The sequence below is a fragment of the Modestobacter sp. VKM Ac-2977 genome (genome assembly GCF_026968045.1).
Taxonomy (GTDB): Bacteria; Actinomycetota; Actinomycetes; order Mycobacteriales; family Geodermatophilaceae; genus Modestobacter.
The window spans coordinates 956125-1012459 of the sequence record NZ_JAPVBQ010000002.1; the positions used below are offsets into that span (position 1 = coordinate 956125).

54 protein-coding genes (1 of these 54 cut by a window edge) are annotated in these 56335 nt (G+C 75.3%); 32 read left to right on the forward strand and 22 right to left on the reverse strand.

The features are described 5' to 3' along the window. Positions 1-51 precede the first annotated feature (51 nt). The 7 genes from O2V63_RS12085 to O2V63_RS12115 all read left to right on the forward strand — a co-directional run bounded on the left by O2V63_RS12085 (position 52) and on the right by O2V63_RS12115 (position 7104). Entirely contained in the window at positions 52-1662 is a 1611-nt protein-coding gene (locus tag O2V63_RS12085) for a Stk1 family PASTA domain-containing Ser/Thr kinase (RefSeq protein WP_269167770.1), read from the forward strand. Between the two features lie 87 nt (positions 1663-1749). After that, the gene (locus tag O2V63_RS12090) at positions 1750-3294 is read left to right on the forward strand and encodes a protein kinase domain-containing protein (RefSeq protein WP_269167771.1); all 1545 of its coding nucleotides are present in this window, start codon (positions 1750-1752) and stop codon (positions 3292-3294) included. A 41-nt stretch (positions 3295-3335) separates the two neighbouring features. Then, on the forward strand, positions 3336-4229 hold the full coding sequence (locus tag O2V63_RS12095; RefSeq protein ID WP_269167772.1) for a glucose 1-dehydrogenase: 894 nt from the start codon (positions 3336-3338) through the stop codon (positions 4227-4229). A 105-nt stretch (positions 4230-4334) separates the two neighbouring features. Then, entirely contained in the window at positions 4335-5123 is a 789-nt protein-coding gene (locus O2V63_RS12100; protein ID WP_269167773.1) for a glycoside hydrolase family 15 protein, read from the forward strand. Positions 5124-5272: 149 nt separating this feature from the next. Next, positions 5273-5896, forward strand: a complete 624-nt coding sequence (locus tag O2V63_RS12105) for an antibiotic biosynthesis monooxygenase (RefSeq protein WP_269167774.1) — start codon at positions 5273-5275, stop codon at positions 5894-5896. Between the two features lie 128 nt (positions 5897-6024). Next, positions 6025-6456, forward strand: coding sequence for a hypothetical protein (locus tag O2V63_RS12110; RefSeq protein ID WP_269167775.1), 432 nt, complete (start codon positions 6025-6027; stop codon positions 6454-6456). A 60-nt stretch (positions 6457-6516) separates the two neighbouring features. After that, the gene (locus O2V63_RS12115; RefSeq protein WP_269167776.1) at positions 6517-7104 is read left to right on the forward strand and encodes a helix-turn-helix domain-containing protein; all 588 of its coding nucleotides are present in this window, start codon (positions 6517-6519) and stop codon (positions 7102-7104) included. Positions 7105-7168: 64 nt separating this feature from the next. Here O2V63_RS12115 and O2V63_RS12120 read toward each other — a convergent pair whose 3' ends face one another. Continuing rightward, complete coding sequence (locus O2V63_RS12120; RefSeq protein ID WP_269167777.1) at positions 7169-7627, reverse strand: hypothetical protein; 459 nt, start codon at positions 7625-7627, stop codon at positions 7169-7171. Between the two features lie 221 nt (positions 7628-7848). Here O2V63_RS12120 and O2V63_RS12125 point away from each other — a divergent pair, with 221 nt between their 5' ends. Then, a complete protein-coding gene (locus O2V63_RS12125; RefSeq protein WP_269167778.1) occupies positions 7849-8706 on the forward strand; it encodes a formate/nitrite transporter family protein in 858 nt (285 codons plus the stop codon). A 92-nt stretch (positions 8707-8798) separates the two neighbouring features. Here the strand turns inward: O2V63_RS12125 and O2V63_RS12130 are convergent, their stop codons facing one another. After that, positions 8799-9026: a hypothetical protein gene (locus O2V63_RS12130; protein WP_269167779.1), complete on the reverse strand. Its 228-nt coding sequence runs from the start codon at positions 9024-9026 to the stop codon at positions 8799-8801. 99 nt (positions 9027-9125) lie between these two features. On the opposite strand from O2V63_RS12130, the gene O2V63_RS12135 reads away from it, so the two are divergent. The 4 genes from O2V63_RS12135 to O2V63_RS12150 all read left to right on the forward strand — a co-directional run bounded on the left by O2V63_RS12135 (position 9126) and on the right by O2V63_RS12150 (position 12171). Then, entirely contained in the window at positions 9126-10166 is a 1041-nt protein-coding gene (locus O2V63_RS12135) for a glutathione S-transferase family protein (RefSeq protein WP_269167780.1), read from the forward strand. 82 nt (positions 10167-10248) lie between these two features. After that, positions 10249-10569 (forward strand): EthD family reductase, encoded by a 321-nt coding sequence (locus tag O2V63_RS12140; RefSeq protein WP_269167781.1) that lies wholly within the window; start codon positions 10249-10251, stop codon positions 10567-10569. 10 nt (positions 10570-10579) lie between these two features. Then, the gene (locus O2V63_RS12145) at positions 10580-11344 is read left to right on the forward strand and encodes a DUF6308 family protein (protein WP_269167782.1); all 765 of its coding nucleotides are present in this window, start codon (positions 10580-10582) and stop codon (positions 11342-11344) included. 203 nt (positions 11345-11547) lie between these two features. Further along, positions 11548-12171: a hypothetical protein gene (locus O2V63_RS12150; protein WP_269167783.1), complete on the forward strand. Its 624-nt coding sequence runs from the start codon at positions 11548-11550 to the stop codon at positions 12169-12171. Positions 12172-12193: 22 nt separating this feature from the next. Here the strand turns inward: O2V63_RS12150 and O2V63_RS12155 are convergent, their stop codons facing one another. The 3 genes from O2V63_RS12155 to O2V63_RS12165 are packed head-to-tail and all read right to left on the reverse strand — an operon-like array spanning position 12194 to position 15020. Further along, complete coding sequence (locus O2V63_RS12155) at positions 12194-12802, reverse strand: GNAT family N-acetyltransferase (RefSeq protein WP_269167784.1); 609 nt, start codon at positions 12800-12802, stop codon at positions 12194-12196. After that, positions 12799-13860 (reverse strand): acyl-CoA dehydrogenase family protein, encoded by a 1062-nt coding sequence (locus O2V63_RS12160; RefSeq protein ID WP_269167785.1) that lies wholly within the window; start codon positions 13858-13860, stop codon positions 12799-12801. The genes O2V63_RS12155 and O2V63_RS12160 overlap by 4 nt, the downstream gene beginning before the upstream one ends. Next, positions 13857-15020, reverse strand: coding sequence for an acyl-CoA dehydrogenase family protein (locus O2V63_RS12165; RefSeq protein WP_269167786.1), 1164 nt, complete (start codon positions 15018-15020; stop codon positions 13857-13859). Before O2V63_RS12165 ends, O2V63_RS12160 begins: the two co-directional genes overlap by 4 nt. 101 nt (positions 15021-15121) lie before the next feature. Here O2V63_RS12165 and O2V63_RS12170 point away from each other — a divergent pair, with 101 nt between their 5' ends. The 4 genes from O2V63_RS12170 to O2V63_RS12185 all read left to right on the forward strand — a co-directional run bounded on the left by O2V63_RS12170 (position 15122) and on the right by O2V63_RS12185 (position 17643). Next, a complete protein-coding gene (locus tag O2V63_RS12170) occupies positions 15122-15547 on the forward strand; it encodes a DUF1810 domain-containing protein (RefSeq protein ID WP_269167787.1) in 426 nt (141 codons plus the stop codon). A 32-nt stretch (positions 15548-15579) separates the two neighbouring features. Next, on the forward strand, positions 15580-16149 hold the full coding sequence (locus tag O2V63_RS12175; RefSeq protein ID WP_269167788.1) for a mycothiol transferase: 570 nt from the start codon (positions 15580-15582) through the stop codon (positions 16147-16149). Positions 16150-16244: 95 nt separating this feature from the next. Then, complete coding sequence (locus O2V63_RS12180) at positions 16245-17075, forward strand: alpha/beta fold hydrolase (protein WP_269167789.1); 831 nt, start codon at positions 16245-16247, stop codon at positions 17073-17075. Then, complete coding sequence (locus tag O2V63_RS12185) at positions 17068-17643, forward strand: TetR/AcrR family transcriptional regulator (RefSeq protein ID WP_269167790.1); 576 nt, start codon at positions 17068-17070, stop codon at positions 17641-17643. The genes O2V63_RS12180 and O2V63_RS12185 overlap by 8 nt, the downstream gene beginning before the upstream one ends. Before the next feature lie 64 nt (positions 17644-17707). Here O2V63_RS12185 and O2V63_RS12190 read toward each other — a convergent pair whose 3' ends face one another. Then, the gene (locus O2V63_RS12190; protein ID WP_269167791.1) at positions 17708-18190 is read right to left on the reverse strand and encodes a GNAT family N-acetyltransferase; all 483 of its coding nucleotides are present in this window, start codon (positions 18188-18190) and stop codon (positions 17708-17710) included. Positions 18191-18211: 21 nt separating this feature from the next. Continuing rightward, positions 18212-18946: an alanyl-tRNA editing protein gene (locus O2V63_RS12195; protein ID WP_269167792.1), complete on the reverse strand. Its 735-nt coding sequence runs from the start codon at positions 18944-18946 to the stop codon at positions 18212-18214. An 87-nt stretch (positions 18947-19033) separates the two neighbouring features. Here O2V63_RS12195 and O2V63_RS12200 point away from each other — a divergent pair, with 87 nt between their 5' ends. Continuing rightward, a complete protein-coding gene (locus tag O2V63_RS12200; protein ID WP_269167793.1) occupies positions 19034-21415 on the forward strand; it encodes a HelD family protein in 2382 nt (793 codons plus the stop codon). A gap of 14 nt (positions 21416-21429) precedes the next feature. On the opposite strand, the gene O2V63_RS12205 is transcribed toward O2V63_RS12200, so the two are convergent. From O2V63_RS12205 to O2V63_RS12225, 5 genes are all read right to left on the reverse strand, one after another. Next, positions 21430-22416: an Acg family FMN-binding oxidoreductase gene (locus O2V63_RS12205; protein WP_269167794.1), complete on the reverse strand. Its 987-nt coding sequence runs from the start codon at positions 22414-22416 to the stop codon at positions 21430-21432. 82 nt (positions 22417-22498) lie between these two features. Beyond that, on the reverse strand, positions 22499-24790 hold the full coding sequence (locus O2V63_RS12210; RefSeq protein ID WP_269167795.1) for a SpoIIE family protein phosphatase: 2292 nt from the start codon (positions 24788-24790) through the stop codon (positions 22499-22501). Next, positions 24787-25578 (reverse strand): alpha/beta fold hydrolase, encoded by a 792-nt coding sequence (locus O2V63_RS12215; RefSeq protein ID WP_269167796.1) that lies wholly within the window; start codon positions 25576-25578, stop codon positions 24787-24789. The genes O2V63_RS12210 and O2V63_RS12215 overlap by 4 nt, the downstream gene beginning before the upstream one ends. Positions 25579-25629: 51 nt before the next feature. Then, on the reverse strand, positions 25630-26889 hold the full coding sequence (locus O2V63_RS12220; protein WP_269167797.1) for a cytochrome P450: 1260 nt from the start codon (positions 26887-26889) through the stop codon (positions 25630-25632). 375 nt (positions 26890-27264) lie between these two features. Further along, positions 27265-27906 carry a hypothetical protein gene (locus tag O2V63_RS12225; RefSeq protein WP_269167798.1) on the reverse strand — a complete coding sequence of 214 codons (642 nt, stop codon included), beginning with the start codon at positions 27904-27906 and terminating at the stop codon, positions 27265-27267. Positions 27907-28077: 171 nt separating this feature from the next. Between O2V63_RS12225 and O2V63_RS12230 the strand changes: the two genes are divergently transcribed. Together O2V63_RS12230 and O2V63_RS12235 are read left to right on the forward strand one after the other, a co-directional pair. Next, entirely contained in the window at positions 28078-28914 is an 837-nt protein-coding gene (locus O2V63_RS12230; RefSeq protein ID WP_269167799.1) for a DUF1206 domain-containing protein, read from the forward strand. Between the two features lie 58 nt (positions 28915-28972). Beyond that, entirely contained in the window at positions 28973-29836 is an 864-nt protein-coding gene (locus O2V63_RS12235) for a DUF1206 domain-containing protein (protein WP_269167800.1), read from the forward strand. Positions 29837-29882: 46 nt separating this feature from the next. Here the strand turns inward: O2V63_RS12235 and O2V63_RS12240 are convergent, their stop codons facing one another. The 3 genes from O2V63_RS12240 to O2V63_RS12250 form a co-directional block, all read right to left on the reverse strand. Further along, a complete protein-coding gene (locus O2V63_RS12240) occupies positions 29883-30278 on the reverse strand; it encodes a GNAT family N-acetyltransferase (protein WP_269167801.1) in 396 nt (131 codons plus the stop codon). Positions 30279-30298: 20 nt separating this feature from the next. After that, complete coding sequence (locus O2V63_RS12245) at positions 30299-30646, reverse strand: STAS domain-containing protein (protein ID WP_269167802.1); 348 nt, start codon at positions 30644-30646, stop codon at positions 30299-30301. A 192-nt stretch (positions 30647-30838) separates the two neighbouring features. After that, positions 30839-31960, reverse strand: a complete 1122-nt coding sequence (locus O2V63_RS12250; RefSeq protein WP_269167803.1) for a 5-methyltetrahydropteroyltriglutamate--homocysteine S-methyltransferase — start codon at positions 31958-31960, stop codon at positions 30839-30841. Between the two features lie 101 nt (positions 31961-32061). Between O2V63_RS12250 and O2V63_RS12255 the strand changes: the two genes are divergently transcribed. After that, entirely contained in the window at positions 32062-32370 is a 309-nt protein-coding gene (locus O2V63_RS12255) for a hypothetical protein (protein WP_269167804.1), read from the forward strand. A 222-nt stretch (positions 32371-32592) separates the two neighbouring features. Next, positions 32593-32973: a hypothetical protein gene (locus O2V63_RS12260; RefSeq protein WP_269167805.1), complete on the forward strand. Its 381-nt coding sequence runs from the start codon at positions 32593-32595 to the stop codon at positions 32971-32973. Between the two features lie 50 nt (positions 32974-33023). On the opposite strand, the gene O2V63_RS12265 is transcribed toward O2V63_RS12260, so the two are convergent. Both O2V63_RS12265 and O2V63_RS12270 read right to left on the reverse strand, forming a co-directional pair. Further along, positions 33024-35987, reverse strand: a complete 2964-nt coding sequence (locus O2V63_RS12265) for a sacsin N-terminal ATP-binding-like domain-containing protein (protein WP_269167806.1) — start codon at positions 35985-35987, stop codon at positions 33024-33026. 96 nt (positions 35988-36083) lie between these two features. Then, complete coding sequence (locus O2V63_RS12270; protein ID WP_269167807.1) at positions 36084-36359, reverse strand: GlsB/YeaQ/YmgE family stress response membrane protein; 276 nt, start codon at positions 36357-36359, stop codon at positions 36084-36086. Between the two features lie 476 nt (positions 36360-36835). Here O2V63_RS12270 and O2V63_RS12275 point away from each other — a divergent pair, with 476 nt between their 5' ends. Then, positions 36836-38512, forward strand: coding sequence for a DEAD/DEAH box helicase (locus tag O2V63_RS12275; protein ID WP_269167808.1), 1677 nt, complete (start codon positions 36836-36838; stop codon positions 38510-38512). 143 nt (positions 38513-38655) lie between these two features. Further along, positions 38656-39126: a hypothetical protein gene (locus O2V63_RS12280; protein ID WP_269167809.1), complete on the forward strand. Its 471-nt coding sequence runs from the start codon at positions 38656-38658 to the stop codon at positions 39124-39126. Between the two features lie 13 nt (positions 39127-39139). Here O2V63_RS12280 and O2V63_RS12285 read toward each other — a convergent pair whose 3' ends face one another. Then, on the reverse strand, positions 39140-39820 hold the full coding sequence (locus tag O2V63_RS12285; protein WP_269167810.1) for an alpha/beta fold hydrolase: 681 nt from the start codon (positions 39818-39820) through the stop codon (positions 39140-39142). Positions 39821-39937: 117 nt separating this feature from the next. Between O2V63_RS12285 and O2V63_RS12290 the strand changes: the two genes are divergently transcribed. Then, entirely contained in the window at positions 39938-41332 is a 1395-nt protein-coding gene (locus O2V63_RS12290) for an NAD(P)/FAD-dependent oxidoreductase (RefSeq protein WP_269167811.1), read from the forward strand. 72 nt (positions 41333-41404) lie between these two features. Here O2V63_RS12290 and O2V63_RS12295 read toward each other — a convergent pair whose 3' ends face one another. Then, a complete protein-coding gene (locus O2V63_RS12295; RefSeq protein ID WP_036336907.1) occupies positions 41405-42865 on the reverse strand; it encodes a benzaldehyde dehydrogenase in 1461 nt (486 codons plus the stop codon). A gap of 125 nt (positions 42866-42990) precedes the next feature. After that, entirely contained in the window at positions 42991-43707 is a 717-nt protein-coding gene (locus O2V63_RS12300; RefSeq protein ID WP_269167812.1) for a mycothiol-dependent nitroreductase Rv2466c family protein, read from the reverse strand. A 142-nt stretch (positions 43708-43849) separates the two neighbouring features. On the opposite strand from O2V63_RS12300, the gene O2V63_RS12305 reads away from it, so the two are divergent. After that, on the forward strand, positions 43850-44809 hold the full coding sequence (locus tag O2V63_RS12305) for a GGDEF domain-containing protein (protein ID WP_269167813.1): 960 nt from the start codon (positions 43850-43852) through the stop codon (positions 44807-44809). A 7-nt stretch (positions 44810-44816) separates the two neighbouring features. Here O2V63_RS12305 and O2V63_RS12310 read toward each other — a convergent pair whose 3' ends face one another. Next, positions 44817-45788 (reverse strand): hypothetical protein, encoded by a 972-nt coding sequence (locus O2V63_RS12310; RefSeq protein WP_269167814.1) that lies wholly within the window; start codon positions 45786-45788, stop codon positions 44817-44819. A gap of 147 nt (positions 45789-45935) precedes the next feature. On the opposite strand from O2V63_RS12310, the gene O2V63_RS12315 reads away from it, so the two are divergent. From O2V63_RS12315 to O2V63_RS12345, 7 genes are all read left to right on the forward strand, one after another. Continuing rightward, complete coding sequence (locus tag O2V63_RS12315; RefSeq protein ID WP_269163615.1) at positions 45936-46289, forward strand: GntR family transcriptional regulator; 354 nt, start codon at positions 45936-45938, stop codon at positions 46287-46289. Beyond that, positions 46286-47293, forward strand: a complete 1008-nt coding sequence (locus O2V63_RS12320) for a hypothetical protein (protein ID WP_269167815.1) — start codon at positions 46286-46288, stop codon at positions 47291-47293. The genes O2V63_RS12315 and O2V63_RS12320 overlap by 4 nt, the downstream gene beginning before the upstream one ends. A gap of 90 nt (positions 47294-47383) precedes the next feature. Then, positions 47384-50725, forward strand: a complete 3342-nt coding sequence (locus O2V63_RS12325; protein ID WP_269167816.1) for a serine hydrolase — start codon at positions 47384-47386, stop codon at positions 50723-50725. Between the two features lie 6 nt (positions 50726-50731). Then, positions 50732-51922 (forward strand): M20 family metallopeptidase, encoded by a 1191-nt coding sequence (locus O2V63_RS12330; protein WP_269167817.1) that lies wholly within the window; start codon positions 50732-50734, stop codon positions 51920-51922. Between the two features lie 40 nt (positions 51923-51962). Beyond that, positions 51963-52931: a GNAT family N-acetyltransferase gene (locus O2V63_RS12335; RefSeq protein ID WP_269167818.1), complete on the forward strand. Its 969-nt coding sequence runs from the start codon at positions 51963-51965 to the stop codon at positions 52929-52931. Beyond that, on the forward strand, positions 52928-54034 hold the full coding sequence (gene menC, locus O2V63_RS12340) for an o-succinylbenzoate synthase (RefSeq protein ID WP_269167819.1): 1107 nt from the start codon (positions 52928-52930) through the stop codon (positions 54032-54034). The genes O2V63_RS12335 and menC overlap by 4 nt, the downstream gene beginning before the upstream one ends. A 92-nt stretch (positions 54035-54126) precedes the next feature. Next, a complete protein-coding gene (locus O2V63_RS12345) occupies positions 54127-55821 on the forward strand; it encodes a PucR family transcriptional regulator (RefSeq protein ID WP_269167820.1) in 1695 nt (564 codons plus the stop codon). 21 nt (positions 55822-55842) lie between these two features. Here O2V63_RS12345 and O2V63_RS12350 read toward each other — a convergent pair whose 3' ends face one another. Next, a protein-coding gene (locus O2V63_RS12350; protein WP_269167821.1) for a helix-turn-helix transcriptional regulator crosses the window boundary here: on the reverse strand, positions 55843-56335 show its 3' portion. It continues 470 nt past the right edge of the window; 493 of the gene's 963 nt are visible here — the last part of the coding sequence; the start codon falls outside the window, past its right edge; the stop codon is at positions 55843-55845.

A 56335-nucleotide genomic window follows, 5' to 3' on the forward strand; every position in this document is an offset into this window, starting at 1 on the left:
GGTGGGATGGGGTGTCCGGAGTGCCCGGGCAGCGCACCAGGGAGGAGCCACATGCACCCGGACGGTCAGCTCCTGGGCGGGCGCTACGAGCTCGCCTCGCTGATCGCCACCGGCGGCATGGGCCAGGTCTGGCAGGCCCGCGACACGTTGCTCGAGCGGGACGTCGCGGTGAAGGTGCTGCGCAGCGAGTTCACCGGCGACCCGACGTTCCTGGCCCGCTTCCGGGCCGAGGCCCAGCTCGCCGCCCGCCTGGTGCACCCGAACATCGCCACCCTCTTCGACTACGGCGAGGTCCCGCCCGCCGGCCCGCGCGACGAGCACCTCGCCTACCTGGTGATGGAGCTGGTGCGCGGTGAGTCGCTGTCGGCGCTGCTGCGCCGCGAGGGCCGTATGAGCCCCGAGCGCACCCTCGACGTGCTGCGGCAGAGCGCCGCCGGCCTGGCCGCCGCGCACGCCACCGGCGTCGTCCACCGGGACGTCAAGCCCGGCAACGTGCTGATCGGCGACGACGGCACCGTGAAGATCACCGACTTCGGAGTGGCCGTCTCCGGCTCCAGCGTGCCGCTCACCCAGACCGGCCAGGTCATCGGCACTCCGCACTACCTCTCCCCCGAGCAGGCCCAGGGCGACCGGGCCACCGCGGCCAGCGACGTCTACGCCCTCGGGGTCGTCGGCTACGAGTGCCTGGCCGGCCACCACGCCTTCGACGCGGAGAGCTCGGTGCAGGTCGCACTGATGCAGATCCGGGACACCGCCGCACCCCTGCCGGACGACGTCCCGGCCCCGGTGCGCCAGCTCATCGCGGCCGCGATGGTCAAGGACCCGGCCCAGCGCTTCCCGGACGGCGCCGCCTTCGGCACCGCGATCGACGACGTGCGCGCCGGGCGCCCCCTGCCGCAGGCCGACCGGACGACGGTGCTCCCCGCGGCCGGGGTCTCGGCACAGGCGCCGAACACGCGGGTCATGCCGGCCGTCGGCGGGGCCGCGGCGGCCGCCGGGGTGGGCGCCGCCGGGGCGGGCGCCGTCGGTGCCGGCGCCGCCGGACCGGGTCCCGAGCGGGAGCGGGAGGGCAGGCGCCGCCGACTGCTGCTGCCGCTCCTCGGCGCACTGATCGCGGCCGTCGTCGCCGTCGTCGTCGGGTTCCAGCTGCTCGGCGACGACGAGACGCCCGAGCCCACGACCACCCCGACGACGAGCACCGAGCAGACCGCCCCCACCACGACCGCCACCGAGGAGGCCACCCCCAGCGTGGAGCTGGTCGAGGTGGACGCCGCCGACTACATCGGCCGGCGGCTCTCCGACGTCGAGTCCGACCTGACCGGCCTCGGCCTGTCGGTCACCGCCGTCCCGCAGGAGACGGCCGATGCCACCGAGGGCGCGGTCCTCGCCGTCAGCCCGGACGGCGAGCTGGCCCAGGGCACCGCCGTCACCGTCACCTACGCCACCGCACCGCCCGCGCCCACCCGCAGCTCCACGCCGGCCCCGGTCACCACCCCGACCCAGCCGCCGACCGACACCGGCGACGAGGACGAGGCCGAGGAGGAGCCGGACGAGGACGAGGACGAGGGCGGCGGGAACGGGGACGAGGGGAACGGGGACGACGGCGGGGACGACGACGTCGGCGGTCAGGGTCGCGGGCGGGGCGGCTCCGGCAACGACTGAGCGCCCCGCTGGGGAAGCCGTCCCGCCCCCTGACCCTCACGTCCCAGGAGTCCCACACCGGCGCGGCCGAACGTGGAGGATGTGCCGGTGCACCCCAACGGTCAGCTCCTCGGGGGCCGCTACGAGCTGCAGACGCTGATCGCCTCCGGCGGCATGGGCCAGGTGTGGCGCGCCCGCGACACCGTGCTCGGCCGGGACGTAGCGGTCAAGGTCCTGCGCCGCGAGTACACCGCCAACGCGACCTTCCTCGCCCGCTTCCGGGCCGAGGCGCAGCACTCCGCCGGCCTGGTGCACCCGCACATCGCCACCCTCTTCGACTACGGCGAGGTGCTGCCCGACGCCACCACCGGCGGCGAGCACCTCGCCTACCTGGTGATGGAGCTGGTCCGCGGCGAGTCGCTGGCGGCGCTGTTGCGCCGCGAGCCGCGGCTGTCGCCGGACCGCACGCTGCAGGTGCTCCGGCAGTGCGCCGCCGGGCTGGCCGCCGCGCACGCCGCCGACGTCGTCCACCGGGACGTGAAGCCGGGCAACGTCCTGCTCGCCGACGACGGCGGGGTCAAGCTCACCGACTTCGGCGTCGCGGTGTCCGCCACCAGCGTGCCGCTGACCATCACCGGCGAGGTCGTCGGCACCGCCCACTACCTCTCCCCCGAGCAGGCCGCCGGCAACCGCGCCACCCCCGCCAGCGACGTCTACGCCCTCGGCCTGGTCGGCTACGAGTGCCTGGCCGGGCACCGCGGCTTCGACGGCGGGGACGCGGTGGAGGTCGCGCTCCGGCGGATCCGGGAGGCCCCGGCGCCGCTGCCCGACGACGTCCCGGCACCGGTGCGCCGGCTGATCGAGCGCGCCATCGCCAAGGACCCCGCCGAGCGGTTCGCCGACGGCGCGGCCTTCCGGGCCGCCATCGACGACGTCCTCGCCGGTCGGCCCGTCGGTGCGGCAGACGCCGAGCCACGGACGGCGGTGATGCCGGCCATCCGGACGGCGGAGATGCCTGCCGTCCGCACCCCGACCCCGCTGCCGCCCTTCCCGGCGACCCAGACCTACACGCTGCCCCCGGCCGACGAGGACGACGTCGACGAGCCCGAGCCGGAGAACCGTCGCCGCTGGCCGTTCCTGGTCGCCACCCTGCTCGCCTTCCTCGTCGCGATGGGGAGCACCTTCGGCCTGCTCCAGCTGGCCACCGGCCGCGAGGACCCCCCGGCCACGGCCCAGCCGACCCCGACCGTCGAGCCGACGCCGCCGAGCACCCCGGTGGTACAGCTGGTCTCGCTCTCCACGGCGGACTACGTGGGCCGGCCGGCGACCGACGTGCAGGCCGAGCTGGTCGAACGCGGTCTGGTCCCGACGCTGCGGCCACTGCAGACCGGCGACGTCCCCGACGGCTCGGTGATCGCGCTCGACCCGGTCGGTCAGGTGCTGCCGGGGGCCGCGGTGACCGTCACCCACGCGGTCGCCCCGCCGCCGCCACCACCACCGCCCCCTCCGCCGCCCGCCCCTGCACCGGCACCCGCACCCGAACCCGCGCCGACGGCCGAGCCGACCGAGGACGCCGAGCTGGACGAGGAGGACATCGAGGAGGCCGTCGAGCGCTGGCGGGAGCGCCGGCGCGACCGCGACCGCGACGACTGACCGGTGTGTGACGCCCCATCGGATCGGGCACGCCGGATGTCATGGCCGACCAGTTCACCTTCACCGACCCGACCACCCAGTACCGCACCGACGGGTTCCCCGAGCAGTCCCAGGACGCCCCGGGCCTGACCACGGACCTGCAGCCCGGCGCCGACCACGGTGAGCAGAGCTACCGGGGCACCGGCCGGCTCACCGGGCGTAAGGCCCTGGTCACCGGCGCCGACTCCGGCATCGGGCGCGCCGCCGCGATCGCCTTCGCGCGGGAGGGCGCCGACGTCGTCCTCAACTACCTGGCCAGCGAGCAGACCGACGCCGAGCAGGTGGCCGCACTGGTCGAGGAGGCCGGCCGCAAGGCCGTGCTCGCCCCCGCGGACATCTCCGACGAGACCGCCGCCCGCGCGCTGGTGCACACCGCGGTCGAGGAGCTCGGCGGGCTGGACATCATCGCCAACATCGCCGGCAAGCAGACCTACGTCGACGACCTCGCCGACCTCACCAGCGACCAGTTCGACGCCACCTTCAAGACCAACGTCTACGCGTTGTTCTGGATCGTCCAGGAGGCGCTGCCGCACCTGCCCGCCGGCGCCTCGATCATCAACACCAGCTCGATCCAGGCCTACCAGCCCTCCCCCGGCCTGGTCGACTACGCGACCACCAAGGCCGCGATCAACACGATGAGCAAGGCGCTGGCCCAGCAGCTGGCCCCCAAGGGCATCCGGGTCAACGTGGTGGCCCCGGGTCCGTTCTGGACGCCGCTGCAGGCCTCCGGCGGCCAGCCCACCGAGGCCCTCCCGGAGTTCGGGCAGGAGACGCCGATCGGCCGCGCCGGCCAGCCGGCGGAGCTCGGCCCGGCCTACGTCTTCCTCGCCTCGCCGGAGTCCGGCTACGTCTCCGGGGAGACCCTCAACGTCAACGGTGGGATGCCGACGCCGTGACGCCCGGGCACGACACCCGGCGCCGTCCCGCGCTGCACTGGGGCGCGGACGGCGCCGGCTCCGGGCCGGTCGACGAACGGGACGCCGACGGCGGAGTTCCGCGACGTGCCGGGCTGGCGCGGTGCCGCCCCCGTGGTCAGCGGCAACAACGCGGCCGGGCAGCTGCAGCTGGGCGTCTTCGGTGACCTCTTCAGCATCGTCGCGCTGTACGTGGAGCACGGGAACGTGCTGGACGCGCACACCGGCCGGCTGCTGGCCGGCGTCGCTGACCTGGCCTGCGACCGGTGGCGGAGCAAGGACCCGGGCATGTGGGAGCTGCCCGAGCACCGGCATTACACGACCTCGAAGCTGGGCTGCTGGATGGCGCTGACCAAGGCCGTGGAGCTGGCCGAGAACGGGCAGATCCCCGGCGACGACGCCCGCTGGCGCAGCGAGGCGGAGCACATCCGGGAGTGGGTCGAGCAGAACTGCTGGTCCGAGGAGCGCGGCGCCTACGTCTGGTACCCGGGCACCGACCAGCTGGACGCCTCGATCGTGCTGCACGCGATCAGCGGCTTCGACCGGGGCGAACGGATGAGCAGCACGCTGGACGCGCTGCGCGCCGAGCTGGGTGCCGGCCCGCACCTGTACCGCTTCACCGGCGCGGCCGAGGAGGAGGGCGTCTTCCTGGCCTGCTCGTTCTGGCTGGTCTCCGCGCTCACGCTGTGCGGCCGGGTCGAGGAGGCGCGCGGCCTGATGGACGAGCTGATGAGCACCCCCAACGACGTCGGGCTGCTGAGCGAGATGCTCGACCCGGCGACCGGCGACCTGCTCGGCAACCTGCCCCAGGCGCTGTCGCACCTGGCGCTGGTCAACGCCGCGATCACCGTCTCCGAGGCGTCCTCCCCCGACTGAGCAGCACCACGTGCGCGACGGGGTGCGGGGAGTGCGCACGCGCCGGGGCACGCCGAGGGCGGTGCACGAACCCCTCGACGGGCGCGGTGCGCGAGGACCCTCGACCTCGCGGCAGCGCCGTCCGGGCGCGGCCGGGGAGGAGGACGGAGATGCACGCCAGGACCACCACGGTGCGCGGCGACCCGCAGGCCGTCGACGAGGGCATCGAGTACGTCCGCGACGCCGTCTGGCCGATGCTGCGCGGCATGAGCGGCTGCGTGGGCATGTCGCTGCTCGCCGACCGGGACGCCGGCCGCTGCATCGTCACCGCCGCCTGGGCCACCCACGAGGCGATGCGGGCCAGCGCGGTCGCCGTCGGTGAGCTCCGCGACCGGGCCGCCGAGGTGATGCGGGCCGAGGAGATGGACGTCGCCGAGTGGGACATCGCCGTGCTGCACCGGGAGCACCCGGCCGGTGACGGCGCCTGGACCCGGGTCGTCTGGACCGACGGCGACCCGGCGCAGCTCATCGGCATGATCGACGCCTTCCGGATGAGCCTGCTGCCACGGATGAGCGACCTGCCCGGCTTCTGCAGCGTCAGCCTGCTGGTCGACCGGGACACCGGTGGCGCGTCGGCCGCGATCACCTACGCCGGCCGGGCCGAGCTGGAGCAGTCGCGGGAGATGGGCTCGGCGATTCGCGAGGACTTCGCCGCGGCGACGGGCATGCGGATCGTCGAGGTCGCCGAGTTCGAGCTGGCCGTGGCGCACCTGCGGGTACCGGAGATGGCCTGACCGGCTGAGCTGGTGCCGCCTACCACCGACGGCACCAGCCCGGCCGCGTCCGGAGCGCCCGGCTGTGGGCGGCGGAGCCGCCTGTGGACGACGGGCCGCCGGCGCCCCGGGGCTGCCACGGTCGACCCGTGACCACGACGCCGCTCGCCCAGCTCCCCGTCCGCTCCGCCACCGAGCTCACCCGGCGCTGGCACACCGTGCTCGCCCCGCCGGTCTTCGGTGCGCGCAGCCTCTGGCTGGCCTGGTTCGACGCCGCCGGGCTGATGCTGCCGGTGCTCATGCCGGTCGACGACCTCCCCCGCCGGCCCCGGCACGAGAGCCTGGCCGGTCTGCTGGCGCTGCACGATGCGGTCACCGAGCACAGCGACTGCGCCGACGGCCACCTGGCGCTCGCGCTGTGCCGGCCCGGCCGGTCGCTGGTCACCGCGGGCGACGACGAATGGGCCGAGGCGCTGCGGGAGGACCTGGACAGCGGGGTCGCCGGCAGCTGGAGCCTGCACCTGGCCGCCGGCGGCACGGTGTTCCCGCTGGTCGAACCGGCCCGCTGGGCCTGGCAGTGACCAGCTCCCGCGGGGGCGGAACTTGACAAACACCGTTGCTAGACCAGCAAACTGGTCGGCATGAGCGACGACGTCGATGCGGTGGTCCAGGCCGTCGGGCCCCGGCTGCGTGCGCTGCGCCAGCAGCGGGACACCACGCTGACCCAGCTGTCGGAGACCACCGGCATCTCGGTGAGCACGCTGTCCCGGCTGGAGTCCGGGCAGCGGCGGGCGACGCTGGAGCTGCTGCTCCCGCTCACCCGCGCGCTGCAGGTGCCGCTGGACCAGCTGCTCGACGAGCCGCCCTCGCCGGACCCCCGGGTGCAGCCGCGCCCGGTGCTGCGCAACGGCATGACCATGCTGCCGCTCACCCGCCGGCCCGGCGGGCTGCAGGCCTACAAGATGATCATGCCCCCGGGGCACCCCGCCGGCGGGGTGGAGCTCAAGACGCACGAGGGCTACGAGTGGCTCTACGTGCTCAACGGCCGCTTCGTGCTCTTCCTCGGCGACCAGCGACTGGAGCTCACCCCGGGCGAGGTGGTCGAGTTCGACACCCACGTGCCGCACGCACTGACCAACCCGGGGCCGGCCCCGGTCGAGCTGCTGGCCCTGTTCGGGCCGCAGGGCGAGCGGATGCACGTACGGGCCCGGCCGCGGGGTGGCGACTGACGAACGCCGGCGTCCGAGGTGGCCCGACCCGGCAGCCACCCGACCCGACAGCCACCCGACCCGACTACGACTCGACCGGTACGGCGAGGTTCGGCTCGACGATCTCCCAGCCCGCCTCGACCTCACCAGTGAAGTCGTCCGGCAGCAGCAGGGCCTCACCCTCCCGGCCCTGCGCGTCCCGGACGGCGATCCGGACTCCCCCCTGCGCGAAGTCGTCACCGCCGGCACACGAGGAGCCCGCCACCCAGTCCCCGCCCTCCACCGACCGGGGGACCACGACGAGGACGCACCATGGCTGGTCGGCCTGGCCCTGGGCGGCATAGACCAGTGCGCCGTCTGCGGCACCGATGTAGCGGACCTCGTCGAGCTGCGGATCCACATCGACGTACTCAGGAACGGCGTCCTCGTTCGTCGCCGGCCGGTCGAACGCGGCCAGTTCGGGTGCCGCGGACGTGCTGCACGCCGTGACCGCCAGCACCATCGCGGCGACACCGGCAGCCGTCCTCCTGGTCGCTGTCGCCATGGTCCGACCGTATCGAGACCGTCCGCTCGGCCGCCGACGACGCACTCAGGGGCACCCGGCACGGAGGACGGGCGTCAGGGCGGGCACCGGGGTCCACTCCACGGGGCCGGGCCGAGAGCCGCACCGGCTCACCGTGCGGGACCGGGCGCTGTCCGAGAGGCTGGTGCAGCCCCGAGCCTGAGACCACGGGCCGACCCGTTCGACTTCCCAGGAGGTACGCCTTGCCCGCTCGCGCACCCAAGGAGATCGCCCAGGTCGCCGCCGCGACCGGGGCGAAGAAGACCCGCCGCACCTGGGACAAGGTGCTGGTCAGCGCCTTCCTGGCCGGCGCCTACATCGCCTTCGGCGGCCTCGTCGCCATCGTCGTCTCCTCCGGCCTCGACCCGGAGACCTGGGGGACGCTGCCGACGCTGTTCACCGGCGCCACCTTCACCCTCGGCCTGGTGCTCGTGCTCGTCGCCGGCTCCGACCTGGCCACCGGCAACATGGCGCTGGTCCCGCTGGGGGCCATGCGCGGCAAGATCGGCGTCGGTGACGTCGCCAAGAACCTGTCCCTGGTGCTGCTCGGCAACCTGGCCGGCGCGCTGTTCGTGGCCTTCTTCCTGGCCGTGCAGACCGGCGTGATCGGGGACGCCAGCGCCACCGGTACCGGTGGGCTCACCTACGAGCGGCTGGCCTCGATCTCCGAGGGCAAGGCGCTGGGCGAGACGGCCTGGCAGACGTTCCTCCGCGCGGTCGGCTGCAACTGGCTGGTCTGCCTCGCGGTCTGGATGTCGCTGGCGGCGACGACCGTCTCGGGCAAGATCCTGGCGATCTTCTTCCCGATCATGGCCTTCGTGGCGATGGGCTTCGACCACGTCATCGCCAACATGTTCTTCCTCCCGGCGGCGATCTTCGCCGGCGTCCCGGACCTGGGCTGGGACGACGCAGCGCTCAACTGGCTGCTGGCCGGCGCCGGCAACCTGGTCGGCGCGGTGGTCTTCGTGTCCACGTCCTACTGGTACCTGTTCCTGAAGGACGAGCCCGAGGACGAGCCCGAGGAGTCCGAGGCGACCGCCCCGCCGGCGGAACGCGGCTGACCCCTCCACGAACGACGACGGCGGCGCCCCACCCCGGTGGGACGCCGCCGTTGCCGGTCCAGGAGCCGATCACCCCGCGGCCGGGCCGCCGATCAGTCGGCGGCGGTGTCCTGACCGGCGTCCTGCTGCTTGCGGAACCGCAGGGACTCCACCAGCACGTAGCTGAACACGACGGTCCACGCGACGCTCAGGAAGGCCTCGCCCCACTCTCCGTCGACCAGCCGCAGCACGATCGCGACGAGGTTGTAGGCCACCGCCACGCCCGCCAGCAGCTGCACTCCCCGGTTGCCGAACCAGGGCGGGCGGAAGGGGGCGGCCATGTCCAGAGGCTAGCCGGACCCGGGACCACGAGGCCGTGGATCGGCCGGCGCCGCGCGCCACACGCTGCGGCGGAGCGTCCGGTCGGCGAGGCTGGAGGGGTGAGCACCTCCAAGAGCGGCAGCGGTTACGTCGAAAAGGGCCAGGACTACCAGCGGGACCAGAACTACATCACCGACCGGATCACCGCCGACGGCGACAGCCGGTGGCCGGTGGAGGCCGGCCGGTACCGGCTGGTCATCGCCCGGGCCTGCCCGTGGGCCAACCGAGCGGCGATCGTCCGGCGGCTGCTCGGCCTGGAGCAGGCCATCTCCATGGGCATCTGCGGGCCCACCCACGACGAGCGCAGTTGGACCTTCGACCTCGACCCCGACGGTCGCGACGCGGTGCTGGGGTACGAGCGGCTGCAGCAGGCGTTCTTCGCCCGCGACCCGGAGTACCCGCGCGGCATCACGGTGCCGGCGATGGTCGACATCCCGACCGGGGCCGTGGTCACCAACGACTTCAGGCAGATGACGCTGGACTTCTCCAGCGAGTGGACCGCGTTCCACCGCGAGGGCGCCCCCGACCTCTACCCCGAGCACCTGCGGGCGGAGATGGACGAGGTGATCGAGCGGATCTTCACCGAGGTCAACAACGGCGTCTACCGCTGCGGCTTCGCCGGCTCCCAGCGCGCCTACGACCAGGCCTACGAGCGGCTGTGGACGGCGATGGACTGGCTGGAGGAGCGGCTGTCCACCCGCCGGTTCCTGATGGGCGAGACGATCACCGAGGCCGACGTGCGGCTGTTCACCACGCTGGCCCGGTTCGACGCCGTCTACCACGGCCACTTCAAGGCCAACCGGAACAAGCTGACCGAGCTGCCGGCGCTGTGGGGCTACGCCCGCGACCTGTTCCAGACCCCGGGCTTCGGTGACACCACCGACTTCCCGCAGATCAAGGAGCACTACTACGTGGTGCACGCCGACATCAACCCGACCCAGATCATCCCGATGGGCCCGGACACGTCGGTCTGGCTGACCCCGCACGGCCGTGAGGAGCTGGGCGGCCGCCCGTTCGGCGACGGCACCCCGCCCGGGCCGCCGATCGAGGGCGAGGTCATCCCGCCCGAGCACGGCCCCGGCGGCATCGGCCACCGCTGAGCGCGCCGCAGCCCGGGAGCCCTGGTTGGCTGACCACGGCGTCCCGGGCAGCGGAGCCCGCGGACCGAGGAGAGGTGGCGCAGTGGTGCACAGACTGATCGTCCAGTACGGCCAGCCGACCGACCCGGCGGAGTTCGACCAGCACTACCGGGACGTGCACGTCGGCCTGGCGCAGGCCATCCCCGGGCTCCTCCGGTTCACCGTCGGGCACCCGCGGTCGATGGACCCCGTCGCGCCCGGCCCGTACCTGATCGCCGAGCTGGACTTCGAGTCCGCCGACGCGATGGGGGCCGGCATGGGCTCCGAGGCCGGCCGCGCCGCCGGTGCCGACGTGGCCACCTTCGCCACCGGTGGGGCGTCCATGTCCAGCTTCGACCTGGACGACGTCAGCCCGGCCGGCTGACCTCCGCACCGTGCTGACCGGCCGGCCGGACCTCGCACTGCCCAGCGCCGGGCCCGACCCGCTGCCGTGGGGCACCGCGCTGGCCGCCGTCCTCGGGTACGCCCGGGGACGCCGGCCGCTGCGGTACCACTCCCCCAACGAGCGGGGCGGCCGGTGGGTGCAGGTACCGGCCTTCGGCTACGCGCGCTTCGACGCCCGGCCGGTGCCCGCCGGCGCACTGGGCGACGAGGACGTGCTGGTGGCCGAGGGGCTGCACGGCCGGCTGGACCCCGACGCCTGGTCCGCGGTCCGCGCTGCCCTCGACGCGGCCGGGCCCGTGGCCGCCGCCCTCGCCGCGCGTGCGTCCGGACGGGCCTTCTGGGAGCTGCCGGACGACGAGCTGTCGGTGCTCGGTGAACCGGGCACCGTCGGCGCCGCCCTGCGCGGTCTCGGTGAGCTGCCCGAACCGCAGCGGCGGCACGTGGCGGCTGCGCTGCACCACCGCCGTCCCGACCTGGTGCCGTTGCTGCACCGCGCCACCTGGCTGCAGACGGTGCCGCACCTGCACGAGGGCGACAGCGGGACGGCGGCGGTCGTGCACCGCGAGCTTCGCGCCAACGAGGCCGCCTTCACGACGCTGGAGCGGGCGGCGGCCGAGCTGCTCGGCGCCCCGCTGACCCGACTGCGGCTGCACGACCTGCTGGTCTGGCTCAGCGGCACGTTGCGGCTGGCCACGGCGGTGGCGCTGGGCGAGGCGGCCGAGGAGTGGCGCCGGTCGCCCAGCGCGACCCGCTGAGCGACCGGCGGCTCGGACCAGCCGGGCGAGACTCCTCGCCCCCCCCGGGGAGCAGAGGGTGCGCCGTCGTTCAGCGGGCCGTGACGCAACGCCGGGTCCCGTGACCGCGGCCCGCTCCCCCGCTGACCTCGGCCCAGGGACACGAGCACAGTTCGCTGCACGGCGGCGTCGCCGGGGCGGCGCCGGAGGCGAGGAGGCAGCCCATGTACGCACGGACCACCACCCTCCGTGGCAACCCGCGTGCCCTCGACGACGCGATCGACTTCGTCCGGGGCGAGTGGCTCCCGACGACGACCGGCCTCCCGGGCTGCACCGGGCTGTCGATGCTCGTCGGCCGCCGCACCGGTCGCTGCATCGTCACCAGCGGCTGGGCGGACGAGCAGTCGATGCTCGGCAGCGCCGAGGGCATGCGACGTGACCGCGCGCGCCTCGGGCAGGTGCTCGGGGCGGTGCCGGTGGTGGCCCAGTGGGAGGTCGCCGTCCTGCACCGGGTGCAGCCCACCGGCCCGGACGCGTGCTGCCGGCTCGTGTGGAGCTCACGCCCGGCCCCGGAGGCGCTCGACGACGACGTCGGCACGTTCCGGATGGCCCTGCTGCCCCGGATCGAGGAGCTCACCGGCTTCTGCAGCGCCAGCCTGATGATCGACCGGGTCTCCGGCGGCACCGTGCTGGCCGTCGCCTACGCCGACCGGGAGGCGATGCTCGTCGCCGGTCAGCGCGCCGACGCGCTGCGCACGGAGTACGCCCGGGCGATGGGCGGCCGGATCACCGAGGTCGCCGAGTTCGACCTGGTCGTCGCCCACCTCCGCATCCCCGAGACCGTGTAGTCGACGGCGGGACGAGCGCTGGTCAGGTGGTCGGGCGGGCGAGGAAGACCGCGCCCGACACCGACGGGACGGCGACCTCGGTGAAGCCGAGCCGGGCGTAGAACCCGAGGGCGCGGGCGTTGGCCGGGTCCACGCCCAGGTGCACACCGGGCGCCCCCGCCGCAGCGACCGCGGCGCAGAACGCATCGATCAGCGCCCGGCCCCAGCCGGCGCCCTGCGCCTCGGGCAGCAGGTCGACGTGCAGGTGCGCCGGGTACGCCGCGAGCTGGGGCACGAGCATCCGCTCCGGCCGGTGCAGCAGCGACACCATCCGCTCCTCCGCCGTGCGCGGCGGCTCGGGCGGCGCCGGGTACTGGTCGGCCAGCCGGGGCAGCCACTGCGCCCGCCAGGCCCGCACGAAGCCGGCCGTGTCCGCGGTGCCCAGCACGTAGCCGACCGCCCGCCCGCCGTCGTCCAGCACGAACGCCCGGTCCGGCTCGAGGTCGACGTACGGGCCGGCGAACAAGTCGGGCATCAGGTCGTCGGTCGACCACCGGCCCCGGGCGTCACCGCCGGCGTCGGCGGTGCGCACGCAGACGTCGTAGACCGCCGCCCGGTCCGTGCGGCGGTACGGCCGGATGCGCAGGCTCACACGACCCTGGTGAGTGCCGGCCAGAGCGCGTCGGGGCCGTCGGCGAGCAGCCCGGCGCCGAGCACCCGGGCCCACGCCGCCTCGGTGCCGGCCTCGTCCCGCCACGACCAGCAGCGCCGGGTGAGGTGGTGCAGCCGGTGCTCCTGGGTGAAGCCGATCGCGCCGTGCACCTGGTGGGCCAGCCGGGCGACCACCTCGACCGCGGCCCCGGCCCGCACCTTCGCCGCCGCGGCCGCCACCACCAGCGACTCCCCGCGCTCGACCGCCTGCACCGCGGCGTCGACCAGCGCCGCCACCGCGGTCACCTCGCCGGCCATCTCGGCCAGCTCCATCTGGATCGCCTGGAACTTGCCCAGCGGCCGGCCGAACTGCTGCCGCTCGCCGGCGTACTGGACGGTCCAGGCCAGCACCTGCTGCAGCGCCGCGGACAGCTGGACCGCCCGGGCCAGCGCGTAGCGGGCCCGCAGCTGCTCGGCCTGCGCGTCGGTCAGCAGCGCCCCGGCCGCGGTCACCCCCTGCAGCACGAAGGAACCGCGCGGCTCCCCGGCCAGGTTCGCCGCGTGCGTGGTCTCCCGCCCGGCGACGTCGACCAGTGCGAGCACCGGCCCCACCGCGCTGGTCGCCAGCACGGCGAGGTGCTGCGCGACCCCGGCCCAGGCGACGTCGGTCGCGGTGCCGGTGAGTGTCCAGCTGCCCGGGCCGTCGCCGTCGTCCCGGGGCTCGGCGGTGACCGCGCCGTCCACCGCGACGGAGAGCGGCTCCTCGGGTGCCGGCAGGCCGAGGCCGGCGGCCAGGACGGCGGGGGCGGCGACCAGCAGCTGCTCGGCCACCGGCACCGCCGCGGCCCCGGCGGCCAGCGCCCCCACGATCGCCACCGCGTCGGCCAGCTCGCCGCCGGAACCACCGGCCTCCTCGGGCAGTCCCACGCCGGTCAGCCCGGCCGCGGCGAGTGCGGACCACAGCCCGGCGTCCCACGACCGCTCGGCGGTGAGCGCGAACGGCTCGTGCTTCGTCAGGATGTCCCGGACGGTCTCGACGACCAGGTCCACGTCGCTCATCGGAGCCCCAGCCCCCTCGCCACGATCCCGCGCAGGATCTCGTTGGTGCCGCCGCGCAGCGTGTAGCCCGGCGCGTGCAGCTGTGCCTCGGCCAGGGCCCGGCCGAGCGGGTCGGGTGAGTCCAGCGACGCCGGCACGTCGACGACCCGGCGGACCTCGTCGATCACGTCGGCCTCGAACGTCGTCCCCACGTCCTTGACCAGGGCGGCCGGGATGTCCGGCAGCTCGCCGCGGTCCAACGCCCCGGCGATGCGGAGCGACAGCTGACGCAGGGCGAGCAGCCGGGACGACAGCCGGCCCAGGGCGGCCAGCTGGGCCGGGTCCTGGCCCTCGGCCGTGCGCCGGGCGAACTCGGCGATCAGCGGGTAGGTGGACAGGAACCGTTCCGGCCCGGATCGCTCGAACGCCAGCTCCGCGGTCACCTGGTGCCAGCCCGCGCCCTCCTCGCCCAACAGCATGTCGCCGGGGATGACCACGTCCTCGAACACGACCTCGTTGAAGTGGTGGCCGCCGTCCAGGATCCGGATCGGGTTGACGGTGATGCCGGGCAGCGACAGGTCGACCAGCAGCTGCGAGAGCCCCGCGTGCCGGTTGGCCGGGTCGGCCGGTGAGGTGCGCACCAGGGTGATCGCGTAGTGCGAGGTGTGCGCGTTCGACGTCCAGACCTTGGCGCCGTTGACCACCCAGTCGCCGTCGCCGTTGCGGGTGGCCCGGGTGCGGATCGAGGCGAGGTCCGAGCCGCTGTCCGGCTCGCTCATCCCGATCACGAAGTAGCACTCCCCCGCCGCGATCCGCGGCAGGATCTCCTGCCGCTGGGCCTCGGTGCCGTAGCGCAGCAGGTTCGGGCCGGACTGCCGGTCGGCGATCCAGTGCGCCGCGACCGGGGCGCCGGCGGCCAGCAGCTCCTCGGTGACCGCGTAGCGCTCCATCGCCGTCCGCTCGTGCCCGCCGTACTGCTTCGGCCAGGTCATGCCGAGCCAGCCGCGCTCGCCGAGCTTGCGGGAGAACGCCGGGTCGACGCCGGACAGCCAGGTGTCCACGTGCGTGCTGAAGCTCCCGGCGGCCAGTTCGGCGGCGAGGAACTCGCGCACCTCGGCCCGCACCTCCTCGGCGGCGGCCGATCGCGGCGCGGGCGCCAGCGTCAACGAGTTGCTGCCCATGCAGTGCTCCCCACGTCGGTGTGGCGCCCGGTCTCGCTGGGTCCGGTGTCGGTTCTACCGGCTGCCGTGTGCCCCGGCCCACTGGGGGGCAGGGTGGCCGGGTGACCGATCCCTCCTCCCTCTCCCGGTGCGTCGACGCGCAGGACTCCGGCGGCACCTACGACCAGGCGCTGTCCGAGCTGCGCGCCGGGCGCAAGACCAGCCACTGGATGTGGTTCGTCCTCCCCCAGCTCGCCGGCCTCGGCGGCAGTGCGATGGCCCAGCGGTACGCGATCAGCGGGCTGGAGGAAGCCCGCGCGTACCTGGCCCACCCGGTGCTCGGTCCCCGGCTGCGCGAGTGCGCGCGAGCGCTCACCGACCTGGAGACCGGCGACCCGGTCGCCGTCCTCGGGTCGATCGACGCGCAGAAGCTGCGCTCGTCGATGACGCTGTTCGCCCGGGCCGCGCCGGACGAGCCGCTCTTCGGCCAGGTCCTGGAGCAGTACTTCGCCGGCGCGGAGGACCCGGCGACGACGTCGCGGCTGTAGGTCTTGTCCGCACCGGGTCCTACGGTGCCGCCATGAGCGACGACACCCCCTGGGAACCGCCCTTCGCCGGCACCGAGACCGAGCACCTGCTCGGCGCCCTCGACCGGCTGCGCACCACCTTCCGGTGGAAGGCAGCCGACCTGGACGCCGCCGGGCTGCAGACCCGGATCGGTACCTCTGCCCTCACCCTCGGCGGCCTGCTCAAGCACCTGGCGCTGGTGGAGGACGACTGCTCCACCGGCCGGCTGAGCGGCGCGCCGATCGGTGAGCCGTGGGAGTCGGAGTGGGGCGGCGGCGACTGGGCCTTCACCTCCGCCGCGGACGACTCCCCCGAGCGGCTCTACGCGCTGTGGGACGACGCCGTCGCGCGGTCCCGCGCCCGGTGGGACGCCGCCGTCGCGGGCGGGACGGACCAGCCGGCCCACCTGACCGGCCCGGACGGCGAGCACGCCGTTCTCCGCCGGCTGCTGTGCGACCTGATCGAGGAGTACGGCCGGCACACCGGGCACGCCGACCTGCTCCGCGAGACCGTCGACGGCCTGGTCGGCGAGGACCCGCCACCCGGCTGGCGCCCGCAGGTCGGCCGCCGCCCGGTCGGCTGAGCGGGCGCCCGCACCCCGTCGGGGTCCACCCCTTGACCACGGTTGGCTAATGGCGTTAGGTTAGAGCTAATGCACTTAGCCAACTGGAGGACGACATGACCGAGCACCTGACCGTCGACGGCGGCACGATCGCGTACGAGGTGACCGGCGCCGGCCCGCTCGTCGTGCTGGCCCACGGCATGGGAGACAGCCGGGCTGCGTACCGCTTCCTGACGCCGTCCCTGGTCGCGGCCGGCCACCGGGTCGCCGCGATGGACCTGCGTGGCTCCGGCGAGTCCAGCGTGGGCTGGGCGTCCTACACGCGGACGGACATCGCCGGTGACCTCATCGCCCTGGTGGAGCACCTGGGCGGCCCGGCCGTGCTGGTCGGTCACTCCATCTCCGGCGGCGCCGTCACGATCGCCGCAGCGACGGCCCCCTCCCAGGTCACCGCGGTGGTCGAGCTGGCGCCGTTCACCCGCAAGCAGTCCGTCGCGCTCGGCGACCTGCGGAGCGCCCGCTTCCGGCGCGGCATGCGCCACCTGCTCGGCACCGCCCTGCTCGGCAGCACGGGGCAGTGGCGGGAGTACCTGGCGGTCGCCTACCCCGGGCCGAAGCCGGCGGACTGGGACGCCCGCCTCGACCAGATCGAGGCGATGCTGCGGGAGCCGGGCCGGATGAAGGCCCTGCAGGGGATGGGCAGGACGGCGCCCACGGACGCCGGTGCGCAGCTGGGCAACGTCCGCTGCCCGGTGCTGGTCGTGCAGGGCACGCTGGACCCCGACTGGGCCTCCCCGCAGGCCGAGGGCGAGGCGATCGTGGCCGCCCTGCCGCCCGGACTGGGGCGGCTGGCGATGGTCGACGGCGCCGGGCACTACCCGCACGTCCAGTTCCCCGACCAGGTCAGTGCACTGGTGCTCCCGTTCCTGGACTCCGTCCGTGCCTAGGGCCGGTCTCGACCGGGCCGCGGTCGTCGCGGCCGGCGCCGCGCTCGCCGACGAGGTCGGCTCCACGGGCCTGACCATGGGCGGACTGGCCGAGCGGCTGGGCGTCCGGTCGCCGTCGCTGTACAAGCACGTCGCCAGCCAGGACGACCTGACCCGCGGGATCGCCGCGCTCGCCCTCGCCGAGGCAGCCGCCGCCGTCGGCACCGCCACGCAGGGTCGCGCCGGCCGGGACGCGCTCGCCGCCGCCGCCCACGCGTTCCGCGACTTCGTGCTCACCCACCCGGGCCGGTACGCGGCCACCATCGGCGTCGAGCCGGCCGGTCCGAACGACCCGATCGCCGTCGCGGGGCTCGGGTTGCTCGACTCGTTCACCGCGGTACTCCGGTCCTACGCCGTCGAGCCCGCGGAGGTGGACCACGCGCTCCGCGCGCTGCGCAGCTTCCTCCACGGTTTCGCCACCCTGCAGTCGGCGAACGCCTTCCAGTGGTCCGCCGACGTCGACGAGAGCTTCGAGTGGCTGATCGCCCTCCTCGACCGCGGCCTGCGGAGCACCTCCTCGACGCAGTAGGCCGGACGTCGGAACCGGCTCCCCGATCGGAGGAACGGGGGACGACTCCTGCTGACCGCAGTCCTCATCCGTCGTGCACCAGCCAGACCAGCTCTCCTGCGTCATCCACCGTGGTGTGGTCCCGGGCGAAGCCGAGCTTCGCCAGCACTCGGAAGGACGGCTCGTTCCACGACCGTACGGTCGCCCAGATCCGGGTCCGGCCGGTCGCGAACGCCGCGGCCAGCACCGCGCGGGCGGCCTCGGTCGCGTATCCGTGAGCGCGCGCCGAGGGCAGCAGCTCGTAGGCCAGCTCGGGCTCCCCCAGCGACCCACGGCCGACGACGAGGCCGCAGTAGCCCAGCGCTGCGTCGTCCGACCGACGACGCACCGCCAGCACGCCGATGCCCGACGTCGCGATCGTCTCGGTCATCGCCGCGATCCGCTCCACCGCGTCGGACCGGGTGAAGACGCCCGTCCCGCGGGCGTTCAGCAGTTCGGTGAACCACCCGGCGTCCGCCGGCTCCTCCGGGGTCAGCACCAGCCGCTCTGTCTCGATTCGCAGCACCATCGGCTCCCACGCCACGGTGGCTCAGACGATCCGGAGGCGGAGGCGGCGGAAGCCGCGGCCCTTGTTCTCCACCTTCACCACCTCGACCCGGCCCACCATCGCCGTGGACGCCACGTGGGTGCCGCCGTCGGCCTGGGTGTCCAGCCCGACGATGTCCACGATCCGCACCACCTCCAGCTCCGGCGGCACCAGGTTGGTGGCGGTCCGGATGATGTCCGGGATCGCGAACGCCTCCTCCCGGGGCAGCTCGCGGACCTCGATCCGGCGGTCGGCAGCCAGCTCGGCGTTCACCGACGCGGCGACCCGCTCCTTGAAGTCGGCCGGCACCTCGGCGAGGTCGAAGTCCATCCGGGCGGTCAGCGGCTCCATGGTGCCGCCGGTGACCAGTGCACCGAAGTCCCGGAACACGACGCCGGTGAGCACGTGCAGCCCGGAGTGGGTGCGCATCAGCGCGGTCCGGCGCTCGTCGTCCAGCGCGCCGCGGACCGCCGTCCCGACCGGTGGCAACGGGTCACCCTCCTCGGGCACGAGGTACAGCTCGTCGCCGCGGCGGGTACCGGCGATCCGGGTGCGCACCCCGCCCCACAGCAGCACACCCTGGTCCGGGGGCTGACCGCCGCCGCCGGGGTAGAAGGCGGAGCGGTCCAGCACGATCCCCTGGTCGGGGTCAGCGGCGACCACCGTGGCGTCCCACTCCCGCACCGTGGCGTCGGCGAGGTCGAGGCGGTGCGTGTGCCCGTGGTGTGCAGTGGCCATGCCTGCGATCCTGCCCCGGCCGCGGCCGGCACGGACCAGTCCACCGGCAGTCCATTCCGCCCGGGAACGAGCCGGGTGCCCGTACGGTTGCCAGTCGCCACGGAGCACCGCCGTACGCACACCCCCGAGGAGCAGCGCCCGTTGTCCAGCTCGCCCCCTGACGCCGCCCCGGATCCCGCCCTCGCCGCCGAGCAGACCGCCGTCACCGACCTCTACCGCCGGCTCGATGCCGCCCGCGAGCTCGCCGTGACCCGCTTCCGGCAGGCGCTGGCGAGCCCGGTGATCAACCCGCAGTCCCTCGGTGAGCGGGAGGCCGCCGCGCGCTTCCACTCGCAGCGGATCACCGCCCTCGACGCTGCCGACCACGGGCTGGTGATCGGCCGACTGGACCGCGAGGAGCAGCCGCAGCCGCTCTACATCGGCCGGGTCGGGCTGCCCGCCGACGACCCCGCGGGCGACCCGGCCCTCGTCGACTGGCGCGCGCCGGCGTCCCGGCCGTTCTACACCGCGACCCCGTTCCGGCCCGAGGGCGTGGTGCGCCGCCGGCACATCCGCACCCGCACCCGCAGGGTCACCGCGGTCAACGACGAGGTGCTCACCGTGCGCCCCGAGGAGACCGACGGCCCGCCGCTGACCGGCGAGGCCGCGCTGATGGCCGCGCTCACCGCCCAGCGCACCGGCCGGATGGCCGACATCGTGGCCACCATCCAGGCCGAGCAGGACGCGATCATCCGCAGCGACGCCCGCGGGGTGCTGGTCGTGCAGGGCGGCCCGGGCACCGGGAAGACCGCGGTCGCCCTGCACCGCGCCGCCTACCTGCTGTACACCCACCGCGACCGGCTGGCCCGCAGCGGCCTGCTCGTCGTCGGCCCCACGCCGACCTTCCTGCGCTACATCGCCGACGTGCTGCCCGCGCTCGGGGAGACCGGGGTGCTGCTCGCCGGGCTCGGCCAGCTGCGCCCCGGGCTGGACGCCCGCGGCGCGGAGAGCCAGCAGGTGGCCGAGGTGAAGGGCCGGCTGGCGATGGTCGACGTGCTCAAGACCGCCGTCCGCGACCGGGAGACGGTGCCCCGCGGCGTCCGCGAACTGCGCATCGACGGGGTGTCGATCAAGCTGCGCTCGGTCGACCTCACCCGCTGCCGCACCGCCGGCCGGCGCGCGTCCCGGCTGCACAACCTGGGCCGGCCGGCCTTCCGCCGCGCCCTGGTCGACCTGGTGGCCCAGCGCTACGCCGACCGGATCGGCGCCGACGTGCGCGGCGGCGGCAGCCTGCTGGACTCCCGGGACCTGGACGCGCTGCGCTCGGAGATCGCCGGGGAGACCGCCGTCCGGGCGCTGGTCGACGAGATGTGGCCGGTGCTCACCGCCGAGCAGCTGCTCGGCGACCTGCTCTCCTCCTCCGAGCGCATCGCGCGGGCCACGAAGGGCTGGACGGACGAGGACCGCGCCCTCCTGGCCCGGCCGGCCGGCACGCCGTGGACCCCGGCCGACGTCCCGCTGCTGGAGGAGGCCGACGAGCTGCTCGGGTACGACGACAGCGCCGACCGGGCCCGCGAGGCCCGCCGCCGCCGGCAGGCCCGGGACGAGGCGCAGGAGACCCTCGACCTGCTGTACGGCTCGCGCTCCACCGACCTCGACGACGACGAGGACGGCGAGGAGCTGACCGCCGGCGACCTGCTGGACGCCGAGATGCTCGCCGACCGCGAGGCCGAGGTGGACGTCCGGTCGGCCGCCGAGCGGGCCGCGACCGACCGCACCTGGACCTTCGGGCACGTGGTCGTCGACGAGGCGCAGGAGCTGTCGGCGATGACCTGGCGGCTGCTGGCTCGCAAGTGCCCCACCCGGTCGATGACCGTCGTCGGCGACCTGGCCCAGACCGGCAGTCTGGCCGGCGCCACCGACTGGGGCGCGGTCCTCGCCCCGCACGCCACTGCGCAGTGGCGGCTCGCCCAGTTGACGGTGAACTACCGGACCCCGGCCGAGGTCATGGCCGTCGCCGCCGACGTGCTGGCCGCCGGTGGGGCCGGCACCACCGCGCCCCGGTCCGTGCGGAGCACCGGGGTGCCGCCGACGGCCGAGCAGGTGAGCGAGGCGACGCTGCTCCCCCGGGTCGCCGACGTGACCGCCGAGCTGGCCGCCGCCGGGGGCACCGTCGCGGTGATCGTGCCGCCGAGCCGGGTCGACGACGTCGTCGACTGCCTCCGCGCGGGCTGGCCGGCGGTCTCCAGCGGCCCGGCCGCAGACTCCTCCGCCGGGCCGGTCGTCCTGGTGCCCGCGGACGCCAAGGGCCTGGAGTTCGACTCGGTGCTGCTGGTCGACCCGGCCGCGGTGCTGGCCGAGGGCGTGCGCGGGCACAGCGACCTCTACGTGGCGCTCACCCGGCCCACCCAGCGGCTGGCCGTGCTGCACCCCGGCGAGCTCCCCCGCGAACTGGACCGCCTCACCGAGCCCCAGCCGGTCGAGGCATAGGGCCCCAGCCGGGGTCAGCTGACCCGGAGGACCTCGGCCACCGGGCGTCGGCCGCTGGTCACCTGCGCGCCGGACGGCCGGCCCAGCCGCAGCATCATCTGCGGGTGGCCGACCAGGTCCAGCCGGGCGGTCAGCCGGTTCCGGGCCCAGGCCTGGTCCAGCGCCTGGGTCAGCGGTGAGGCGGTCAGCCCGGCGTCGGTGATCGACAGCAGCAGCCGGCCCAGCGCCATGCCGGCCGACACCCAGGCCCGCCGGTCGTCGGCAGCGGTGCCCAGCAGGACGACGGAGGGGTGCTCGACCGGCGGCGGCGGGTCGTCGTCGGCCGGCGTCACGGGGGTGGGGTGCGGCGCGCTGCCGCCGGCGAAGTCGCGGACGGCGAAGTTCGTGGCGCGGCCCTCCGTGGGCAGGGCCGCGACCGGCACCCCGTCGAGTGCGTCCGGGTCGGTCCGCAGCCACGCCTGCAGCTCGGCCAGGTACGCCGGGTCGTGCTGTTCCAGCTGCTCGCCCTGGTCGAGCAGGACGGCGACCGCCGTCTCCTCCTCCATCCGGCTGATCGGCTTGAGCCAGACGCCGTCCCGGCCCGTCTCGGCCTGCAGCCGGTCGACCAGGCCGGCCGGCAGCGGCTCGGGCAGGAACGGCGCACGGTCGGTGTGCCGGGCCCCGATCGCCGCGGCCGCCCGCACGTCGGTGGCGTCGGGCTCGCCCCGTCCGGTCACGCGCACGGTCGCCAGGTGCTCCGGGTCGGCCGGGTCGGGCAGCACGTCGACCTCGACGGTGGAGCCGGACCCCCGCAGGGCCACCACCGCGAAGTGCACGGCCACTCCGCAGCTGAGCACCTGCTGACGGCCCGTGGGGTCGATCGCGGGCAGGCCCCGGGTGGTGTCGCGCCGCACCTCCAGCCGGTCGCCGGAGGCGGTGAACGCCCAGGGCTGGGTGTTGTGGATCGACGGTGCCCGCACCGCCTGCTCCACCACCTGGGTCCACTGCGCCTGGTCCAGCATGTCCGCCTCCTGTCGTCCTCGGGGTTCCTCTCCTCCAGCCTGCACGCCGACCGTGCGGTGCGCAGGAGGCGAACGTCCCGGGTCAGGCGTCGCGGGTGAGCGCCAGCAGCGCGATGTCGTCGGCGCGGTGCGCTCCGGCCAGCTCGGCCAGCAGCCGGTCGCAGAGCTCGTCGGCGCCCACGGTCGCCCAGCGCTCGGCCGCCGCCTGCAGCCGGGCCAACCCGGAGTCCAGGTCGTCGGTGCGGCTCTCCACCAGGCCGTCGGTGAACAGCAGCAGCGTCGCGCCCGCCGGCACCACCCCGCTCCACTCGACGGCCGGCGACGGCGGTGCGCCCAACATCCGGCTGGGCGCCACCGGCAGGTACTCGGCGCGGCCGTCGACGATCAGCAGCGGCGGCGGGTGGCCGGCCGAGGCGACGTGCAGCAACCCGGTGGGCAGGTCCAGGGTGGCGAAGAGCGCCGTGGCCATCCGCTGCAGCCCGAGCAGCGGCCAGCTGGCCTGCAGCCGGTCGATGACCGCGGACGGCGCAGGCGCCTCCACCAGCAGCGCCCGGTAGACGCTGCGCAGCTGGCCCATCGTCGCCGCCGCGGTGATGTCGTGACCCACCACGTCGCCGACGGCGATCGCCACGTGGTCGCCGGGCAGTGTCGCGACGTCGTAGAAGTCCCCGCCGATCTCCACCCCGGAGGTGGCGGCCAGGTAGCGGACGGCGACGGTCATCCCCGGCACCGCGGGCGGGTGCGGCGGCAACAGGGTGGCCTGCAGGGTGTGCGAGGTCCGCGTCTCCAGCTCGTACCGCTGGGCCTTGGCGAGCACCAGCGACACCTGGTGCGCCAGCTGCTCGACCACCTCGACGTCGGCGGCGGTGAACGGCCCGCGGCGCCGGTCGGCGCTCAGGGTCAGCACGCCCAGCGACCGCCCCTCCGCCACCAGCGGCACGCTGACGATGCTGGCCAGCTCCAGTGCCCGCACGGCCGCCAGCTCCCGGGGATCGCGGACCACCGAGACCAGCCACGCGTCGTCGGGCGCGGAGAACCACTGGGTGCGCCCCTCGGCCAGCGCCCGCCGGGCGGGGAAGGGCAGCTCGCGGGCCGGTGGCGCCCACTCGAGCAGGTCGTCGACCAGGTGCTGGCGGGCCGGGTCCCCGTGCCGGGCGACCACCCGCCTGGCCCCGTGCTGGGTGACCAGGTCGAGCAGGCAGACGTCGGCCAGCCGCGGCACGGCCAGCTCCGACAGCCGGTCGACCGTCTCCCCCACCCCGGTCGCCGCGGCCATCTGCCGCGCGGCGTGCAGCAGGAAGGCCGAGCGCGCGGCCTGGCGGGTGGTCTCCTCGTGCAGCCGGGCCCGCTCCAGCGCCTGACCGGCCTGGCGGCCCAGCGTCCACAGCAGGTCGACGTCCCCGTCGGAGAGCACGCCGTCCCGGGGCTCGTCGAGGTCGATCAGGTCGTCGGCGGCCGAGCTGCCCAGTCCCAGCAGCAGGACGCCGAGCCGGCGGGTGTCGGCGGACACCGGGACGACGACGAGCGCGTGCAACCCCGCACTCTCCAGCGCGGCGGCCAGCTCGGGCCGCCGACCGTGCAGCCGCTCGTCGGGGACGACGACCCGCAGCCCCTCGGCCAGCTCCAGGGCGATCCGGCCGTCGGCCGCGGTGGCCAGCTGGTCCAGCAGCGCGGCCGGCAGCCCATCGCAGCAGGCCACGACCAGCTCCGATCGCCGCACAGCGCCGTCGGCGTCGCCGTCGGGGGCGACCGGACGGGGGACGACTCGCAGCAGCGCTGCTCCGCGGCTGCGCAGCGCCGACCGCGCCTGCTGGACGACGACACCGGCCACATCAGCGACCGACGTCGCGCCGGCCAGTTGCACGACGACCTGCTGCAGGGTCCGCGAACGGGCCTCGGAGAGCTCCGCGGCCCGGTGTGCCGTCAGGATCTCCCGCTCGTAGCGCCGGCGGGCGGTGGCCTCGAACAGCGTCGCGCGGACCAGCAGCGGCCGGCCCTCGGGGTCGCGCAGCTCCACCGCGTTCACCAGGCAGGGCAGCACCGAGCCGTCGTCCCGGACGACGTCCAGGGCGACCTCGCGGACCGCACCCTGCATCCGCAGCAGCGGGGCCAGGTGGGTGTCGTGGAAGACCTGGCCGCCGACGCTGAGCAGGTCGCGCAACCGGGTGCGCAACACCGACCCGGCGGGGCGGCCCAGCCAGCTGCACAGCGTCTGGTTGACCTTGACGATCGTCCCGTCCGGCAGCGTGGACAGGTAGCCGCAGGGTGCGTTCTCGTACAGGTCGGCCGGGTCGTCCTCGAGCAGCTGGTCCAGCCGCGCCCGGTCGCCGTCCCCGCCACGACGGTCTGAGCCGGCCGTGCGGGACGCCGTCACGACCAGGCCCGGATGGCGGCCGTGGTCTCCTCCGGTGCGCTCAGGTGCGGGCAGTGCCCGGTCGCGGACAGCTGCGTGAAGGTCGAGCCGGGGACGTGCTCGTGCACGTACCGCCCGGCCGTCTCGGGCGCGATCACGTCCTCCGAGCACTGCAGCACCAGGGTGGGCACGCCGACGCCGGGCAGGTCGGCCCGGTTGTCGGAGAGGAAGGAGACCCGGGCGAACTGCCGCGCCACGTCGGGGTCGGTGCGGCAGAAGCTGTTGGTCAGCTCGGCGGCCAGCTCAGGCCGGTCCGGGTTGCCCATGATCACCGGCGCCATCGCGGCCGACCAGCCCAGGTGGTTGGCGTCCAGGTTGTCCAGCAGGTCCTTGATCTGGGCCCGGGAGAAGCCCCCGACGTACTCGCCGTCGTCGACGTACCGGGCGCTGGGCCCGACCATCACCATCGCCCCGAACAGCTCGGGGGCCTGCGCGTACGCCAGCACCCCGATCATGGCGCTGACCGAGTGCCCGACGAACACCGCGTCGGTCAGCTCCAGGTCGCGCATGACCTCGACGACGTCCGCGGCGTACCCGCGCAGGCTGTTGTACTTCACCGGGTCGTAGGCCGAGAGGTCGGAGTGGCCGAACCCCACGTGGTCGAAGGTGACAGCCTGGTGGTCCACCTCGAAGTCGGGGGTGACGAACCGCCACATGTTCTGGTCACAGCCGTAGCCGTGCGCGAACACCATCGGCCGGCCACCGGGTCGGCCGCTCACACGGACGTCGTGCCGCGTGCGGACGCTCATGTGGACGAACCTACGCGACCGGAGCGTTCCGGTACCAGCCTGCGCACCCGGTCAACCCGGCTGGACGGCGGTGAGCACCACCCCGCTGGCCGGACGTGCCGGGATGCGCCGCAGCGAGATGTCCAGGTCCTGCGGCGGCAGGGTGTACCCCAGCCGGGCCAGCCGGACGGCGAGCGCCGACAGCAGCGCGACCGTGATGTCCTCACCCGGGCAGCGGTGCCCGGTGCGCGGGTCGCCGGCCCCCTGCGGGACCAGCTCCCACGGGCCGATCCGCCGGACGGCGGCACCGGCTCCCGCGCCGTCCAGGAACCGCTCGGGCCGGAAGGCATAGGGGTCGGGGAACAGCTCGGGGTCGTGGTTCTGCCCGAAGAGGTCCAGCAGCACCATGGCCCCGGCGGGCACCGTCTCCCCCTCCCACTCGACCTCCCGCGGCGACCGGCCGCCGATGAACGGGGCGAACGGGTAGTACCGGCGCACCTCGTGGGCCACGGCCGTGGCGAACGCCGGCTCGCCGGTCCGCAGCCGCTCCCGGATGGCCGGCCAGTGGTGCAGCGCGTGCGCGGTGAAGCCGACGAACCAGCAGACGGCGACGGTCGGCCGGATGACGTTGAGCACCTCCACCGCGGCCACCCGCGGCTCCAGCAGCTCCCCGTCGGAGTCCCGGTGGCCGGCGACCACGTCGAGCACCGACCCCGCCGGCACGCTCCGCCGGCCGCTGCGCACCTCCTCGACGATCCCGGCCAGCCACGCCTCACGCCGCTGCCGGACCCGGCGGGCACGCCAGTGCCGGGGGGCGCCGGTGGCGAAGCCGTCGACCATCGTGGTGAGGTCGCGGGCCAGCGCCGGCAGCTCCTGCTCGCTCACCGGCACCGCCGCCCAGTCACAGACGCCGCGGGTGAGCACCTCGGCGGCGGCGTCCATCAGCACGACCTGCGGCTGCTGCGCCCAGCGCTGGGCGGCGTCGTCCCATGCGCTGGTGACCCGGTCGACCAGGTCGCCGATGCCCTCGCCCATCAGCAGGTGCACGAACATCGCCTTGCGCACCCGGTGGGCCTCGCCGTCGAGGGTGTGCACGGCCCCGTGACCGAAGAGCGTGCTGACCACCGGCTCGGGCAACGCGCCGCTCCGGCGCACGTTGCGCTCGTCGTAGAGGAAACGGGCGCCGCCGACCCCCATGACGCCGAGCGCCGGGCGCACCATCAACCTGGTGCGCACGGTGTCCCGACCGGCCGCGCGGCGCAGGTCGGGCAGCCAGGCGTACCCCCTGGCCAGCATCTGGATGGACTGGTCCAGCCGGGGCATGCGGATCATGGCCTGTGGCGTGCCCACGTCGTGGCCGAGGAAACCGGCGGTCAGGTCACGCCCGGGGCCGGGGCCCCTCCGAGCCGGCGCCCCGTTGCGCGCGGCTGCAGGTGCTGCTGCTCAGTGCCGGGTGGTACCGCAGTCGGTACAGCGCTTGCGCCCGCTGGCGTTCTTGCGTCGGCAGTTCTCGCACGTCCACAGCGTGCGTTCGATCGTGCGCATGTCCCGTTCCTCTCGCCCGGCCGGTGTCGCCCGGCCTCCCCCTGCGGGTGGGACAGGGGTCTCCCGCCCACCTCCGGACCGACGCTAGGTCGCTCCGGTGACGGGCAGGTGTCCGGCGCGAGACGACTGGACGGCGCGCCGCGGCGGGACGGGACGGGGTGCTCAGCCGGCCGAACCGCAGCCGCCGGCACCGCAGGCACAGCCACCGCAACCGGCCGCCGGGGCCGGCGCCGGCCGGCGGGCGATCCGGGCCATGCCGACCGCCCCGGCCAGGTTGGCCAGGCCGAGGACCCCGACCGTCCCCGCGGCGAGGACGCGCGCCGTGTCCAGCAGCGCGTCGACGCCACCGAGCACGGCGACCGCCACCGCGGCGGCCGCGACCAGCACGGCACCACCGAGGGCCAGCGGACGCCGGTCGGTGGCGGCCACGGCCAGGGCCGGCAGCGCGATGACGCCGGCGGCGACGAACAGCCAGCCGGTCGCCGTCGCCGACAGCAGCGCCATCCCCATGGCGAGCGCCCCGAGCCAGACGCCGCCCGCGCCGACCAGCGCGGTCGTGCGCTCGACGGCGCCGGTGCGGGCACGGCGCAGCAACCGCACACCCTGGACGACGCCGAACAGGCCGATCGCGCCGAGCAGCAGTCGCGAACCGACCCCGGGCCAGGTCAGGGCCAGGATCCCGAGGGCGAGCAGGACGACGCCCAGCACCACCATCCGCGGCCAGGTGGACCGGGCCTGCTCCGGGGTGGGCGGGGTGATCGGGGAGCTCCCGGCCTGCCGGCCGGCGGTCACGGCGTTCGTCACGCCGCCAGTCTCCCTCACCGATCGGGATCCGTCCCGCACGCACCGGGAGGGCCGGCGCTGCTCCCCGTCACCCGATGGTGTCGCGGCCCGGCGGCGCCCCGTCTGCTGTGCCACGCTGAGCGCCGCTCGCGGCGGGGCGATCGTCGAGCACACGCAGCAGGAGGAACGGTCATGGGCACCTCGGGAACGGCGGCCAGAGCCGACCAGGCAGGCAACAGCGACGCGCTGGAGAACCTGGCGCGGGTGGGGCTGATCGCCTACGGCGTCGTCCACCTGCTGCTGGCCTGGCTGTCACTGCAGCTGGCCTGGGGTGGTGACGGCGGCTCGGCCGACCAGTCGGGGGCGATGTCCACGCTGGCGGCCCAGCCTTTCGGGAAGCCGCTGCTGTGGGTGCTGGCCCTGGGCCTGCTCGCGCTGGCCGTCTGGCAGCTGGCCGAGGTGCTGCGTCACCGGGCCGGCCTGCAGGCCTCCGGCGATGCGCGGAAGGACGCGCTCGCCACGGTCGTCAAGGCGATCGCCAAGACCGTCATCTACCTGGTCCTGGCCTACACCGCGATCCGGTTCGCCACCGGTGGCGGGCAGTCCAGCTCGGGACAGGAGGAGCAGACGGTCGCCGGGGTCCTCGGCTGGCCCGGTGGCCGCTACCTCGTCGGAGCTGCGGCACTCGCGCTGCTCGGGGTGGGTGCCTACCTGGTGCACAAGGGCATCACCAAGCGGTTCCTCAAGGAGATCGAGACCGCAGAGGCCTCGGCGACCCAGCGCCGGCTGATCGAGCGGCTGGGCCAGGTGGGCTACCCGGCGAAGGGCGTCGCCCTGGCGGTCGTCGGTGGCCTCCTCGGCTGGGCAGCGATCACCTTCGACTCCGACAAGGCCGGCGGGCTCGACGACGCGATGCAGACCATCCTGTCGGCGCCGTTCGGTCAGGCCCTCCTCACCCTGGTCGCCCTCGGCATCGCCGCGTTCGGCGTCTTCTGCCTGTTCCGCGCCCGGTTCCCCGAGCGCACCTGACCGGTCAGGGCCCGCCCCTGACCGGCGGGACCCCGGCCGGTCGGGCACCATCCCCGAGGTGAACGCCGTTCCGCAGCGGGTGCACGACGCCGTCGCCCGGGCCCGGGAGGTGACCGACCACCCCGTCCTGGAGCACCTCGCCCGGGTGGGGCTGGTCGCCTACGGCGTGCTGCACCTGCTCATCGGCTGGCTGGCCTTCCGGATCGCCTGGTTCGTGGAGCCCGGCACCGAGGACGCCGACCAGACCGGCGCGCTGCAGGCGGTCGCCGACTCCCCCGGCGGCCAGGTGCTGCTGTGGGTCATCGGGCTGGGCCTGTTCGCCCTGTCGTTCTGGCAGGCCGGCGAGGTGCTGCGCTGGTGGGCCGGGCTGCTCCGCCCGGGGCACCGGTTGCGCACCGGCGTCGTCTGCACCAAGTGCGCGGCAAAGACCGTCGTCTACGCGGCGCTCGGGGTCACGGCCCTCTTCTTCGCCGTCGGCGCCGGCTACCAGGCCGACGAGCGGTTCCAGGAGATGACCGACGGCGCGATGGAGATCCCCGGCGGGTCGGCCCTGGTGGTCGCCGTGGGGCTCGGCGTGGCCGCCGTGGGCCTCTACCAGCTGGTGCGCGGGGTGACCGGGAAGTTCATGCGGGACATCGACGGCGATGACATCCCGGCGCACTGGGAGCGCCGACTCGAGCGGCTCGGCTCGGTCGGTTACGTGGCCAAGGGGATCGCCTTCACCGTCTCCGGTGGCCTGCTGGTGTACGCGGCAGTGACCCGGGACGTGTCGACGGCGACCGGCCTGGACGGCGCGATGAACGCGATCGGTGGCGTCCCGACCGGGCGGTGGCTGCTCACCGCGGTCGCCGTCGGCTTCATGGCGTTCGGTGTGTACGCGCTGGTCCGGGCCCGCTACCCCGACCGCGACCCCGCCACCTGACCCACCTGGCCACCACAATGGCCATCGTGGTGGTCAGCTCTGGTGGTCAGCGGAGTCGGACGAGGCCGGCGCCGGTCGGGGTGAAGCCGCACTCGTCCAGGTAGAAGCCGCGCAGGTGCTCGTCGAAGTCGACGTGCAACCACTCGCAGCCCGCCGCCTGCGCCCCGGCCACCGCCGTCTCGACCAGCGCCCGGCCGATCCCGGCCCGGCGCCGGTCGGCCCGCACCATCGTGTCCAGCAGGAAGGCGTGCACCCCGCCGTCCCAGGCGACGTTGACGAAGCCGACCAGTTCGCCGCCCTGCACGGCGGTCACCCAGCCGAGGCTGTGCCGCTCCAGCTGGGCACCCCAGGCGTCGGCGAGCACCGGGTGCCCGAAGCCCTCGGCGTGCAGCGCGTTGACGTCGGCGTCGGTGAACGGACCGCGCCACGTGTACTCGTACATCGCGCCGTGCCCGGTGTCAGTCAGTCGATGATGGTGAAGACGTCCCACAGGCCGGTGATCTGCAGCGGCCGGGCGACGGCGCGCGTGGTGCCGCACCGCATCCGCAGGTCGCGGCCACCGGCCTGAGCCGACCGGTGTGCAGTCGCCAGGGCAGAGAGCCCGGCGGAGTCGAGGAAGGTGACCCCGCGCAGGTCCACCTCCACGGTCGTGGTCCCCGGGCGGGCGAGGACCTCGAGGAGGCAGCCGCGCAGCCCCGGGGCGGTGGCGGAGTCGACCTCACCGCTGACGGAGACGGTGCAGCCGGCCGACGAGGTGGCGGCGTGCACGTCGATGCGGGTGGGGTCGACGTCGACGTCGAGTGCGGTCATTCGGACCTCCGGCGTAGCTCGCGTGACCGGCGGCGTCGGCGGCCGGTCTCGTGCGCCGAGCGATGGTGACTCGGTCGCGGCTGGTGGTTGAACCGCACCGCGAACGCTAGGGAAGAGGTCGGTTGGGCACAAGGGGCCCTCGGCGTGGCGCGCGCCGCCACGCCGAGGGACCGGTCCCACGGACCGGGCGTGTCAGCCCCAGACCTCCTGCGCCGTCTCCACCACCAGGGCGAGCTTCGCGATCTGCTCGTCGCGGGTCAGGGCGTTCCCCTCCACGGTCGAGGAGAAGCCGCACTGTGGCGAGAGGGCCAGCTGCTCCAGCGGCACGTGCTGCGCAGCCTCGTCGATCCGGCGCTTGAGGTCGTCCTTGCGCTCCAGCTCCGGCCGCTTGCTGGTGACCAGCCCCAGGACGACGCGCTTCCCCGGCGGCACGAACCGCAGCGGCTCGAAGCCACCGGAGCGTGCGTCGTCGTACTCCAGGAAGAAGCCGTCGACCTCCAGCCCGCCGAACAGCGCCTCGGCGACGAAGTCGTACCCGCCCTCGGCGACCCAGGAGGACCGGAAGTTGCCGCGGCACATGTGCGTGGTGACCGTCAGACCGTCAGGTCGACCGGCGAGGGCCGCGTTGATCTGCCGGATGTACCGCTCGTGCTGGTGTTCGGCGTCGCGGCCCTGGTCGGCGAGCTCCGCACGCTGCGCCGGGTCGTTGAGGTAGGCGAGGCTGGTGTCGTCGAGCTGCAGGTACGTGCACCCCTGGGCGCCGACCGCCTGCACCTGCTGGCGGTAGGCGGCCGACAGGGCGTCCCAGAAGGAGTCCTCGTCGGCGTAGACGGCCGGGTCGATCGCCGCGGCACCGCCCCGGTAGTGGACCATCGACGGCGACGGGATGGTCAGCTTCGCCGTCTGCCCGGGCTGCACCTGCGACTGCAGGAAGGCCAGGTCGGGGCCGAAGATCGGCTCGTCGATCGACAGCGGCCCGTCCACCCGCAGGCCGGCCGGGGTGAAGTCGATCGTGCCGTCGGCGTTCTTGAAGTGGACCTCGATGTTCTCGCGGACCTTGCTGATGCCGTCGATCGCGTAGATGAAGTCCATGTGCCAGGACGCCCGGCGGAACTCCCCGTCGGTGGCGGTCGCCAGGCCGACGTCGGCCTGCATGCGGACCACGTCGGCGATCGCCTCGTCCTCGATCCCGCGCAGCTCGGCGGCGTCGATCGCCCCGGCGGCGAACCGCTCCCGGGCGTCGAGCAGCGCCGGGGGGCGCAGCAGGCTGCCGACGTGGTCGGCACGGAACGGTGGGCCGGATCGGTCGGACATGTCCTCAGCATGCTCGGTCCACCGGGCCCCGGCCTCTCCGAACGGCACCGGATCGGCCCGGCCGCGCCGGGCGCACAGCCGGCAGGCGGATACTGGCCCGCATGTCGAAGCGGACCGTCGTCGCCGGCACCGTCTGGGTGGCCCTCACCGTGCTGGCCTTCGGCACCGACGTGATCCTGGGTGCCGTCGTGCTGATCTTCGGTGGCGCGGCGGTCGTCGTCGTCCAGCTGTCCAGCACCTGGTCGCAGCACCCGGACTTCGAGGCGCGCGAGGTCGCCCGCGCCCGACGGCGCAAGGTCAAGTGGGAGAAGAACGCCCCGCGCCGGGAGAAGGACGCCGCCCGCTACGCCGCCCACCAGGCGCGGCAGGCGGCCAAGGCGCGCGCCGCCCAGGACCGCACGACCTCCTGACCCGAAAAGCGGTGGACGGCGCCGGAGGCCGTCCCTAGCGTCCTCGACATGGGCGACACCTCGCTGCGGCTGCGGCTGCACACCTCCTGAGCTGATCCGCGGGCGCTGTCACGCAGCCCCGCCGTCCGCCGGTCCAGCGACCGGCTGCGACCGCTCCTCCCCCGTTCCCGGCGAGCCCGCGCCGATGTCGCGGGCTGCCCGCTGCCCTCCCGGAGGTCCTCCGTGTCACGACCCACCCCTGCCCTCGACGGCCCGGCCGGCGCGGCCCGCGGCCGGCTCACCGACGACGCCCACGACGGCTTCGACCGGCTGACGCACGCGGTGCTCGCCGCACCCGGCGCCGGCCGGCAGCCCGCGCTCGGCGCGGTGCTGCGCGGCCTGCTGCCCGGCACCGCCGGGGTCCGCTGGCTGCACGCCGAGGGCCTGTCGCCGACCTCGCGAGCCGCGGACCTCACGGCCGCGCAGTGGCTCTCCCTGCACGAGGCGTGGCTGGCCCACCAGCGGGCACCGCGCGCCGGGGGCCGGGCGACCGGGCACGGCCCGCGCCCGGACAGCCGGCACGGCCACGCCCCCGGCGCCCAGGCCATCCCGCGCTACTACTGAGAGAGGACCCTCCTGCCGCACGCTCGCGACGGTTCCTGCAGGAGGGTCGCTCAACCAGCGGGTGAGGGTGCGACGGCGTCCTCGGCGGCGAGCTCGGTCGCGCGGTGCGGCTGGGCGAACGCCTCGGCCAGCGCCTGCCGCAGCGGCCAGGCACCGGCCCGCCAGGCCAGCGCCCGGCCGAGGGCGGCCGGGGTCCCGTCCACCGCGTCGACGTCGGCACCGGGCCACCAGGCCACCTCGACCCCACCGGTCACGGTCAGGGTCGGGTGGACGGCGACCGACCCCGTGAGCGCCGTCAGCCCCAGCCGGGCGGCGGCCAGCCCGGCACCGGGCACCTCCGCCCAGCCGACGGTCCGGGCCGGGCGGCTGGTCACCCGGGCGGCGACCTGCTCGCTGGCCAGCGGCACGTCCAGGAGGTCGGCGACTGCGACGGGGCGGCCACCGGCGGGCACCACGGCCGGTGAGACCAGTGGCTGTAACCACGGTGCGTCCAGCACGACCGCCGCGGCGCTGACCTGGTCCGGAGCGATCCGCACCCGCGCCGGCGGGTCGACGTCCACGCCGTCCAGCGCCTCGGCGAGCTGGGCGTACACGGTGCGCAGCACCGCCGGGGAGACCGTGCGCGCCGGGTCCTCGAGCCGGTCGAGGAGGTCGATCGCGTCGTCGACGTCGGCCAGCACGTCGGCCACCGTGGCCGGGGCGCCGAGCAGGTCGAGCACGGCGCCGGGGAGGTCGCCGATCGGTTCGTACAGTCCCTGTAACTCGGCGGCGTCCGCGGCGCGGAGCCGGGCCGGCCGCGCCCCGCCGAGGACCGGCGACGTACGCAGCCACCAGCGCAGGTAGCCGGGGACGACGGTGCCGCCGAGGTCGAGGTCGGCCCGGGCGGCCGGCGGCAGGGCCGCCAGGAGCGGCAGCGCGGCGTCCCAGTCGCGCACCAGCTCCAGGTCCCGCACCGCGGTGAGCACCGGCCACTCCGGCGGCGGCGCGTCGGCCGGCAGGCGGTCGAGCACGGCGTCCACCCACTCCTCGACCCGGTCGACGTCCAGGTCGCCGGGGTCCTCGGCGATCAGCAGCGCGAAGGTGTCCAGCACGCCGACCGCGCGCAGCGCGTCGACGTCCTGACCGCGGGCGAACTCCGGGTCGAGCGTGCCGAGCGCCCCGGGCGCGAGCACGTCGGCCAGCGGCGACCCCGGGAGCACCAGCTCCCCGGCGGGCGCCCAGCCGCCGGCGTCGTCGGGCAGCGCGAGTTCCGCCAGCCACGACAGCTCCCCGGGGGCGGGTGCGGCCGCGGCGACGAGGGTGAGGACGGCGACGGCCAACGGCTCGACGTCCTCCTCGTCGTCGACCCGGTCCAGCGAGCTCTGCACCGCCGCGCGCACGTCCGGGTCGGCGAGCACGGCGGCCGCGGTCGCCGGCCGCGCACCCAGTCGCTCCAGCACCCGCCGGGCCGGACCGGCCGCCACGGCGGGGTCGGCGATCCGCAGTCCGAGCGGAGCGAGCCGCGCGGCGGGCAACGACTCGTCGGCGAGCAGCACGGCGGCCGGGGTCTGCGCCGTCCGCCCGTCGGCCAGCGGCACCGGCAGGGCGGCCAGCTCGTCCCGATCGGCGCCGTCCAGTGCGCCGTAGAGCCGGGCCCACCACTCCCCTGGCCGCCGCACCCCGCGCACCGCCTCGACCACGTCGGCCCACCCGGCGCGCCGCACGCCGAGGGCGGCCAGCACCCGGGCGTCGGCGCGCCGGGACCAGCCGGCGGGCAGCAGGCCGGGGAGCACGCCGACCAGGGCGGCGACCCGGTCGTCGGTCGGGTCGTCCAGCGCCACGGCCCGGTCCGGGCGCAGCGGCGGCTCCTCCGGGTCGGCGGCCGGCAGCCACGAGGTCGCGGTGACCCGGTCGAGCACCGCCCGGCACACCGCGGCGTCCAGGTCGGCTGCCGCGAGCCCGACGGCCGGCACCAGCTGCAGCAGCACCGGGTCGGCGGGCAGCGTGGCGAGCAGGTCGGCGTAGCCGTCGGCCGCCACCTCGACGAGCGCGTCGGTGACCGGACCGGGGGCCACGTGCCGCCGGTCCGGACCCAGGGGGAAGGGGGCGATCAGCCGGGCCGGCAGCGACAGAGGCTCGTCGCTGGGGGTCGGCGCGTGCAGCACCTGCCGGCCGGCCATCGGGACCGGCACCCCGTCGTCGTCGACCGGGACGGCCCAGGTGACGGCGTACCGGCGGCGCTCACGCTCCTCGACGGGCCGGTCGGCGAACAGCGCCGCCGGCAGGTCACCGGTGCGCCGCAGCAACTGCCAGGTCGTCGCTGTGTCGCCGTCGGCCAGCCGGACCTGCGGGCCGTCGTCCTCGCGGCTGAGTTTGCGGACCCGGCCGTCGAGCACCACGTCGACCCGGCTCAGCGCGGGCAGCGCCAGCAGCAGCTCTGGCTCCAGTGACTGCAACGACGCCCGCAGCGCCGCGACGGCGTCCGGCCGCAGCGGCAGCACGACCTCGGTGGCGAACCCGGCCGCGGGCCGGCCGTCGACCTCGAACGGCAACCGCAGCACCGGGACGGCACCGCCCCGGCGGGCCAGCTCGGGCCCGAGCGAGGGGACGGCAGCGACCGCCGCGCGCGTGCCGGCAGCGCTGAACCGGACGGACCGGTCGGTGGAGAGGACGGCCGGCTCGTCGGTCACCGCGAGCACGGCCGCGAAGCCGACGCCGAAGCGGCCGACGGTGTCGCCGGCGTCCCGCTTGGCCGACGCCCGCAGGGTCGCCAGCGCCTGGACGCCGTCGTCGTCCAGCGGTGCGCCGGTGTTGGCGGCGCGGAGGACGCCGCCGGTCAGGTCGAGGCGGAGGTGGCCCGGCACACCGGCCCGACTCGCCGCGTCGGCGGCGTTCTGGGCGAGCTCGACCAGGACCCGGTCGCGGTACCCGCCGCGGACCAGGTCCTCCTCGGCGTTGGCGTCCTCCCGGAACCGGGCCGGGGAGCCGGTCCAGGCAGCCAGCACCAGGCGGCGGATTCCGGCGAGGGTGGACACCCGGGCAGCATGCCGGAGGAGTGGGTCCGGACAGCCGTCGAGGGCCCGGCCGGTGCGGCCGAGCCCTCGACGTGCGTCAGGGAGTGCAGACCCCCGTCAGCGGGAGATGTGCTTGCGCCCCGTGGCCATGACGTAGATCCCGAGCACGATGATCGCACCGATGATCGAGCCGATGATGCCGGCGGTGCCCAGCTCGAAGCCGTCGCCGGTGAAGAGACCACCGAGGAAGTTGCCGACCAGCGAGCCGATGATCCCCAGCACGATCGTGAGCCCGATGCCGATGTCCTGCTTGCCGGGGATGACGGCGCGGGCGATGAGCCCGGCGATCAGACCGACCACGATCAGGACGATGATGTTCCAGATGATGTCCATGGATGTGCCTCCTCGTGTCGACGGCGGACCGTCGTGCGTCCTGGCGTCTCCAGAAGCAGATGATCTTGTCCCCCGCGCCGGGGGCACCCAAACGCCGAGTTGATCAACGTTCATCACATCGGGTGACCGAACGCCGGACCAGCCGCGCCACATCGGCCTGAGCCGACCGTCTCCTCACGCTCAGTGACGGGAACACGGACGCCCACGCGACGCCGATCACCCGGCAGAGCCGCCACCCCGATGTGACCAGTCCCTCCCCCGCCTGCGCCCGGTGACCGACCAGGTCTGGCAGAGTGAGGGGCACCGGCGCCGCCCCCCGCTCATCCGAGAGCAGGTGGACTCGACGTCGGCGCGAGGCTGCGCCACCGAGGCGCGCCGGCGACCCGACGTCCGACCCGGACCAGCGATGCGGCCCCCTGCGGTGGCCCCGCCCCCGGTGGACGAACGGTGGCCACCGGAGTGTTGAGGAACCCCAGATGACCAACTCGTCCCCCCCTGCCCAGAACGACAGCGCTGACCGCCCGCGCCGTCGCGCCACCCGTCCGTCCGCCGCCCCCACGGCGAGCAGCAGCTCCCCCGCCTCCCGCACCCCCGCCGGCCCGCCGGCCGAGGGCAGCGGTCGCCGTCGTGGCGGCCGTGGCCGTGGCGCCGGTCCCCGCCCGGAGGGCCAGCCGACCGCCCCCCACGCCGACGAGCGCGTGCCGGCCGCCCCGGTCGTGCCGACCGGCGACGTCCCCACCGTGCTGCCCACCGACACCACCTTCGCCGAGCTCGGCGTGCCCGCTCCCCTCGTCGAGGTGCTCACCGCCAGCGGCATCACCGCGCCGTTCCCGATCCAGGTCGCCACGCTGCCGGACACCCTGGCCGGCCGGGACGTGCTCGGCCGCGGTCGCACCGGCTCGGGCAAGACGCTGGCCTTCAGCATCCCGCTGGTCGCCCGACTGGCCGGCTCCACCACCAAGCGCCAGCCCAAGCGGCCCCGCGCGCTGATCCTGGTGCCGACCCGCGAGCTGGCCAACCAGGTCGCCGCCGTCGTCGACCCGCTGGCCCGCGCGCTGGGCATGCGGTCGACCGTCGTCTTCGGTGGCGTCGGGCAGAACCCGCAGGTGCAGGCGCTGGCCGGCGGGGTCGACGTGCTCATCGCCTGCCCCGGCCGGCTGGAGGACCTCATCGGCCAGGGTCACTGCGACCTCGGCGCCGTCGAGATCACCATCCTCGACGAGGCCGACCACATGGCCGACCTGGGCTTCCTCCCCGGCGTCAAGCGCCTGCTGGACCGCACCCCCAAGATCGGCCAGCGGCTGCTCTTCTCCGCCACCCTGGACAACGGCGTCGACGTCCTGGTCAAGCGCTACCTGGACCGGCCGACCACGCACTCGGTCGACCCGGCCGTGGCGCCGGTCTCGACGATGACCCACCACGTGTTCCGGGTCGACGCCGCCGACAAGGGCCAGATCGTCCAGGAGCTCGCCTCCGGGCTGGGCCGCAGCGTGCTGTTCACCCGCACCAAGCACCAGGCCAAGAAGCTTGCCAAGCAGCTGACCGCTGCCGGGGTCCCTGCCGTCGACCTGCACGGCAACCTCAGCCAGAACGCCCGCGAGCGCAACCTCGAGGCGTTCAGCAACGGCGACACCCGGGTGCTGTGCGCGACGGACATCGCCGCCCGCGGCATCCACGTCGACGACGTCGCGCTGGTCGTGCACGTCGACCCGCCGTCGGAGCACAAGGCCTACCTGCACCGCTCGGGCCGCACCGCCCGGGCCGGCGCCGGCGGCATCGTGGTCACCATCGCCACGCCCGACCAGGCCGGCGAGGTCCGCACCCTGGCCCGGCAGGCCGGGATCACCCCCGACGTGTCGGCGATCAAGCCCGGCGCCCGGGAGATCACCGCGCTGACCGGCCCGGCCGCGCCGTACGTCGAGCCCGCCCCCGCACCGGCCCCGCAGCCGCAGGGCCCCGGTGGTGGCGGCAACGGCGGTCGCCGCCGCCGCTCCGGTGGCGGTGGCGGCGCGGCACCGGCGGCGTCGTCCGGCGGCGGCCGCGGCGGGCAGACCCGCTCGGCCGGCCCGGCGCGCACCCGCGCCGAGCTCGCCGCCCGGGCCGGTCAGGCCCCCAGCGGGGCCGGCCGCGGCCGAGGGCGCACCGGCCGTTGATCATCCCGGGTCGGGGGCGGTCTCAGCACTGCTGAGGCCGCCCCCGGCCCGTTCTGGTGGCCGACCCCGGGTCGCGCGACCGCCCGGCGACCGCGACGATGATGTTGAGCACTTCAGCAACCCGTAGACGAGTAGAGGTCGCCATGCGCCTGCCCATCACCCCCAGCGAGATCGCCCCGCGCATCGCCACCGGGGCGTTCATCCTCAACTCCGGCCTCGGCAAGCGCGCCGCCGACGAGGCCACCGCAACCGGGCTGCACGGCTTCGCCGCCGGCACCTACCCGGTGCTGAAGAAGGTCCCGGCGACCACCTTCGCCAAGGGGCTGTCGACCGCCGAGATCACCATCGGCGCGCTGCTGCTCACCCCGTTCGTGCCCACGGCGGTCGCCGGCGCCGCGCTCACCGGCTTCTCCGCCGGACTGCTGGGGCTCTACCTGCGCACCCCGGGGATGACCAAGCCCGGCGCGAGCGTGGCCCCCACCCAGGACGGGCTGCCGATCGCCAAGGACGTCTGGATGTTCGGCATCGGCATCGGTCTGCTCACCCAGGCCCTCACCGGCCGGGAGGCCCGGGTCGCCGCGCGGCGGAAGCCGTCCCGCTCCCGCCGCGGGTAGTCGCCGACGGACGTCAGCCGGCCTGCTCCTCGTGCACCTCGGCGAGCAGGCCGGCCAGCAGGTCGGCGACCTGGTCCGGTCGGGTCTGCGGCGTCATGTGCGCCGCACCCGGCAGCTCGACGAACCGGCCGCGGGAGGCCGATCCGGCGAGGCGCACCGCCCAGTCCCGGGGGCAGAGCGCGTCGCGCTCCCCACGGACGACGACCACCGGCACGCCCACCCGGCGCAACCGCTCGTCGATGGGGTCCGGCGCGGTCCGCCGCCACAGCGCAGTCATGTCCCGGGGCCCGGTCCGCAGCCACTGCGCGACGATGAACGGCACCTGCCACCACTGCTCCCGCACCGCCGTGCGCACCCAGCGACCGGCCAGCACCGGCATCCGGCGCATCCGCGGGTCGGTGGTCGGGCCGAGCAGCAGCAGGCCGACCACCCGGGCGTCCCACGCGGCGGCAGCCGCCACGACCTGACAGCTCTGCGAGTGCGCGACCAGCACACAGCGGCCCGGTCCGAGCGCCGCCAGCAGCTGCTCGGTCAGCTCCGGCAGGGTGCCGACCGGCCCCCGGACACCCATGCCCGGCAGCCGCACCACGACCCCGCGGGTCCGCCGCAGCACCCGTGCCCAGGACCGTTCGTCCAGACCGAGACCTGGGACGCACACCGCGACGGGAACACCGTTCGCCTCCAGGCTGCTCATCTGGATGCCGACTGTGTCCGGGACGACGGCGCCCCGTAGCGGAGGGCGCCCGCACGTTCCAGAGCAGTAGTGGGAGGATCAGTCATCATGACGACATCAGGAGCCAGTGTGACCACCGTGAGCCAGCCGACCGGACGTCGCCCCAGGGTCGTCATCGTCGGATCAGGTTTCGGCGGTCTCTTCGCCGCCAAGCAGCTGAAGAAGGCCCCGGTCGACATCACGCTCGTGGCCAAGACGAGCCACCACCTCTTCCAGCCGCTGCTCTACCAGGTGGCGACCGGCATCCTCTCCGAAGGAGAGATCGCGCCGGCCACCCGGGAGATCCTCCGGGACCAGGCCAACGCCCGCGTCGTGCTCGGTGAGGTCACCGACATCGACCTCGCCGCCCGCACCGTCACCTCCACCGTGCTCGGCCGCACCACGGTGCACGAGTACGACGAGCTGATCGTGGCCGCCGGCGCCGGGCAGTCCTACTTCGGCAACGACCAGTTCGCCGAGTTCGCCCCCGGCATGAAGAGCATCGACGACGCCCTGGAGCTCCGCGGCCGCATCTTCGGCGCCTTCGAGCTCGCCGAGCTGGCCACCGACCCGGCCGAGATCGACCGGCTGCTGACCTTCGTCGTCGTCGGCGCCGGCCCGACCGGGGTGGAGATGGCCGGGCAGATCGCCGAGCTGGCCCGCCGCACGCTGCGCAAGGACTTCCGCCGGATCGACCCGACCAGCGCCCGGGTGATCCTGCTGGACGCGGCACCGAAGGTGCTGCCGCCGTTCGTCGACAAGCTCGGGCAGAAGGCGCACAAGCAGCTCAACGAGATCGGTGTCGAGGTCCAGCTGGGCGCGATGGTCACCGACGTCGACGCCGACGGCATCGTGGTCAAGGACGGCGACGGCCACCAGCGCCGCATCCACGCCGCCACCAAGATCTGGGCCGCGGGCGTGCAGGCCAGCCCGCTGGGCAAGGTCCTCGGCGAGCAGTCCGGTGCCGCGGTCGACCGCGCCGGCCGGATCTCGGTGCAGGACGACCTCACCCTGCCGGGCCACCCCGAGGTGCACGTGGTCGGCGACATGATCTCGCTCAAGCGGCTCCCCGGCGTCGCCCAGGTCGCCATCCAGGGCGGCAAGTTCGCCGCGGACGCCGTCAAGGCCCGGCTCGCCGGCCGGCCCACCGCGCCGGAGTTCACGTACTTCGACAAGGGCAGCATGGCGACCATCTCGCGGTTCCACGCGGTGGCCGACACCTGGAAGTTCCAGTTCGGCGGCTTCCTCGCCTGGGTGCTGTGGCTCGCGGTGCACATCATGTACCAGGTGGGCTTCAAGAACCGGTTCACGACGGTGATCCACTGGGCGGTCAGCTTCCTGGGCCGCGGCCGCTCGCAGCGGACCGCCACCCAGCAGCAGGTGTACGGCCGGCTGGCCCTGGAGGAGCTCGGCGCGGACTTCGAGGTCTCCAAGACCGGTGGTCGTCGGCACCTGGGCGAGCCGGTCGACGTGACCGGGCGCGACTCCGCCTGACCTGCACCTCGCCTGACGACGACGGCCCCGGTCCCGCTGCTGCGGGACCGGGGCCGTCGTCGTGCAGGACGGTCAGAACGGGTAGGCCGGCAGGTCCCCGCGCAGCGTGACCCACTGGGTCTCGGTGAACGCCTCGATGTTGGCCTGCGGGCCGCCGTGCCGGGAGCCGGTGCCGGAGGCGCCCACCCCACCGAACGGGGCCACCGCCTCGTCGTTCACCGTCTGGTCGTTGATGTGCACCAGTCCGGACGGGATCCGCTCGGCCAGCTGCAGGCCGGCGTAGACGTCGCGGGTCAGGATGCCGAGCGACAGCCCGTACTCGGTGCCGGCCGCCATCGCCGCCACCTCGTCCAGCGAGGAGAACGGCGTCACCGGTGCCACCGGGCCGAAGATCTCCTCCTGGTAGGCCGGGGAGTCGACGGGCACGTCGCCGAGCACGGTCGGCCGGTAGAACAGCCCCTCGTAGGTGCCACCGGTGCGCACCGTGGCCCCGCTGTCGATGCTGGCGGTGACCAGCCCGTGCACCCGGTCGCGCTGGCCGGCGTCGATGATCGGGCCGAGCGCCACCTGGTCCCGCCAGGTGTCCCCCACCGGCAGGTTCTCGACCTTGCTGGTGAGGATGGCGGTGTACTCCTCGGCGATCGACTCGTGCACCAGGTGCCGGCTGGTCGCCATGCAGATCTGCCCCTGGTGGGCGAAGGTGCCCCACGCGCCGACCGAGGCCGCGGCGGTCACGTCGACGTCGCCCATCACGATGAGCGCGGAGTTGCCGCCCAGCTCCAGGTGCGCCCGCTTCAGGTGCTGACCGGCGAGCGCGCCGACCGAGCGCCCGGCCTTGGTGGAGCCGGTGAAGGCGATGACCCGGACGGCGGGGTCGGTGACCAGCGCCTGCCCGACGTCGGCACCGCCCGGCAGGACCTGGAACACCCCGGCGGGCACCCCGGCCTCCTCGAACACCCGGGCGAACACCGCCCCGCCGCAGATGGCGGTGCGCGGGTCGGGCTTGAGGACCACCGCGTTGCCCAGCGCCAGCGCCGGGGCGATCGCCCGGATGGCCAGGATGGTCGGCACGTTGAACGGCGCGATCACCCCGACGACGCCGGCCGGCACCCGCCGGGCGAACGACAACCGGGGTGAGCCGCTGCGCAGCAGTTCGCCGTAGGGGTGGCTGGGCAGGGCGGAGGCCTCGTAGCACTCCTGGGCGCTGGTGTGCACCTGGAAGTCGCCGAAGGGCTGGATGGCGCCGGACTCCCGGGCCAGCCACTCCTTGATCTCCGCGGCGTGCTCGGTCAGCAGGTCACCGGCCCGGCGGAGCACCGCGGCGCGCTGCTCGAACGGCAGCGCAGCCCACTCCCGCTGAGCCTGGGCGGCGCGGGCGCCGGCCTTCTCCACGTCGGCGGGGGTCGCCTTGCCGACCTCACCGAGCTCGGCACCGGTGGCCGGTTCGACCGCGGTGTAGGTGCCACCGCTCCCGTCGGTCCAGGAACCGGTCCAGATCTTGCCGCGCCACGCGCCGTCCTCGAGCAGTGCCATGTGTGCCTCGTCTCGTCGGTGAGTCGTCGTGCCGGTTGTGTCATCTGCGCGCCCGGCTGTCACCCCGACTTCCGTTCGGCGGAAGCCAGACGTCCGGACCAGCGTGGCAGGGTCGTCGCGCCGGCTCAGCGGTGCTGCCGGCGACTGCCCCCGTGCCAGTCCTCCTGCTGGCCGGCCTCGCCGGGGGTCACGCCGAAGGCCGGCAGCTGGGGCCGCTCCCGCAGGCTGCGCTTGAGCTCGGCGAAGCCGGGGAAGCTCGCCAGGCCGACCACGTGGTCCCACAGCGCGACGGCCTCCTCCTCCGACGGCAGCCGGCTGATCACCGGGCCGAAGAAGGCCACGCCCTCCGGCGGCTGGAAGTGCAGGATCGGGGTGCCGACGTCCTTGCCGGTCAGCGCCAGCGCCTCGTCGGTCTCGGCGCGGATCGTCGCGTCCCAGGACTCGTCGTCCAACGCGTCGGCCAGCTCGGCCGGCAGGCCGACCTCGGCGAGCACCGGGGCGAGGAACTCGGCCGTGCCCCGCTGCCCCCGGTCCGCGTCCTCCACCGGGGCGGACTCGAAGACCCGCCGGCCCAGGGCCTCGTACAGGTCGCCCACCACGTCCGGGCCGTGCTCGACCCGGACCCTGGCCGCGACGCGCAGCAACCGCAGCCCGGCGGTGTGCCCGGCCTCGTACTCCGGCGGGAACTGGGCCGCGTAGTCGACGTGTGCGTTGAGCAGCCGCAGCGAGATGAACCGCCACTCGACCCGGTGGTCGCGCTGGGCGCTGACCATCCGGACCCACTTGCTGGTCATCCAGGCGAAGGGACACACCGGGTCGAAGTAGAAGCGCAGGTCGGCCATCACCCGACCGTAGTCCCGCAGCAGCGCCACCACCCGGGGACGGCGACCACCGCCGGGTCACTCCGACGGGTCGGTCCACCGGGCCGGTGGTGCAAGCTCCTGCCCGGATCGCCGATGGACGCGGCGACATGGAGAACGGCAGGTGGACGAGGTGACGGCGGACCGACGGGTCTCGGCCCGGGTCGGGCTGTTGGCGCTGCTGTACGGGTCGGGTGGCCTGTTCTGTCTGGCGGGGGCCCTCTGGCCGATGCACCCCGACACCCCGGTGGCGCTGACCCGCGCCCTCGCCGTCGTCGGGATCGGCGGTGCGGCCGCGATCCTGGCGCGCGGCGACCGGCTGTCGCCCGCCGGCGGGCACGCCGCCCTGGCCGGGGTCTCGCTGCTCGTCGCCTTCCTCGCCTCCCAGTCGGTCACCGCCGTCGGCGTCGTCGGACTGGGCCCGGTGCTCATCGCGGTCGGGCTGTACGCGGCGCACTTCTGCTCCCTGCCCGCGGCCCGGGCCCATGCCGGGCTGGCGGTCGGGACGGCGAGCATCGGCGCCGCCGTCAGCCTCCCGCGCAGCGCGGCACTCCCGTGGGTGATGACCGCGATCAGCGCCCTCCTCCTCGCCGAGGCCCACGCCCGGCTCAGTCGGGGCCTGCGGACCGACGCGGCCACCGATCCGCTCACCGGCCTGGCCAACCGCCGGGCCTGGGAGGCCGAGGCCGGCCGGAGCCTGGCGCGTGCGCTGCGCAGCGAGGAACCGCTGACGGTCGCCGTCCTCGACCTGGACGACTTCAAGGTGGTGAACGACCGCGACGGGCACGGCGCCGGCGACCGGTTGTTGCAGCAGGTGGCCGAGCACTGGCAGGCCCGGCTGCGCACCGCCGACCTGCTCGGCCGCTACGGCGGCGACGAGTTCGTGCTGTGCCTGCCCGCCACCGGCGGGCCGGGCGCACAGGAACTGCTCCAGCGGCTGGACGGCGGCCCGATCAGCTGGTCCGTGGGGACGGCGACCGCCCGCGCCGGCGACTCGCTGGCCGCGCTGCTGCAGCGCGCGGACGCCGAGCTGTACGCCGGCAAGCGACAGCGGACGACGGGCCGCACCGACGGCGGCAGCTGACCGGCGCTCACCCGTCGGCGTCCGCCAGCTCCTCCACCCGCGCCGCGGCGCGGTCCCGGATCGCGGCGGCGGTGTGCGCGCGGCGGACCGCGGCGTCCCGCCGGTGCTCGGCCTCCCCGACCGCGCCGACCGCCTCGCCGGCCCTCCCCTCGGCCTTGCGGAGCTCCTCGGCCAGCCGGGCAGCCCGCTCCTGGAGCTCGTCGCGTCGCTCCGCTGCCTCGACCACCTGCTGCTCCGCCGCCGCGACGGCGGCGTCGGCGTCCCGGGCCACCCCGGCGGCCTCCTCGGCGTCCCGCCGGGCCTGCGCCAGCTCACGAGCGCGGAGCTCCTCAGCCTCCCGGCGGCGCTCCTCGGCCTCCCGGCGGCGCTCCTCGGCCTGACTCTGCTCGGCTGCCTCGGTGTCCGGCGCCGCGCCCGCTCCTGTCCGGGCCTCCTGACCGCGGGCCGGGACCGGGGCCGCCCCGCCGGCGCGGATCGGGGTCGCCACGGCGCCACCGAGGTCGACCGGCCCCAGGCCGCTGTAGGACAGGGCGGTGGTCAGCCGGCCGGCCCGCAGCGCCGTCCCGGCGTCGGGATCGGCGATCGCCGCCCGCAGGGTGCTCTCCACCTGGTCGGCGACCGCACTGCTGACGTCGTGCCCCTCCCGGTGCGCGACCGCACGCGCCTGCCGGGCCAGGGCGGCGACCACCTGGTTCCGCTGCCGGCCCAGCGCGCGCAGCTGGTCGGCGGAGAGGTCGACCTGGGCCTGCCGCAGCAGCTCCCCGAGCTCGAGCAGCTGGTCGACCTCCTCGGCCTGGCGGCGGACCAGCAGGTTGCAGACCCAGGCCGCCGTCGTGGGCTTGGGCAGTGCGGCGACCGCCTTCGCCAGCTCCTTGTCCCCGGCCGCGCGGGCGCGGTCCCGGGCGGCGGTGCGGGCAGCGACGAACTCCTCGGGGGCGACGGCGTAGAGCTCCTCGGCGATCGTGTCCAGCTCGGTCACCGGCGCCCCTCCTCGTGTCGCGCGTCCGTCCGCCGACCTGCGTGCGAGCCGGTCGGCGAACCCCGCTGCATCATGCCGCCGACGCCGACAGCCGCCCGGAACAGGTGGCACTTGTTCTAGTCCGCATAGAACAGTTAGATTGCCGACGTGCTGGTGCGCATCGACCCCGACTCCCCTGCGCCGCTGCACGCGCAGATCTCCGCGGCCGTGCGGCGGGGCATCGCCGTGGGCGAGATCGCCCCGGGCGAGCGCCTCCCCGGCGCCCGCGACCTGGCGGCCGCGCTGGGGGTCAACCTGCACACCGTGCTGCGCGGCTACCAGGAGCTGCGGGCCGAGGGCCTGGTCGAACTCCGCCGCGGCCGCGGCGCCCAGGTGCGCACCGACGCCGCACCGGCGGTCGCCGCGCTGCGCCAGGCAGTGCACGCACTGGTCGAGGAGGCGCGGCGCCTGGGGCTCAGCGCCACCGAGGTCACCGAGATGGTCAGAGAGGCGATGGCATGAACGACGGACACGACACGGAGCTCACCGCAGGACGGAGCCCGTTCCGCCGGGTCCGGGAGATCGCCGCCGCCGCGCTGCCGCTGGCGTTCTGGGCCGCCGGCGCTGCACTCGTGGCGTCCTGGCGGCCGGAGCTGCCGATGCCGGTCGCGATCCACTGGGGCACCGACGGCGCCGACGGGTTCGCCGCCCCGCTGCGCACGGTGCTGCTCACCGGCGTCGTCCCCGCACTGGGGTCGCTGGGCACGGCGCTGGTCCTGCGGGCCCGGCGCGTCGCCGCCCCCGAGCGCCGGCTGGCCGCCGGCTCGGCGACCGGGATCTCGGTCTTCTGCGTCGGGCTGGTCGTCGGCAGCATCGCCGGGCAGCGCGGCCTGGCCGACCCCGCGACGGCCCCCTCCCCCACCCTGGCCGTGATCGTCGCCGGCCTGCTCGCCGTCCTCGCCGGCACGGCCGCCGCCCGGCTGTTGCCGGGCACGCCGCCCGGAGCGGCACGCGCCTCCAGCGCCCCGCCCGAGACGGCGCCCCGGCTGTCCGTCGCCCCCGGCGAGCGGGCCGTCTGGTCCGGCCGGGCGACCATGGAGCCGGTCGGCCTCGCCGTGCTCGGCACCGGTGGCCTCGTGCTCGGCGGGCTGGTGCTCCTCGGCATCGCCCCGGCGCCGCTGTTGCTGGCCCTCGCGTTGCTGCTCGTCCTCGGCCTGTTGTTCGGCTCCGCCCGCGTCTGGGTCGACGAGCGTGGGCTGACCGTGCGCTCCCCGCTGGGCCGCCCCGCCTGGCAGGTGCCGCTCGCCGACATCGCCGAGGCCACCGTGGTCGACGTCCGGCCGCTGCGGGAGTTCGGCGGCTGGGGCTACCGGGTGGGCCGGGACGGGCGCCGGGCCGTCGTGCTGCGCGGGGGTGCGGCGGTCGAGGTGGTCCAGGGCGACGGACGACGCTTCGCCGTCACCGTGCCGGGCGCCCGGCAGGCCGCGGCGCTGCTCAACACCCTGGCCGCCCGGCAGCGGACCTGACCCGGCGCTCGTCGCAGCCACCAGCACGCCCGGCAGCGCTTCGTCGCCTCGTACGAAGAGCATCCAGAACTCGGGCAGCAGGCTCGCCCCATGGGTCGACCACTCGCTCTCGAGGACGTGCACGCCCTGCAGCTGCCGGGCGAGCCCACCGTCTCCCCCGACGGGCGCGCCGTCGTCTACGTGCTGCGCACCACCGACACCGCGGCCGACGCCGACCGGTACGCGCTCTGGCGGGTCCGCGCCGCGGCCGACGGCTGGGGCGCGCCGGCGCCGCTGACCCGGGGCACCGCCGACACCAGCCCGGCCTTCTCCCCCGCCGGCGACCGGGTCGCCTTCCTCCGCCGCGGCGACGGACCAGCGCAGCTGCACCTGCTGGCGGTCGACGGTGGCGAGGCCGAGCAGGTGACCGACCTGCCCGCCGGCGCCGGCGCCCCGGTCTGGAGCCCGGACGGGGACCGCATCGCCTTCACCGCGCCGGTCCCCCCGGCCGACCCGGACGAGCACGCGCCGCTCAGCACCACCCGGATCGGCTACAAGGCCGACGGCGCCGGGCTGCTACGCGGGGTACGCCAGCACCTGCACGTGCTGGACCTGGCGAACGGCGAGGTGCGGCAGCTGACCTCCGGCGACTGGCACGCCGGCCGGCCGGCCTGGTCCCCCGACGGCACCCGGCTGGCGTTCGCCGCCGCGACCGACCCCGACGCCGACCTCACCCACCGCACCCCGGCGCACGTGGTCGACGTCGCCGGTGGCCCACCCCGCCGGGTCGGTGACGGCCTGGGCCTGACCGGCCCGATGGTGTGGACCGCCGACGGCGAGGCGCTGCTCGTCACCGGCCAGCCCACGGTCGCCGTCGACCACACCGGCCTGCTCCTCCAGCCGCTGGACGCCGTCCCCGCCGAGCGCGACCTGGCCGCGCCGCTGGACCGCAACGTCATGCCGGGCGGCCCCGGCTACCCGGGCGGGCTGCCGCAGCTGACCCGGGACGGCGCCGAGGTCGTCTTCTGCGTCCGCGACCGGGGCTGCTCACACGTCTACGCGACCTCCGTCGACGGATCGGGCACGCCCCGTCCGGTGCTGACCGGCGCGGACGTCGTCGTCTCCGGGCTGTCGGTGGCCGGCGAGGCCGATGTCGCCGCCGTCGTCCTGGCCGACCCGGCCAGCTACGGCGAGGTCGGCGTGGTCGACCTGCGCTCGGGCACCGTCACCCGGCTCACCACGTACACGGCGGCCTCGCTCCCCGAGGTGGCGCTGGTGCAGCCGCAGCCCCGGACGTTCACCGTGCATGACGGCACGCCGGTGCACGGCTGGCTGCTGGTCGACCCGGCGACCCCGCAGCCGGCGCCGCTGCTGGTCGACGTGCACGGCGGCCCGCACAACGCCTGGTCCCCGGTGGCCGATGCCGCGCACCCGTACCACCAGGCGCTGGTCGCGGCAGGCTGGGCGGTGCTGCTGGTCAACCCGCGCGGCAGCGACGGGTACGGGCGGGCGTTCCTCACCGGCGCCGTCGGCGGCTGGGGCACCGCCGACGAACGCGACTTCCTGGACCCGGTCGACCAGCTGGTCGCCGAGGGCGTGGCCGACCCGGCGCGGCTGGTGCTCACCGGCTACAGCTACGGCGGCTTCATGACCTGCTGGCTGACCGGCCGCACCGACCGGTTCGCGGCTGCGATCGCCGGCGGCGTGGTCGCCGACCTGACCAGCATGACCGGCACCAGCGACGCCGGGGAGGTGCTCGCGCTGGAGTACGGCGACCCAGTGACCGACCCCGCCGCCGTCCGGGCGCTCTCGCCGATCACGAACGTGCACCGGGTCCGCACGCCGACGCTGGTGCTGCACGGCGGTGCGGACGAGCGCTGCCCGGTCGGCCAGGCCGAGCAGTGGTTCACCGCGCTGCGCACCCAGCGCGTGCCCACCGAGCTGGTCCTCTTCCCGGGCGGCTCACACCTGTTCATCCTGGACGGCCGCCCCTCGCACCGGGTCGGCTACAGCCGGCGGCTGATCGCCTGGGCGCAGCAGCACGGGAACAGCCGCCCCGTCCTGGACGCCGCGCACTGGCAGCGGCGGCTGGACGAGCTCGCCACGGCGCACCGCATCCCAGGAGCGGTGCTGGCGATCCGGCGGGTGACCCCGGGTGCCGACGACGAACTGGTGGAGGCCGCCACCGGCGTGCTCAACAAGGCCACCGGCGTCGAGGTGACCACCGACTCGGTGTTCCAGATCGGCTCCATCACCAAGGTCTGGACGACGACGCTGGTGATGCAGCTGGTCGACGAGGGCAAGCTGGACCTCGACGCCCCGCTGGTCGAGGTGCTCCCGGAGCTCCAGCTGGGCGACCCCGACGTCGCCAAGCAGGTCACCATGCGCCACCTGCTCACCCACACCAGCGGCATCGACGGCGACGTCTTCACCGACACCGGCCGCGGCGACGACTGCATCGAGCGGTACGTGGCCGCGCTGGGCGACGTGGCGCAGAGCCACCCGCTGGGCGCCACCTTCTCCTACTGCAACTCCGGCTTCACGCTGGTCGGCCGGGTGGTCGAGGTGCTCACCGGCACCACCTGGGACGCCGCCCTGCGGGAGCGGGTCATCGAGCCGCTCGGGCTGACGCACACCTCCACGCTGCCGGAGGAGGCGATCCTGCACCGCGCCGCGGTCGGGCACATCGCCACCGAGCCCGGTACCGAGCCGCAGCCGTCGCCGACCTGGCTGCTGCCCCGCTCGCTCGGCCCGGCCGGCCTGGTCAACGCCACCGCCCGGGACGTCACCGCCTTCGCCGCCGCACACCTGCGCGGAGGCGTGGCCGCCGACGGCAGCCGGCTGCTGTCCGCGGAGTCGGCGGCGGCGATGACCACCGCGCAGACCGCCCTCCCGGACACCTGGTCGCTCGGCGACTCCTGGGGGCTGGGCTGGATCCGGTTCGACTGGCACGGGGCACGGCTGCACGGCCACGACGGCGGCACCCTGGGCCAGGGGGCGTTCCTGCGCGTGCTGCCCGGCGAGCGCCCGGGCGAGGGCCTGGTGGTGTCACTGCTGACCAACGGCGGGGACATGCTGGACGTCTACGCCGACCTCTACCGCGAGGTGTTCGCCGAGCTGGCCGGGGTGACCATGGCCGACCGCCTGCAGCCGCCCGCCGAACCGCCGGCCGTGGACCTCGCCCGCCACGTGGGCTGCTACGAGCGGAGCTCGGTGCAGACGGAGGTGTTCGAGCGTGACGGCGGGCTGGTGCTGCGCCAGACCGCGGTCGGCGCCGTGGCCGAGGCGACCGGGCAGCCGGTGCAGGAGCACGAGCTCGTGCCGGTGTCCGACGGACTGTTCGCGATGCGCGCCCCGGGTACCCAGGGCTGGACGGCGGTCACGTTCTACCAACTGGCCGACGGCAGCGCGTACGTGCACTCCGGCGGCCGCGCCAACCCGAGGAAGGGCTGAACACCGGTGACCCACCTGCTCCCGCACGACGTCCGACCCACCGAGTTCGACGCGCTGCTGCCGGCGATGCTGGCCGACCTCGAGGAGCTGGTGACCGTCGAGTCGCCCTCGGCCGACCCGGCCGCGGTGGCCGCCGGTGCGGCCCGGGTGGCCCGGCTGGGCGCGCAGGCGCTGGGGGCGGAGCCGGAGGTGCTCCTGCACGAGGGCTGCACGCACCTGCGCTGGCGGCTCGGTGCGGGCCCCCGCCGGGTGCTGCTGCTCTGTCACCAGGACACGGTCTGGCCACTGGGCACCCTGGCGGAGATCCCGTGGTCGGTGACCGACGGGGTGGTGCGCGGCCCGGGCTGCTTCGACATGAAGGCCGGCATCGTGCTGGCCTTCACCGCGCTGGCCGGCCTGCAGGCCGCGGGCGAGGACCTGGACGGGGTGACCGTGCTGGTCACCGGGGACGAGGAGATCGGCTCCCCGACGTCGGCCGACCTGATCCGGGCCGAGGCCGCCGGCTGCGCCGCGGTGCTGGTACTGGAGGCCAGCGCCGACGGCGGTGCGCTCAAGACCGGCCGGAAGGGCGCCTCGATGTACGACCTGCAGGTGACCGGTCGGGCCGCCCACGCCGGGCTGGAACCGGAGAAGGGCATCAGCAGCACCGTCGAGCTCGCCCACCAGGTGCTGGCGATCGCCGACCTGGCCGACCCGGCGCTGGGCACCACGGTCACCCCGACGGTGCTCACCTCGGGCACCACCACGAACACCGTCCCGGCCACCGGCCGGCTCAGCGTCGACGTCCGGGCACTCACCGCCGCCGAGCAGGAACGGGTCGACGCCGGGATGCGCGCGCTGACACCGCAGCTGCCCGGTGCGGTCCTCGAGCTGCGCGGCGGGATCAACCGGCCGCCGCTGGAGGAGACCGCCTCGGCCGGGCTGTTCGCGCTGGCCACGGCGGTGTCGGCCCGGCTGGGCCTGCCGGCGCCGGCCGGGGTCACCGTCGGGGGCGCCTCCGACGGGAACTTCACCGCCGGCATCGGGGTGCCCACGCTGGACGGGCTCGGTGCGGTCGGCGGCGGGGCGCACGCCGTCGACGAGCACGTGCTGGCCGACCAGCTCCCCGGCCGGGCCGCGCTCCTCGCCGGCCTGGTGCGGGCGGTGCTGGACGGCGGGGGCCTTGGCGTCCCGGACGAAGAGCGCCCCGGTGAATGAGCACCCCGCACCAAGCCCGGCCGGGTCCACCGCACCGACCATGGGCGGTGTGACCGACCTGATCGCCGGGACCCCGCTGCCCCTGCCCGCCGCCGGGCCGGGTGGTCAGGGTGCGGCCCGCGCCGGCGCCGACGCCGCCTCGGTCGTCGCCGCGGAGGCCGCCGCCGCCTCGGGGGTGCGGGTCGCCGCGCTCACCGACCTGGCCGACCTGCGGGCCGTCCAGGCGCTCTTCGACTCCATCTGGCACCCGGCCCCGGACAACCCGCCGGTGACCGTCGAGCTGATGCGGGCGCTGACCAAGGCCGGCAACCCGCTGTTCGGTGCGTACGCCGACGGCCAGCTGGTCGGGGCCTGCGTGGCCTTCTTCGCCGCCCCGTCGGGCAGCGCCCTGCACAGTCACGTCACCGGGGTCGCGCCATCGGCGCAGCGACGCAGCGTCGGCCGGGCGCTGAAGCTGCACCAGCGGGCGTGGGCACTGCAGCACGGCCTCGACCGGATCAGCTGGACCTTCGACCCGCTCGTCCGGCGCAACGCCTGGTTCAACCTGGGCCGGCTGGCCGCCACCCCCGTGGAGTACCTGCCGGACTTCTACGGCCCGATGGCCGACACGATCAACGCCTCCGACCAGTCCGACCGGCTGCTCACCTGTTGGTCGTTGGAGGCCCCCGCGGTGGTGCGGGCGGTCGCCGGCCAGCCGGTGGACGTCGACCTGCCCGCCCTGCTGGCCGCCGGCGCGGCCGCCGTCCTGACCGTGGGCCCCGGCGGGCGCCCGGAGGCCCGGCCCGGGACGCCGGGGGTGCCCGCGCTGATCGCCGTCCCGGCCGACGTCGAGACACTGCGTGCCCGCGATGCCGCGCTGGCCGCGGAGTGGCGCGTGGCCGTGCGCGCCGCCCTCGGCGGTGCGCTGACCGCAGGAGCCCGCGTGCGGGGGTTCGCCCGCGAGGGCTGGTACGTCGTCGACGGCCCGGGTCTGCCCGGCGCCCCTGAGGCCGGGAGGGCCACACCGTGAAGCTCGAGGCCGTGGAACTGCGCCGGATCCGGATGCCGTTGGTCGCACCGTTCCGCACGTCGTTCGGCAGTCAGACCGCCCGCGACATCCTGCTGGTGCGGGCGCGGACCGACGTGGCGGAGGGCTGGGGCGAGTGCGCCGCGCTGCCGGACCCGCGTTACTCCGCCGAGTACGTCGACGGCGTCGCCGACGTGCTGCGCCGGTTCTTCCTGCCGGCCGTCGCCGCGGCGACGGACCTCGACGCCAACGCCGTCGGCCGGGTGCTGTCGCCGTTCCTGGGTCACTTCATGGCCAAGGCTGCGTTGGAGACCGCCGTCCTGGACGCCGAGCTGCGTGCGGACGGGCGCTCCTTCGGCTCGTTCCTGGGCGCAGCGGTCGACCGGGTGCCCTGTGGGGTCTCGGTCGGGATCATGGACTCGATCCCGGAGCTGCTCGACGCGGTCGGTGGCTACCTGGACCAGGGCTACCTGCGGATCAAGCTCAAGATCGAGCCGGGCTGGGACGTCGAGCCGGTCCGCGCGGTCCGGGAGCGCTTCGGCGACGTGGCGCTGCAGGTCGACGCCAACACCGCCTACGCCGTCTCCGATGCCCGACACCTGGCCCGACTGGACCCCTTCGAGCTGCTGCTGATCGAGCAGCCGCTGGACGAGGACGACGTGCTCGGCCACGCCGAGCTGGCCCGCACGGTGCGCACGCCGATCTGCCTGGACGAGTCGATCACCTCGGCCCGCTCGGCCGCGGCGGCGATCCGGCTGGGCGCCTGCTCGATCGTGAACGTGAAGCCCGCCCGGGTCGGCGGGTACCTGGAGGCCCGGCGGGTCCACGACGTGTGCGCCGCGCACGGCGTGCCGGTGTGGTGCGGCGGGATGCTGGAGACCGGGCTGGGCCGGGCCGCCAACGTGGCACTGGCCGCGCTGCCGAACTTCACGCTGCCCGGGGACACCTCGGCCTCCGACCGGTACTACGCCACCGACATCACCCCGCCGTTCCGGCTCGACGACGGGCACCTGCGGGTGCCCACCGGCCCCGGCCTCGGGGTGGAACCCGACGCCGCGCTGCTGGAGGAGGTCACCACCTCGGTGGAGGAGATCGACCTGCGCTGACCGCACCGTTCGTCCGGCCGGACGAACCGGGCACCCCCGGGTCGTGCGGGAGGACTGTCCAGGCGACTGCCGCCGCCCCTAGGGTCGGCCCGGTGAGCCTGCCTGCGAGCTCGGTCCCGGGTCTGTCCACGCTCGCCGCTGCCCCGGCGGCGGCGCACCGGGCCAGCCTCGGTCACGTCCTGGACCACCTGGGCACCACCCTGCTCGAGGTGGCGGCCGGCGACCCGACGGCCGATCTGGCCGAGCAGGGCGTCGGCGGGCTGGTCATCCACGACCCGGTCGACCCCCCGGCGCTGCCCTCCCGGGCGCTGGTGCTGGGCGTCGGCGTGCACGAGCCGGACGCCGTCCTGGACCTGCTGGAGCAGACCGCCGCCGCCGGCGGGGCCGGGCTGGTCGTGCGGGCGCCGGCGCCGGCCGACCCACGGATCTCCGCGGTCGCCGAGCGCACCGGCACCGTGCTGCTCGCACTGACCCGCGGCGCCAGCTGGAACCAGCTGGCCACCCTGGTCCGCTCGCTGCTCGGCGAGGGCGGGGTGGGGACCGCGGGGTCGGAGTCGCTGGGCGGGGTGCCGGGCGGGGACCTGTTCGCCCTCGCCAACGCGATCGCCTCGCTGCTGGACGCGCCGGTGACCATCGAGGACCGCAGCTCGCACATCCTCGCCTTCTCCGGCCGCCAGGACGAGGCCGACGAGTCGCGCATCCAGACCATCCTCGGCCGCCAGGTGCCCGACCGGTTCACCCGCCGGCTCGAGGCTCACGGGGTGTTCCGGCAGCTGTACGCCACCGACCGCCCGGTGTGGATGGCGCCGGAGGTGCTCGGGATGCCGGAGGTGACCATCGCCCGGGTGGCGGTCGCGGTGCGGGCCGGCGACGAGATCCTCGGCACCATCTGGGCCGCCGTCGACGAGCCGCTGGACCCCTCGCGCGAGCGCAGCCTGGTCGACGCGGCGAAGCTGGTCGCCCTGCACCTGTTGCGGATGCGGGCCGGTGCCGACGTGGAGCGGCGGCTGGCCAGCGAGCTGGTCGCCACGGCGCTGGAGGGCGGGCCGGGCACGGTGGACGCGCTGAGCCGGCTGGGGCTGGCCGACCGGCCGCTGATCGTGCTGGCGATGGGGCTGACCGAGAACACCGACGAGCACGGCACCCTGACCCTGGCCCGGCGCGAGGCCGAGCGGCAGCGCTCTGCGGACGCGCTGGCCGTGCACCTGACCGCGCTGCACCCCGGCTCCGTCGTCGCCCTGGTCGGCGGGGTCTGCTACGGCGTCCTGCCGGTCGGGGCGGACGCACCGACGGCGGACGTGCGGGCCGCCGCGGTGGCCACCGAGTTCCTGCAGCGCACCGGTGGCCGGGTGCCCGGGATGATCGGCGTGGGCACCGTCGCCCTCGACGTCTCGGCGCTGACCCGCTCCCGGGACGCCGCCGACCGGGCTCTGCGGGTGCTGCGCAACGGCACCACCTCGCGCCGGGTGGCCCGCGCCAGCGACGTGCACATCGAGTCGCTGATGCTGCAGCTGGCCGACCTGGCCGCCGCTGAGGGGCACCAGGCCTCGGGGCCGGTCGCCCGGCTCGCCGAGTACGACGCCGCGCACCGCGCCCAGCTGGTGGAGACGCTGCGCGCCTGGCTGGACGCCTTCGGGGACGCGATCGCCGCCTCCGCGAAGGTGCACGTGCACCCCAACACCTTCCGCTACCGACTGCGCCGGATCGCCGAGGTCGGCGGGATCGACCTGGGCGACGCCGACTCCCGGTTCGCCGCGATGCTGGAGCTGCGGCTGCTGCGCTGGTGACCGGCGCCTGGTGACGGGGGCTCAGCCGGCCACCGCGCGGGCGAAGCGCGCCGACCACTCCGCGAGCCGCTCCCGCAGCTCGTCCGGGGCGACCACGCTGAACTCCGCCCGGGTGGCACCGAGCACCAGGGCCGGCCAGTCCAGGTCGTCGGTCTCCAGGTGCAGCCGGCAGCGGTCCGGGCCCTCGTCGGTGACCCGCACCCACCGACCGACCCGGTCGCGGACGACCGCCGCCGGGGCCTCGACCACCGCCTCCACGACGGTCGGCGTCCGGAACTGGTCCATGCCCGCCCGGACGAATGCGGCGGCGTCCTCGGCCGGTAGCGGTCGCGGGGCGAACCGGGCCCCGGTGCCCCGCAGCCCGGACATCCGGTCCAGCCGGAAGGTGCGCCAGTCACCACGGGACGGGTCGTAGGCGACGAGGTACCAGCGGCGGCCCAGCGGCACGAGCCGGTGCGGCTCCACCAGCCGGTCCGCCGGTGGTCTCCCTGCCGCGGTGTAGGTGAACTCCAGC

Bases quoted from the DNA above. Each gene is read 5' to 3' on its own strand.
- O2V63_RS12230 (WP_269167799.1), top strand. From the start codon at position 28,078: ATGGGCACCTCGGGAACGGCGGCCAGAGCCGACCAGGCAGGCAACAGC.
- O2V63_RS12295 (WP_036336907.1), bottom strand. From the start codon at position 42,865: ATGGCACTGCTCGAGGACGGCGCGTGGCGCGGCAAGATCTGGACCGGT.
- O2V63_RS12190 (WP_269167791.1), bottom strand. From the start codon at position 18,190: ATGGTGCTGCGAATCGAGACAGAGCGGCTGGTGCTGACCCCGGAGGAG.
- O2V63_RS12275 (WP_269167808.1), top strand. From the start codon at position 36,836: ATGACCAACTCGTCCCCCCCTGCCCAGAACGACAGCGCTGACCGCCCG.
- O2V63_RS12220 (WP_269167797.1), bottom strand. From the start codon at position 26,889: ATGATCCGCATGCCCCGGCTGGACCAGTCCATCCAGATGCTGGCCAGG.
- O2V63_RS12245 (WP_269167802.1), bottom strand. From the start codon at position 30,646: ATGACCGCACTCGACGTCGACGTCGACCCCACCCGCATCGACGTGCAC.
- O2V63_RS12215 (WP_269167796.1), bottom strand. From the start codon at position 25,578: ATGAGCGTCCGCACGCGGCACGACGTCCGTGTGAGCGGCCGACCCGGT.
- O2V63_RS12205 (WP_269167794.1), bottom strand. From the start codon at position 22,416: ATGCTGGACCAGGCGCAGTGGACCCAGGTGGTGGAGCAGGCGGTGCGG.
- O2V63_RS12325 (WP_269167816.1), top strand. From the start codon at position 47,384: ATGGGTCGACCACTCGCTCTCGAGGACGTGCACGCCCTGCAGCTGCCG.
- O2V63_RS12250 (WP_269167803.1), bottom strand. From the start codon at position 31,960: ATGTCCGACCGATCCGGCCCACCGTTCCGTGCCGACCACGTCGGCAGC.
- O2V63_RS12335 (WP_269167818.1), top strand. From the start codon at position 51,963: ATGGGCGGTGTGACCGACCTGATCGCCGGGACCCCGCTGCCCCTGCCC.
- O2V63_RS12320 (WP_269167815.1), top strand. From the start codon at position 46,286: ATGAACGACGGACACGACACGGAGCTCACCGCAGGACGGAGCCCGTTC.
- O2V63_RS12195 (WP_269167792.1), bottom strand. From the start codon at position 18,946: ATGGCCACTGCACACCACGGGCACACGCACCGCCTCGACCTCGCCGAC.
- O2V63_RS12165 (WP_269167786.1), bottom strand. From the start codon at position 15,020: ATGGGCAGCAACTCGTTGACGCTGGCGCCCGCGCCGCGATCGGCCGCC.
- O2V63_RS12150 (WP_269167783.1), top strand. From the start codon at position 11,548: ATGTACGCACGGACCACCACCCTCCGTGGCAACCCGCGTGCCCTCGAC.
- O2V63_RS12300 (WP_269167812.1), bottom strand. From the start codon at position 43,707: ATGGCCGACCTGCGCTTCTACTTCGACCCGGTGTGTCCCTTCGCCTGG.
- O2V63_RS12085 (WP_269167770.1), top strand. From the start codon at position 52: ATGCACCCGGACGGTCAGCTCCTGGGCGGGCGCTACGAGCTCGCCTCG.
- O2V63_RS12285 (WP_269167810.1), bottom strand. From the start codon at position 39,820: ATGAGCAGCCTGGAGGCGAACGGTGTTCCCGTCGCGGTGTGCGTCCCA.
- O2V63_RS12270 (WP_269167807.1), bottom strand. From the start codon at position 36,359: ATGGACATCATCTGGAACATCATCGTCCTGATCGTGGTCGGTCTGATC.
- O2V63_RS12280 (WP_269167809.1), top strand. From the start codon at position 38,656: ATGCGCCTGCCCATCACCCCCAGCGAGATCGCCCCGCGCATCGCCACC.
- O2V63_RS12095 (WP_269167772.1), top strand. From the start codon at position 3,336: ATGGCCGACCAGTTCACCTTCACCGACCCGACCACCCAGTACCGCACC.
- O2V63_RS12120 (WP_269167777.1), bottom strand. From the start codon at position 7,627: ATGGCGACAGCGACCAGGAGGACGGCTGCCGGTGTCGCCGCGATGGTG.
- O2V63_RS12240 (WP_269167801.1), bottom strand. From the start codon at position 30,278: ATGTACGAGTACACGTGGCGCGGTCCGTTCACCGACGCCGACGTCAAC.
- O2V63_RS12255 (WP_269167804.1), top strand. From the start codon at position 32,062: ATGTCGAAGCGGACCGTCGTCGCCGGCACCGTCTGGGTGGCCCTCACC.
- O2V63_RS12160 (WP_269167785.1), bottom strand. From the start codon at position 13,860: ATGAGCGACGTGGACCTGGTCGTCGAGACCGTCCGGGACATCCTGACG.
- O2V63_RS12115 (WP_269167776.1), top strand. From the start codon at position 6,517: ATGAGCGACGACGTCGATGCGGTGGTCCAGGCCGTCGGGCCCCGGCTG.
- O2V63_RS12105 (WP_269167774.1), top strand. From the start codon at position 5,273: ATGCACGCCAGGACCACCACGGTGCGCGGCGACCCGCAGGCCGTCGAC.
- O2V63_RS12180 (WP_269167789.1), top strand. From the start codon at position 16,245: ATGACCGAGCACCTGACCGTCGACGGCGGCACGATCGCGTACGAGGTG.
- O2V63_RS12130 (WP_269167779.1), bottom strand. From the start codon at position 9,026: ATGGCCGCCCCCTTCCGCCCGCCCTGGTTCGGCAACCGGGGAGTGCAG.
- O2V63_RS12175 (WP_269167788.1), top strand. From the start codon at position 15,580: ATGAGCGACGACACCCCCTGGGAACCGCCCTTCGCCGGCACCGAGACC.